The sequence below is a fragment of the Novosphingobium taihuense genome, assembly GCF_007830315.1.
GTDB lineage: Bacteria > Pseudomonadota > Alphaproteobacteria > Sphingomonadales > Sphingomonadaceae > Novosphingobium > Novosphingobium taihuense.
Map to the genome: position 1 here is coordinate 1 of NZ_VLKJ01000007.1, position 56,290 is coordinate 56,290.

Consider the following 56,290-nt stretch of genomic DNA (forward strand, 5'->3'; position numbering starts at 1 on the left):
CTTGGCAAGCGGCTGCGTGAAAAGAACCTGTCGTTTGTGCTGACACAGTCGCACAATCATGGCGGGTTCCGCATCCGCAGCGTCGCTCAGGGTTCGGCGCCGTGCTATCAGCCCTGGGTTGTCCTGTCTGTCCTTGGGGTAACGACAGGTCTTGCCCGGTGGGTCTTGGGCTTAACGCCCCGCATTGAACCCGCACGCACCTGCCGCACCGATCGCGCCGGAAGCTTCGGCCACAGCCTGACCTCCGAAGGGAGAGGAGCGGGATGGCCTTGTGCCCCCTCCTGACCTGTGACGGGGCATATAACCTATATGGTTCGTTTTGTCAAGATTGATCGGTGGGGCATTCGGGAATGACAAAGGGGACATCAGAACAGATCGAGCTGGCCATTCGGACTGGGCTTCCTGAACTGCGAGCAGTCCAGATCGACGTCTGCCCTGCCGATGCCGTGCTTTCGGCAGGCAACGCGAAAGCGGGTGCGGATGAGGTCTGCCCAGACGCCCTGCGGTTTCATGCGGGTAAAGAACTGCGCATCGTTGTCCTTGCCGTCGCGAACAGACTGGACGATCCCCATGACTTTCCCCGCGCGGTCGGGAAAGTGAGTGTCGAGCCATTCCCGGAACAGCGGAGCGACTTCGTGGGGCAGGCGCAGCATGATCCAGCTGGCTGAGCGCACACCACGTTGCGCCGCCGCTTCAAGAATGCCTTCCATGAACTCGTCGGTGATCGAGGGGATGACGGGCGCGACAGAGACGTGCGTGGGGACGCCTGCCTCGACGAGTTTCCCAAGTGCATCCAACCGTTTGGCGGGTGAGGAGGCGCGTGGTTCGAGCAGTCCGGACAGGCGCGGGTCAAGGCTCGTGACAGATATCCCTACAGCTGTGAGGCGGTGGCGGGCGAGTTCCGTCAGAAGATCAATGTCGTCCAGCACGCGGGCGGACTTGGTGGTGATGGTGACGGGGTGGCGCAGTTCGAGGCAGAGTTCGAGCACTTGGCGGGTGATGCGGTAGCGGTTTTCGATCGGTTGATAGGGATCAGTGTTGGTACCCATTGCGATCGGGGCAGGCGTGTAGCCGGGCTTGGCAAGCGTTTCGCGCAGGAGCCTTGCCGCGTCAGGCTTTGCGAAGAGCTTCGTCTCGAAGTCGATGCCCGGCGAGAGGTCATGGTAGGCGTGGGTCGGGCGGGCGTAGCAGTAGACGCAACCATGTTCGCAGCCGCGATAGGCGTTGACCGAACGATCGAACGGAATGTCCGGCGAGCGGTTGAAGGTCAGGATCGAGCGAGGGTGTTCCTCTATAACAGTGGTGCGCAGCTTCGGGCCCGGACCGTCTACATCTTGTTTTGCGTCCAGCCAGTCGCCATCGGGTTCGCGCGTGGCGAGTCCGAAGCGGGTGGGCACCCGCGCCGATTGCGCTCCTCTACCATGGACTGCCATGGCGAAATTAGAACATAAGCGGAACAATTCTGCAAGAGGCTGTAGCGAGCCTTACTTTTCCAGCAGCCTTGGCATCAGTTCGACGAAGTTGCAGGGGCGGTTGCGACTGTCGAGCTGTTCATCGAGGATGCCGTCCCAGCCATCCTTCACAGCACCGTTGGAGCCGGGCAGGGCGAAGATGTAGGTGCCGCGCGCGACGACGGCGCAGGCGCGGGACTGGATCGTGCTGGTGCCGATGGTCTTGTAGGACAGCCAGCGGAACAGTTCGCCGAAGCCGGGAATTTCGCGGGTCTTTACGCGGTCGAGCGCTTCGGGGGTGACGTCGCGTCCGGTGAGGCCGGTGCCGCCGGTTATGACGACGGCATCGACCGTGCGGTCGTCGATCCAGTTATTGAGGCGGCTGACGATGCGGTCGGCGTCGTCCTTTTCCATGGCGCGGGTGGCAAGCTTGTGGCCCTTTGCCTTGATCCGTTCGGCAAGGATGTCGCCCGAAGTGTCCTCGGCTGGGCCGCGCGTGTCGGAAACGGTGAGCAGGGCAATGTTGATCGGCTTGAACTCGCGCGAAGTATCAATTGCCACGCGATGCGATCCTTATGTTTTCAGCGCCGGAAAGCCCGGGGAACTTTGGCCACATGCCCTGGACGAGGCCCATGCGGCTTTCGGACGGGCCGCCGGCCTGCTTTTCGTACATCCAGTAATTGCGCATGACGATCGAAACGTAGCCGCGGGTTTCCCAGTAGGGGATCGATTCCATCCAGAGCAGCGGATCGCTGCCGCCGCGAATTTCGGTGTTCCAGCGGCTGATGGGGAGAGGCCCGGCGTTGTAGGCAGCCATGACCTTGGGGAGCAGGCCCTGCGTTGCATCCGAATCGCGCAATTGTTGCAGATACTGCTGGCCGAAGGCGAGATTGACATCGGGCAGATCAAGCTGGCGATCGCGCCCTGCCATCAGTGGCTCAACGCGGGCCATGTCCCTGGCGGTGCCGGGGCGGACCTGCATCAGGCCCTTGGCGCCAGCCGGACTGGTGACGGCAGTGCGGAAATTCGATTCCTGCAGCGAATGGGCGAAGAGCAGTGCCGGATCGACCTTCCAGCCGGTGGCGGGAGTCCACTTCGGAGCCGGGAAGCGCGCGGCCTCGTCGGGGCGCGCACCTGCGGGAGCATTGTAGGCCATCCACAGTTGCGTTGATGGCAGGCCAAGATCGCGGGCGAGACGTGAAAGCGGGGCGTACTGGCCGGGCGCGCCGATGCGGGCCTGATGGCGCAGGATTTCGTCGGCAAGGCCATCTTCGCCGATTTCGGCAAGCTGCACGGCGGTGCGGATATTGGGCACGTCGCGCAGCTGCTGCCAGTCGGCCAGCGAGAAGTCTGGCGCGACCGGCGGCGCGCTTTCGCGCATGCCGAGAGCTTCCGACGCCATCATGCCGTAAAGCGTTTCGCGGAAGCGGGCGGCATTGCGCAAGGCAAGCGAGACTTTCTCGGGCTTGCGGCAGCGCAGCCAAGCGCGACTTGCCCAGTAGTGCGCGGCAGAGGCGAGTTCGTCGTTCTGCGCAGAGCCTGCAGTCTTCTCGAAGGCTTCAGCAGCAGCTCCGCAATCGCCCAGGCGCCAGCTGGCGAGGCCTGCGGTCCAATAGGCTTCCGAGACCCACGGTCCGGAGCCTTCGGCTGCGGTCAGCGAAAGGGCGCGGGCGGTGGCGTCGTCATTTTCGATGTAGAAGGCCCAGCCGACTTTCTGCCGCCATTCGGCGCGAGCATCGGGCGAAAGCGTGGCATCGACGCCATCGAGCAGGACACGGGCGCCGACGGGATCGTCGAACTTGATCCGGTCCTGAATCGCGGCGGCGACGCTGGCCGGCATCGTGCTATCGTCGATCGAGCGAGGGCGAATGCGCTTGGAAATGTTGGGCAGGCTGACGAGGCGTTGGGCCTGAGGCAGGGCGGGCAGTTCGGTGGCACCACGCTTCAGGGCGAGACGGCCGAGTTGTTCGGCCCAAGGGAGGTCCGGCGCCTTGGTCAGGACATCGGTGATCGGCGCAAGTTCAGCCTTCGGCGACGTGGCGGCTAGCATGTACTGCGCGCGGGCCACGGTGTGCAGCGGACCATCGGCGCGCTGGGTGAAGAGCGACTGGACCTGGGCCCAGTCCTCACGCTCGATCGCGGAGAAAAGGCTTTTGTAATAGGAGCGGTCGTCAGCGCTCAACAGTGATGGGACGGCAGTGCGATCGGCGCGGCCACGGAAATAATCCACCGCAGCGCTGTTGGCGTGTACCGGGACTGCGGTAAGCGCGGCGAACGAGGTCGCGAACGCAAGCAGCGTGAACGTCTTGGCGCGTGCCAGCTTCAAATCGTTTCGGTCCCCGTCCAATCGAGCCAGCGGCTCCACAGACCTGCCTTGAGGGCAGGGCGCTGCAGCATGGCTTCGAGATCCCACGCCGACAGCGCGGGAAGTGGTGACCCTTCTTGATTAATTGCCCGTAAACTTTGAGCCAAATTCGGCGGGTCGTGGCCGAGAAGCGCTGAAATGCCCGATGCGCCGAGGATCAGCATCCTTTTCGGAGCGGCAAGCGTGAGGTGATGGAGCAGCACGTCGCCGATCCCGGCCTCGCGATACATCGACCAATCCGGCATCGGCACATGCGCGGGGAGGGCAGAAGCCAGGTAGGTGCGTGACCGGTCCAGCCCGAACGCCGCGAGCATGGCATCGAGCAGGCGTCCAGACTTGCCGCTGAGCAGTGCATTGCCATCGTCGGCAGAAGGCATCGGGACGAGCACGAGAAGATCGGCGCCCTTTGATCCGACCGGTAGCAGCCGTGGGAGGCCGGTGGGAGCGAGCGCCGGTTCGGCCATCCACCATGGCGCAAATTCCTCGAGCGACGAAGGCCAGCCTTCCCGGGCAGCGACGCGAGGCACGGCATGCGAATCGGTTCGTTCTGCCGCCAGTTCGCGCAGGGGCTTCATCGGGGGCGGGGTTGAGGTTGCCGCGGGCTGGCGGGTTTCGGCCAGCCAGTCCTGCGGATCGTCGACAAAGGCATGGTCGACACCGGCATCGCGCCACCAATCGAGCGCTGCCGTAACGGCATCACGCCATTCATGGTTCTTCGCGTTAGCGATATCGGACAACCTGTCTTTCCTCCCAGTCGGTTTTGCGGTCTTGACCTTGTGGATAGCCTCTTTCAAGGCTCATTCGGAATTCAATCGCGCATTTAGCTATAAGTCGGGAGTTATCGGGGCATGAGCGAACGGGAATCGATGCCGTATGACGTCGTTATCGTCGGCGGCGGACCTGCGGGGCTGGCGGCCTCGATCCGGTTGAAGCAGGTAAACCCGGAAATCTCGGTCTGCATCCTTGAGAAGGGTTCTGAGATCGGCGCGCACATTCTTTCGGGTGCGGTGGTTGATCCGAAGGCGCTGGACGAGCTCCTGCCCGAATGGCGCACGCAGGGCTGCCCGATGGCCGAAGTGCCGGTCACCGACAACTGGCACTGGGTCCTTTCGAAGTCTGGCAAGATGTCGATCCCGCACTGGCCGATGCCTCCGTTCATGTCGAACGATGGCAACTACACCGGCAGCCTCGGCAACCTGTGCCGCTGGCTTTCGGAACAGGCGATGGAGCTTGGCGTCGAAATCTTCCCCGGCTTCCCGGCGGCGGAGATCCTGTTCGACGACAACGGCGCGGTGATGGGCGTTGCTACCGGCGACATGGGCATTGCTAAGGACGGTTCGAAGAAGCCCGACTATCAGCCGGGGATGGAACTCCACGCCAAGTACACGCTGTTCGCCGAGGGCGCGCGCGGACACTTGACCAAGCGCTTGAAGGCGCACTTCGATCTTGAGCGCGACTGCGAGCCGCAGGTCTATGGCATCGGCATCAAGGAACTGTGGGACATCGATCCCGAAAAGCACGTTCCGGGCCGCGTGATCCACACGCAGGGCTGGCCGCTGTCGGAATCGAATTCGTGGGGCGGCGGGTTCCTCTACCATCAGGCCAACAACCAGGTGGCATTGGGCTTCGTCACCGCGCTCGATTACGCAAACCCCTATGTCTATCCGTTCGAGGAATTCCAGCGCTGGAAGCAGCACCCGGAAATCCGCGCGATCCTGGAAGGCGGGCGCCGCGTTTCCTATGGCGCGCGCGCGATCAACGAAGGTGGCTGGCAATCGGTGCCGCGCCTGTCGTTCCCCGGCGGCGCGCTGATCGGGTGCTCGGCCGGCTTCGTCAACGTGCCGCGCATCAAGGGCAGCCACACCGCGATGAAGAGCGGGATGCTGGCGGCCGAGTCCATCGCGGCGGCGATGGCCGCGGGCCGCGAGAAGGACGACATGGTCGAGTACGACAGTGCCGTCCGTGAAAGCTGGATCGCCAAGGAGCTGAAGAAGGTCCAGAACGCGCAGCCGCTGGTGGCCAAGTTCGGCGGCGAGTTGGGCACGGTGCTGGCGGGCGCGGACATGTGGCTGCGCACGATTGGCGGCTTCGGCATCTGGAAGCCGATGAAGCACCACCGTGACAGCGAGGCGACGCAGCGCGCCGACCTCTACAAGCCGATTGCCTATCCCAAGCCCGATGGCGTGATTACGTTCGATCGCCTGACCAGCGTCTCGTTCTCCTACACCAACCACGAGGAAGACCAGCCGAGCCACCTCGTGCTGAAGGACCCGACGGTGCCGACGCGGATCAACCTGCCGCTCTATGCAGGGCCCGAGCAGCGCTATTGCCCGGCGGGCGTCTATGAGTACGTCGGCGTAGAGGAAGGCAACCCGCGCCTGCAGATCAACGCCCAGAACTGCGTCCACTGCAAGACCTGCGACATCAAGGACATGACCCAGAATATCGAATGGGTGACGCCTGAGGGTGGCGGCGGGCCGAACTATCCGAATATGTGATCGGTGTGAGGGAATTCGAAGGGCTGCCTAATGATCTTCTTTGCAACGTTGGCAGCTGCTTCGGCCTACTTGGGCGATGCTGAGATACTGGCTAACATACAAGCTGGACGCGTAGTTTGTTCGAATCCTGACGATGCATCTCGGACCTGTTCGACCATTTCCCGGTATGAGATGCACCCTGACGGTTCGCTGTTGGAAACGTCTGAGCTGCTCATTGCGCCAGCTCAGAACGTGACTTTGACCGTCAAGGCGAAAATCACACTCAAGCGAGGCGCAATCTGCGGCTCCATGCTCAAGTCCGACCTGGATGAAGCCAAGGTTAAGGTGGCGGGTCAGCCAATTCCAGATGAAAGCAACAAGCAAGCCTTGGCGAAGCTTGAGGCGGGATTTGCAGGTCTGTTCGGCAAAGAGGCTTGCGAGGTCTTGAAGGTTGAAGGCGATCAGTTGCTTAAGATCGGCAGCCTGGATGGTGTTGAAGTCCCTCTTCCTCCAAAACGCGTTCGCTGGATATCGGCAAATTCCGGTTTCAAGGTCGCTTCACCCCCTCAATCCTAGGTAGCGGCAAAGTGCGCGAAACAGCCTACGCAAAGATCAACCTCGCGCTGCACGTGCGGCGTCGCAAGGAGGACGGGTATCATGAACTGGAGACGCTGTTTGCCTTCGTCGATGCTGGGGATGAACTGAGCGCTTCTGCAGCGCAGGCGGACTCGCTGCTTGTTGTCGGTGAATTTGGCGGGGTTCTGGACGATCCGTTCGGAAACATCGTGGCCAAGGCGCTGCATTCGCTGCCGCATGGGCAGGCATGGGCGGTGACGCTGGAGAAGAACCTGCCGGTGGCGGCAGGGCTTGGCGGTGGATCGGCTGATGCCGGGGCAATATTCCGGATGGTTCGGGACAGCTGTGGTCTGCCGGAGGACTGGCATGCCCGCGCGGCCAGGCTGGGGGCGGATGTTCCGGCTTGCGTGGAGAGCGTGGCTTGCATCGGGCGGGGGATCGGGACCGAGCTTGAGCCGACTGCCAACGATCTGACGGGAACGCCGGTACTGCTGGTCAATCCGCGCATTCCGCTGGCGACAGGGCCGGTGTTCAAGGCTTGGGACGGGGTCGATCGCGGGCCTATGGCAGGTGCAAACCTCAGGGAAATGGCGCTTTCGGGGCGCAATGACCTTGAAGCCCCGGCGCTGACGCTCGTGTCAGAAATAGGTCAGGTGCTGGAAGCTCTGCGGCGGACGGGGGCTTGGCTGACGCGTATGTCAGGTTCGGGGGCAACCTGTTTTGCGCTCTATGACAGCATCGAAGAGCGCGATGCGGCGCGCGCGGTGATGCCCGCTCGGTGGTGGACGTTGGCAGGAGCGCTGCGGTGAGCGAGGCCTATACCGTTGTTGGTAGTCCGCGGTTCGGGGGCATTCTGGTGGTGTCTGACCATGCCTCCAATCGGGTTCCCGATGACATTGACCTGGGCATCGCACCGGATCTGCTGACCCAGCATATCGCGGTGGACATTGGCGTGGCGCAAGTGGGCGCGCTCATGGCGCAGCGTCCCGGCATTGCCGCGTTTCAGGGCGGGGTCAGCCGTCTGGTGTGCGATTTCAACCGTGACGAGCATCTGCCGACCGTCGTGCCGATTGCCAGCGATGGGCACGCCATTCCCGGCAACGCGCTCGATCATGCAGGACACGAGGCGCGGCTGGCGCGGTTCTTCCGGCCATATCATGATGCACTGGCCGACCTTCTGGCCGAGGTGCCGCAGGCGCTGATCCTGTCCTTGCACAGCTTTACGCCGCATTTGGCCTCAAGCGACGAGCCTCGGCCCTGGCACGTGGGCGTGCTTTACAACGAGGATGATCGCGCAGCGCGGATCGCCATTCCAATGCTTGAGGCCGAGGGGCTGTGCGTTGGGGACCAGTTGCCCTATTCCGGCAGGCTTCTGAACGCGACAATGAACCGTCATGCCGAGGCCGATGGTCGTCCCTACCTTGGCATCGAAGTGCGGCAGGACCTGATCGGCGACGCTCAGGGCCAGGCAGAGTGGGCCGAGCGCCTGGCGCGCATTGCCAATCAGGTTGCGGTTGCAATCAGCTAGGATTTCCGGGCCTTTTCGCCTCGCTTCCGGCTGACATAGTTGTAATTAATACTTTCGACATTCGCCGTTTTCGTGGGCTAGGGAACGATAACAAGTCGCCACATAAAAACCGATTCCCAGTCCGGAGTTCGCACAATGCCCCCGTATCGTTCACGCACCACCACCCACGGCCGCAACATGGCCGGCGCGCGCGGATTGTGGCGCGCAACGGGGATGACGGACGCGGATTTCGGCAAGCCGATCATCGCGGTGGTCAATTCGTTCACGCAGTTCGTGCCGGGCCACGTCCACCTCAAGGACCTTGGCCAGATGGTCGCGCGCGAGATCGAGGCTGCAGGCGGTGTTGCCAAGGAATTCAACACCATCGCGGTCGATGACGGGATTGCCATGGGTCATGACGGTATGCTCTATTCGCTGCCGAGCCGTGACCTGATCGCCGACAGCGTGGAATACATGGTCAACGCGCACTGCGCCGACGCGATGGTCTGCATTTCCAACTGCGACAAGATCACGCCGGGCATGCTGATGGCGGCGATGCGGATCAACATTCCGGTGGTGTTCGTCTCGGGCGGGCCGATGGAAGCGGGCAAGGTCATCCTGAAGGGCAAGGAACACGCGCTCGATCTGGTCGACGCGATGGTGGCGGCCGCCGACGATACGATGACCGACGAGGAAGTGACCGCGATCGAGCGGTCGGCTTGCCCGACCTGCGGTTCGTGCTCGGGCATGTTCACGGCCAATTCCATGAACTGCCTGACCGAGGCGCTGGGCCTTTCGCTGCCGGGCAATGGTTCGACGCTGGCCACCCATGCCAATCGCAAGCGCCTGTTCCTCGAAGCAGGTCGCCTCGCGGTGGATCTGTGCAAGCGGTACTACGAAGAGGACGACACCAGCGTGCTGCCGCGCTCGATCGCCAGCTTCGATGCGTTCGAGAATGCGGTGTGCCTGGATATTGCGATGGGTGGATCGACCAACACGGTGCTGCACCTGCTGGCCGCAGCGCACGAGGCGGGCGTGAACTTCACCATGTCGGACATCGACCGTCTGAGCCGCCGTGTGCCGTGCCTTTCGAAGGTCGCTCCGGCCAAGAACGACGTGCACATGGAAGACGTGCACCGTGCGGGCGGCATTTACGCCATTCTTGGCGAGCTGGATCGCGCGGGCCTGATCCACACGCATTTGCCGACGGTGCACAGCCGTACTCTGGCCGAAGCGCTGGATCGCTGGGACATCAAGCGCACCAATTCGCCAAGCGTGCAGGAATTCTACAAGGCGGCGCCGGGCGGCGTGCCGACGCAAGTTGCGTTCTCGCAGGACCGTCGCTGGAAGGAACTGGATCTCGACCGCGAAAGCGGCGTGATCCGTTCGGCAGAGCATGCCTTCAGCAAGGACGGCGGGCTTGCCGTGCTTTACGGCAACATCGCGCGCGATGGCTGCATCGTGAAGACGGCGGGCGTGGACGAGAAGATCCACAAGTTTGCCGGCCCCGCCAAGGTCTATGAAAGCCAGGATGCGGCGGTGACCGCGATCCTGACCGGGCAGGTCGTGGCCGGTGACGTTGTGGTGATCCGCTACGAAGGGCCGAAGGGCGGGCCGGGCATGCAGGAAATGCTCTATCCCACCAGTTACCTCAAGTCGAAGGGCCTCGGCGCGGCTTGCGCGCTGCTGACGGACGGGCGCTTTTCGGGCGGCACTTCGGGCCTTTCCATCGGCCACGCTTCGCCGGAAGCCGCCGAAGGCGGCGAGATCGGGCTGGTCGAGAACGGCGACGTGATCGAGATCGACATCCCCAATCGCACGATCTATCTGGCGGTGAGCGACGAGGAGCTTTCGCATCGTCGCGCGGCGCAGGACGCCAAGGGCTGGAAGCCGGCGCAGGACCGTCCGCGCGTGGTTTCGACCGCGCTCAAGGCCTATGCCGCGATGACCACCAGCGCGGCCCGCGGTGCGGTGCGCGATCTCAAGCAGCTTGGCATCGACTGATGCGTGCGGGTTTGCCAGCGCTGCTGATCTGCGCCGCGCTGGCTGCCTGTTCGAAGGCTGAGGACATCCCCAAGGGCCGCGTCATTGATTGCGCGGTGGACGGATCGGCGAAGTTCCTGCCGGAGTGCTTCGTTGAAGATTCGCGCGTGGGCGACAAGCGCTTCCTGACCGTTCGGCACAAGGCTGGCGGCTTTCGCCGGTTCGAGATGGTCGACGACGGGCGGGGCGTGGTATCGGCAGACGGTGCCGACGAGGCGACTGCGCAGTGGTCGTCGCAAGGCGTGCTCGAAGTATCGGTGGCGGGGGACCGCTATCGCTTCCCGGCAAGGATGAAGGACGATGCCCCGCAGCCGTGACGCCGTGCTATGCCAAGTCCTGACCGTGGCGCAGATGCGCGCCGCCGAGGAGGACCTGATTGCAGCGGGCACGAGCGTCGATGCGCTGATGCAGATGGCGGGGCGCGGTGCGGGCGAATGGGCGCGGCGGATCGCGGGCGGCGGTTCGGTGACCGTGCTGTGCGGACCCGGCAACAACGGCGGCGATGGCTGGGTGATTGCCGAATATCTTCGCGAACATGGCAATAAGGTACAGGTGGTCGAAGCTCGGCCGCCTGCGACGGATGCGGCGCGCAATGCCAAGGCCTTGTATCGGGGTGCTATTGCGGATGCGACGGGGGCGATCTCGGGCGATGTTTTCGTCGACTGTCTGTTCGGGAGCGGCCTGACGCGGGCCTTGCCGGACGATTTGTTCGGCCTGCTATGCGGGCTTGCAGCACGGCACCGGCACCGCATCGCCATCGATCTTCCGAGCGGGATCGAGAGCAACAGCGGTGCGGCGCTTAACGCTGGCCTGCCGGATTGGACGCTGACCGTTGCGCTTGGCGCGTGGAAGCATGCCCACTTCGCGATGTCCGCCTGTGCAATGATGGGGCCGGGGAGGCTGGTCGACATCGGCGTGGCGGCTGTGCCGGGGGCGGCGCGGGTTCTGGCCAGGCCGAAGCTGTCGGCTCCTGCAGCGGATGCGCACAAGTACCGGCGCGGAATGGTGGGGATCGTGGCCGGGGAGATGCCCGGCGCGAGCCATCTGGCCGCGACTGCTGCGCTTCGGGCGGGAGCGGGGTATGTGAAGCTGGCTGCGCAGGATGCGCCCGCTGGCTTTCCTCCGGAATTGGTGGTGATTGGCGATGTCGCGGGGATGATCGGCGATCCGCGTGTCGCTGCGCTGCTGGTGGGGCCGGGGCTTGGGCGATCCGATCAGGCGGGGCGGCGGCTGGCGCGTGCGCTCAACGCCGAAAGGCCGACGGTGATCGATGCCGATGCGCTGGTCCTGCTGCGCCCGGCGATTCTGGGTTCAGCGCCGAGGGTGCTGACTCCGCACGAGGGAGAGATGACCGCGCTTGAGCGCGCTTTCGGGCTTGAGGGGCAGGGGCTGCGGCGGGATCGCGCGCTGGCCCTGGCCAAGGCTGCGGAGGCGGTGGTGGTGCTGAAGGGGCCGGATACGGTGATTGCTGCGCCTGATGGGGCGGTGGTCGTGGCTCCGCGCGGGTCTTCATGGCTTTCGGTGGCGGGGACGGGCGACGTGCTGGCCGGAACCATCGCCAGCCGTCTGGCCACGCACGGGCAAGCCTTGCGCGCGGCGGAGGAAGGCCTATGGCTCCACGCCGAAGCGGCGCGGCTGAGTGGGCCAGCGTTCACGGCCGGCGAACTGGCCCATGCCGTGCAGGCGGCACTGAAGGAATGTCTTGAATGAGTGAAGCTGGCCTTATCGTGCGCGTTGCTGCCAAGGGAGACGGCGCGACCGCCGATGGCCGATACGCAGCGCTTGCCGCTCCGGGTGACGTGCTGCAGGCAGATGGCACGTTGGTCCACGGGCCGAACCATGTCGATCCCCCCTGCCGCCATTTCCCGGCCTGCGGCGGGTGCCAGTTGCAGCACTTGTCGGAAAGCGCGCTGGCGGATTACGTGTTTGATCGCGTGGTCGGCGCGGCCAAGGGACAGGACATTGCCGAAGTTCCGGCTGGCCCAGCGCATGTCTCACCGCCCAAATCCCGCCGCCGCGCCACGCTCCATGCGCAGGCTATCGGCAAGCGCGTGGTCATCGGGTTTCGTGAGCAGGGTTCGCACAAGATCGTCGACCTGCGTGAATGCCATGTCCTTGCGCCGCAGCTTTTCGCGCTGGTTTCACCGCTGCGGGGGCTGCTGGAAGGTTGGGGCGAGCGCAAGCTCAACGTCGATATCGAACTGGCGCTGGCCGATCAGGGTGTTGCGCTGAGCCTGAAGGGCATTACCGCCGAGGGGTTGGCGAAGACCGAAGCCCTGCTGGATTTTGCCCGCGACAACGAGCTGGCGCGGCTGACGCTGGATTCAGGTTATGGCCCGGAAGGCTTATGGGAGCCTGAGCCGGTTACGGTGACACTCGGCAAGACGCCGGTGTCGCTTCCGCCCGGCGCGTTCCTGCAAGCCACGCACGATGGCGAGGCGCAACTGGTTAGCGCGGCACGGGAGTGGTTGGTGGGTGCTGCAACTGTGGCCGATCTCTTCTCGGGCCTAGGCACGTTTGCCTTCGCGTTGGCGGGGCCGCAGACCAAGGTGCTGGCGGTTGAGGCGGCGCGCGATTCCTTCATGGCCTGTCAGGCGGCGGCGCGGATGAACGGGCAGCCAGTCCATGCGCTGCACCGCGATCTGTTCCGCAATCCGCTGCGGGTGGAGGAACTGGACCGTTTCGCCGCCGTCTTGCTCGACCCGCCGCGTGCCGGGGCGCAGGAGCAGGTGGAGCAGATCGGTCTGAGCAAGGTTGCGCGCGTGGTCTATATCAGCTGCAACCCGGCAAGCTGGGCGCGCGATGCGGTGAAGCTGATTGCGAGCGGCTACAGGCTGGCAGAACTCCGACCAGTTGGCCAGTTTCGCTGGTCGACGCATGTCGAGCTGGCGAGCCTGTTCACGCGGGATTGAGCCAGAATTCCGTAACAGGACCAAGGCCCCCGCTTTCGCGGGGGCGCAAGGCGTTTCGGCCAGCGATCAGGCGGCAAAGACCACGCGTGCGGCATGGTAAATCAGCGCCATCAGGGCAATGCTCGACAGCGAGAACAGGATGAAGCGCACCATGACCTTGTTCACGGTGGACTGAACCAGCGAGTGAATGACGCGCAAGGCCACATAGACCCAGGCCACCGTTGCGCTCGTCCCGTTGCCCATGCCGGCGACGGCCAGCACGAGGCAGACGGCGTAGAACAGCGTCGGCGCTTCGTGGAGATGGTTGTAGTTGTGAGCCTTCCACTGGACGCTGGCGGGCAGGATGTCGTCGAGCGTCTTTGATGGATCGCGGGCAAGGCTGTCAGGATCGAGTTTGGCGGCGTTCATCGCCGGGATGCGCGTGGCGTACATCCACAGCCACATGACCATGGTCCAAGCCATCAGCGCGACGGCGGGTTGCAGGATTTCGGCAATCTTCATGGCATTCTCCCCCTCGTTTTGAAGCCTTTATCCGTGGCCTAAGGTCGCTCCCAAAGCGCGCAGCGCGAGAGCGGCGAGGCACAGTGTCGACAGCAGGAACAGCGAGAAGCGGACCGGCACGCGGTTCACCGTCGACTGCCAGACCGAGTGGACGATGCGCAGCACGACATAGGTCCACGCCAGTGCCACATCGAGAGCGCCAGCGCCCATGATCGCCAGGATTGCCACTGTCGCGTAGAACAGCGTCGGCTGCTCCATAAGGTGGGCGTAGTTGTGCGCCTTCCAGTTGATTTCGTCGGGCAGGACGCCTTCGAGGTCCTGTCCGCGTCCGCCGGGCTTGGCCTTGCCCAGACCACCCAGTTGCTTGAGCGCAGGAAGCCGCGTTCCCGCCATCCAGAACAGCATCACAATGGACCACAGCACGAGCGCGGCCGCGGGCGTGAGTATTTGCGCCTGCATTTTCAGATCTCCCCCGAGATTTTCGGGAGAGTGCGTGGCTTGACCTAGATTGTCAATTGCAACTTATCGCCGCAACGTGACCCGGCGGAAGTAACCCCAGCGCCCGCGCAAAGTGCGCAGACTGAGCTGCCGCTCCGCCGCGATCCGTGCCGCAACGGCAGCAAGATCCGCTCGCGGTGCAACATGGAATTGCGTGAGCCAGCCGTGCATCAGCCGACGCAAAGGGCGCGGCAAACCTTCGAAATCGCCGAAATCCACGATGTGGAGCGAGCCGCCGGGTGCAAGCAGGCTGGCGGCATGGTCCAGCGTCTGCTGCCACTGCGGGATCATCGACAGGGCGTAGGATATCACTATGCGATCGAAAGTGGCCCGCCCGAACAGCGTGTTGGCGTCAAAATCGGTCGCATCGCCACTCGCCAGAACGCAACTGCTGTCAAGGCGCTGGCGGGCGACCGAAAGCATCTCTTCGGAAATATCGAGCCCGTACAGGTGTGCGCCCGGCCATTGGCGACCAATGCACGCAAGGTTGCGTCCAGTGCCGCATCCGACTTCCAGTACGGTCTTGCCCGGCGCAGCATCCAGCCCCGCAATCAGGCCATCGCGGCCGAAGAGGTAATACTTCCGCGTTGCATCATAGATATGCTTCTGGTGGCGATAGACTGTGTCCATCAGCGCGCCATGCGATGCCTGCTGGACCACGCTTGCCATTTCAGACCAGCTCGTAAAGGTGAACGCCGCCGTAGATCGACGAGCGATCCTGCGCGGTGCACTCGGCCGAAAGCGCATCGTCGTAACGCCAGCGCGCAAGAAGCGCATCGTCAAGACGGCCCGGAAGCAGGCTGGGCTCAGCTGCGGTACGGAACAGGACGCGCGCGCCGGGGCGGGCAGTGCGGGTGATCTGCGTCCACAGCGCGCCTAACTGGTCATCGGTCATCCAGTCCTGCGCATCGAGCAGGACATAGCGATCAAGCGAGGCTTCGGGCTGGGCGGTGAGGTGTTCGGTCAGATTGGCGTGGCGCACGTCAACGCGGTTCGCGCGATCGCGCACGGTCTGCCAGTTCGTGCCCTGCAGATAGGGCGGCAACGGGGAGCGGTCGCCCCGGCCATATCCGCGTCCGAAGGCCTGCCACGCGAAGTAGTTGTCCTCGACAGGAAAATCGCAGGCGAGCTTTTCGAGACGGCGGCGCAGGACCTCGGCCATCGGTTCATTCCCGGCGAGGGCTTCGAACTGGGCGGGCGGGATGCCGAGGCCGAACAGAGAGGCGGGCTGGTCGGTCAGCCAGCGCACGAAGCGTTTGTCAAATACCGGGGCCATCTCGCGTTCGAACACGCGGCGCTGCTCGTCAAGATCGCGCGCGGCGAGGATCGACGCGAGGTCGATCTTGTAGAGGCGGGCAAGGAGATGTGCGACCCCGATGAAGTTGCCGAGCAGGCCGCGCTTGTAAATGTTGCTGGTGAAGCCATTGATGCGGCGGCGGCCGGACAGGTCACGGCGCTCCCAGTAACGGCGCGTCGTCTCGTCGAGGTGCGGCAGCACGTGGGTGCGATAGGCGGCGATGTTGGCGGCGCTGTCGGCTTCGGCAAAGAACCGGCGGAAATGCGCGTGATCGGGCAGGTGCTGCGCCGATGCGAGCTTGAGCTTGTTCAGCGCGATATGGGCGGTGTTGAGATCGACCGCGGTGATCGCTTCGGGATCGGCTGTCAGATAGGACAGGACGTTGCAGCCGCCACTGGCGATGGCGATGATCCGGCTGTCGGGCCGGATCTGCAGGGCCTTCATGTCGACATCCGGGTCTTCCCAGATCTGGGCATAGACGAGGCCGCGAAACGCGAGTGCAAAGGCATGGTCGAGTACGCGATTGGCCATGCCGGAACCCCGGCGGACAACCGAGCGCGTGATCGGATGAGAACGGGCACGTTCCAGCATGGTGATGACCCCCGGAGGTAGAACTCTTTCGGGAGTGCTACTGGAACGTGACCATTGCGTGCGTGTTGCAGATCGGCCTTGATTGTCCGCAGATTGTAAGACGCTAGCTCAAGCCTCTGAAATCACGGCAGCAAAGGCTTCGGGATCGACATTGCCGCCCGAGAGGATCACGACCGTCGCGCCGTCCGTGGGCGCCTTGCCGGACAATACGGCGGCAAGACCGGCAGCGCCGCCCGGTTCGACGACAAGGCGGAGCCTGGCAAAGGCAAGGCGCTGTGCCGCGCGCACTTCCTCCTCGGAGACACTCAGGGCCTTGATGCCATTGGCGGTCATTACCGCGAAGTTTATCGGGTAAGTTGCGAGCGTCTGCAGGGCATCGCAGGCAGTGGTGGGCGGATTGGGTTCGACAGCAACGATCTGGCCGGCAGCGAGGCTGCGGGTCACATCGTCCCAGCCGTCCGGCTCGATGGCGATCACTTCGGCTTCCGGGCAGGCGAGGGCCAGACCGGAAGCGAGCCCACCACCGCCGCAGGGGGTGACGATGCGGGAAGGGGCTGAGCCGGTGAGAACTTGCAGTTGTGCTGCGAGTTCGATGCCGGTGCTGCCCTGTCCTTCGATGACCCAAGGATCGCCAAAGGCGTGGACAAGCGTTGCGCCGTTCCTCGCTATCAGCTCGGCAGCGACCGCGTCGCGGCTTTCACCGCCGGGCCGGTCATAGAGCACGACCTCTGCGCCGAACTCGCGTGTGGCGGCAAGTTTTACCGCAGGCGCATCGTTGGGCATGACGATGGTTGCGGCGATGCCCAGTCTGCGTGCGGACCATGCGACCCCTTGCGCATGATTGCCACTCGAGACTGCGACGACGCCCTTGGCGCGCTGCGCCTCGTCGAGGTCGGTCAGCCGGTGCCAGGCCCCGCGAATCTTGAAGGCGCCGACTGGCTGAAGGCTTTCGGCCTTGCACCAGATCGTCGCGCCGTTCGGCATTTCGAGCGGCAGGAGGGGAGTCTGCGGCAGGATCTGCGCGATCTTGTCTGCGGCGCGCATGACACCTTCTCGTGTCGGCATGCGCAGATCGACAGAAGGAATTGGTTTTGTCATGCCACTACTCTAAAGGCCCTGCCCATGAATGTCCTGCGCAGCATCGTCGCGGGACGCAAAAAGGCATTTGGAGCAATCATGGCAAAAGTTCTCGTCATCGGCGCTGGCGGCGTCGGCTCGGTCGCGGTCCACAAGATGGCGATGAATTCGGACATCTTCACCGGCATTGCGCTGGCCAGCCGCACCAAGAGCAAGTGCGACGCCATTGCGGCTTCGGTGAAGGAGCGCACTGGCGTTACCGTCGATACCTACCAGATCGACGCGGATGACGTTGCCGCGACCACCGCGCTGATCAATGAGGTCAAGCCGGTGCTAGTCGTCAATCTTGCGCTGCCGTACCAGGACCTCAACATCATGGATGCCTGCCTCGCCGCGGGCGTCAACTACATGGACACTGCGAACTACGAGCCGATCGACGAAGCGAAGTTCGAATATTCGTGGCAGTGGGCCTATCAGGACAAGTTCAAGGCCGCGGGCCTGATGGCGCTGCTGGGTTCGGGCTTCGATCCGGGTGTGACCAGCGTGTTCGCCACCTGGCTGCGCAAGCACAAGCTCGACACGATCCGCACGCTCGACATCCTCGATTGCAACGGCGGCGATCACGGCCAGCACTTTGCCACCAACTTCAACCCGGAAATCAACATCCGCGAAGTGACCGCGCCTGCGCGGCACTACCTCAACGGTGAGTGGGTCGAGACGCCGGCACTGACCATCCGCCAGCAGTTCGACTTCGAGGAAGTCGGCCCGAAGAACATGTACCTGATGTACCACGAGGAACTCGAAAGCCTCGCGCATCACCTGCCCGAGATCGAGCGCATCCGTTTTTGGATGACCTTCGGCGACGCCTATATCACGCACCTGACCGTCCTGCAGAACGTGGGCATGACCCGGATCGACCCGGTGATCTACGAGGGCAAGGAAATCATCCCTCTGCAGTTCCTGAAAGCCGTGCTGCCCGAACCTGCCTCGCTCGGCCCGACGACCAAGGGCAAGACCAATATCGGCGACATCGCCACGGGTCTGAAGGACGGGGTGGAGAAGACCTTCTACATCTACAACATCTGCGACCACGAAGACGCCTATCGCGAGACCGGCAACCAGGCAGTCAGCTACACCACCGGCGTTCCGGCGATGATCGGCGCGGCGATGATGGTGCAGGGCGTGTGGACCGGTGAGGGCGTGTTCAACATGGAACAGTTCGATCCCGATCCCTACATGGACATGCTGAACAACCACGGGCTGCCGTGGCAGGTGAAGGAACTGGCGGGACCCTTGGCGTTTTGATGTTGAGCGGATGGATGAAGGCCATGATGCTTGGGGCGCTGCTCGTTTCAGCGCCTCTTCAATCCGGCACTCCTTCATCAAAGAAGACTGCGGTCATTCCTCCGGCATACCGTGGGCAATGGACGAATCGCCTGGAGTTTTGCGGCGTAGATTCATGGGATGAGGATAGTAGTATTTGGGTTGGAGAGCGGTCTCTCGGTTATTTCGATAACTCTTACAAAGTTACTCGCATTTCCTTCGTGCGGGGCGCATTGCGCATAACCGTGAAACCAAGAAGTGATGCTGATATTAGTCCCATCACTTTTCTCCGACTGGCACTGGATGGGCAGAAAATCTTTGTCTCGCCCTTTGACAAGGTGGGTTTGAAGCGCTGTCCGCCTCCTGAAGCGAAGGACTGAGAATGGAAACCAGAGCCGGTGATCCGGGGGCGTTTGCGCAGTTTGACCTGAACCGGGTGGACAGTCCGGCGTTCGTTGTCGACGCTGCGAAGCTGCGGGCCAATCTGGCGGTGCTGGCCGATGTGCGCGACCGGGCCGGGATCAAGGTGCTGGCAGCGCTCAAGGCGTTTTCGATGTGGAAGGTGGCGCCGATCGTCGGGGAGTATCTCGACGGGGTGTGCACGTCCGGCTTGTGGGAAGCCAAGCTGGCAGCCGAGCATTATTCTGGCGAGATCGCGACCTACTGTGCGGCGTACAAGGCGCAGGACATGGCTGAAATCCTGCAGCTTTCGGACCATGTAATCTTCAATTCGCCGGGACAACACGCGCGTTTCGCCGGAGAGATCGCATCGGCACAGGCCGCTGGCGATCAGTTCGACATCGGCCTCCGCATCAACCCGCTCCATGCCGAGGGCGAGGTGCCGCGCTATGATCCATGCGCGCCGCATTCGCGGCTGGGTTTTCCGGTGGATCAGTTGTTGCCCGAACACCTCGAAGGCGTTTCGGGGCTGCACTTCCACACGCTGTGCGAGCAGGACTTCGAGCCGCTGAAGCGTACTTGGGAAGCGCTTGAGGCGCGGATTGCGCCGTACTTCGGCCAGCTCAAATGGCTGAACTTTGGCGGCGGTCACCACATCACCCGCGCCGATTACCAGCGCGATGATCTGGTCGCGTTTCTGCGCGAAGTGAAAGCGCGCACCGGTTGCGAGATCTACCTCGAACCGGGAGAGGCCGTGGCGCTCGATGCGGGAATTCTGGTCGGCACCGTGCTCGATACGCATTGGAACGGGATGCAGCTGGGCATCACCGACATTTCGGCAACCTGCCACATGCCCGATGTGATCGAGGCGCCCTATCGTCCGGCCATGCTGGGGGAACTGCCCATCGACGAGTACGAGGATGGTGGCGAGGGTGGTGCTCCGGTGCGTCTGGGCGGGCCTTCGTGCCTCGCCGGGGACGTGATCGGCGATTACCGCCTGCCGAATGGTGCGGAGCCGGGCACGCGCTTCGCATTTCTCGATCAGGCGCACTACTCAATGGTCAAGACGACGACCTTCAACGGCGTGCCGTTGCCTTCGATCTGGCTGTGGGACAGCGAGAGCGACCGCCTCGAGAAGGTGAAGGGTTTCACTTACGAGGACTTCCGCGACCGTCTTTCCTGATGCATGCTGCCTGCTGACAAGGATGTAGGCGGGAGAGTGCAATGGCGGGGGAAGTGCTCGATGGGATGACCAGCGATCCGGTGCGCATGGGCTGGATGGAAGGCAACCCGCCGCCAGCCGACCGCCTGCTCCTCGCCTCGCGCGCGGATCACATGCGCTTTCCGATGATCCGCTGGTCGTACTCCAACATGCGGCAGTTCGTGCCCTCGCGCCGGGTGGCAGCTTCGGGGCAGGGCGTGCCGTTCGAGAGGGCGTTGCGGGAGGATCTGGGGCAGGTTGCGTTCGTGCCGCTGAATGCGGAAGCGCCCGTCACATTCGAGCAATCGCTGACGCAGGCCTTCACCGATGGCATCATCGTGCTCCATCGCGGCAAGGTGGTGTTCGAACGCTGGTTCGGGGTGACAGGCCCGGAGACGCGGCACATCGCGTTCTCGGTCACCAAGAGCTTCGTCGGCACGATTGCCGAGATGCTGGTCGATGAGGGCAGGCTGGACCCGGCGGCGCTGGCGTCGGACTACCTGCCGGAGCTGCCAGGCAGCGGTTTCGGCGATGCCACCGTGCGGCAGGTGCTCGACATGACCACGGCGCTCGATTTCTCAGAGGACTATGCTGATCCCAACTCGGGCATCGGGGCCTACAGCGCGGCTCTGGGGCTGACGCCTCGTCCGGTGGACTATGCCGGGCCGATCGACCTTGCTTCATATCTGCCGACTATCGGCAAGGCCGGGGAGCATGGGCTGGGCTTCACCTATCGCACGCCCAACACCGAAGTCCTGGCGTGGATGATCGCGCGGATCGAGGGCAAACACTTTGCCGATGTGCTGAGCGATCGCCTGTGGCAGCCTCTCGATATGCTCGGCGATGCGGACCTGATCGTGGACGAGGCGGGTACTGCCTTCGCCGGTGGCGGGTTGAACCTGCGATTGGAGGACTTGGCACGCTTTGGCGAGGCGATGCGGCTTGGAGGTGTTGGCGTCATTCCCGAAGCGGTGGTGGAGCGGGCAACCCATGGTGGCGATGCGGCACATTTCGATCGCAATCGCTACCCGCAACTGCCGGGCTGGAGCTATGGCAGCCAGTGGTGGATCAGCAACAACAACCGAGGTTGCTTCTCCGCGCGCGGCATCCACGGGCAGACTCTTTGGGTCGATCCGGCTGCCGAAATGACGGTTGCACGATTCGCATCGCACCCGACCGCGGCGAACGGTGCCAACGATCCGCTCTCACTTCCGGCATGGGCGGCGTTGGCGGATCACTTAAGTTCCTGATTTTCTGCGATCTCTCTGGAATTTTTTCATTTTCCTGACAGCAGTTTTCTTGCCCGTTATTTTCACTTGAGATTCAGACACAGGGGCTTATTACCCCCCTCTCGCTGCCCCATGGGGACTTCCAAACCGCAAGGCAGCTTCGTTCAACTGTTCCGTTTGGGGGTCCCTTGAGTTGCACCATCATCCTGACGCACTGGCTGTAGTTCGCGCCTCCGCGCCTGAACAACCCGCCATTTTGAACCGTCCGCACGCCGCAGCGCGCGCTGCCCGCTTCTTTGTCGAGAAGTTTCCGGGCAAGTCTCTCTATGCGGTAAAGGCGAATCCGTCGGCAGACCTGATCCGCATCCTGTGGGATTCGGGCGTGACGCATTATGACGTCGCCTCGATCGCCGAAGTGCGCCTGGTGCGCGAAACGCTGCCAGACGCAGTGCTATGCTTCATGCATCCGGTAAAGGCTCCGTCGGCGATCCGCGAAGCCTATCACACCTATGGCGTGCGCGTGTTCAGCCTCGATTCGATCGAGGAACTGGAGAAGATCAAGGCGGCAACGGCTGATGCCGATGGCAACGTGCCCGAGGACCTGACGCTGTGCGTGCGCCTGCGCGTCTCGTCGGAGTATTCGGAACTCAGCCTCGCGTCGAAGTTCGGTTGCGATCTGGCCAATGCAGCGGAACTGCTGCAGGCGACCCGTCAGGTTGCGGATTCGCTTGGCGTGTGCTTCCACGTCGGCAGCCAGTCGATGAGCCCCCACGCCTATGTCCAGGCGCTGGAGCGCGTTCGTGCGGCGATCGTCGATGCTTCGGTCCTCGTCGACATCATCGACGTGGGCGGTGGCTTCCCGTCGATCTATCCGGGCATGGAACCGCCGCCGCTCGAAGATTACTTCGGCGTTATCGATCGCACCTATGAATCGCTGCCGGTGTCGTACTCGGCCGAGCTGTGGTGCGAGCCGGGCCGGGCGCTCTGCGCTGAGTACAACTCGATGATCGTGCGCGTCGAGCGTCGCCGCGGGACTGAGCTGTATATCAATGATGGTGCCTATGGCGCGCTGTTCGATGCGGCCCATGTAGGCTGGCGTTTCCCCGTGCGCGTGCTGCGCGACGAGGTGGCCAACGATGTCGATACCGAGATCGAACTCGAGCCGTTCAGCTTCTACGGCCCGACCTGCGACGACATGGACCACATGGAAGGTCCGTTCGAACTGCCGGTGGACGTGAAGGTGGGCGACTACATCGAGATCGGCATGCTCGGCGCCTATGGCGCGGCGATGAAGACCGCGTTCAACGGCTTCGGCGCGACGGACGTGTTCGAAGTCTCGGACGAGCCGATGGCCAGCCAGTACCGCGGCGATCGCCGCGATCCGCGGGTCTCGGACAATGTGGTCTCGCTGCGCTGATCAAGGCTGAAGCAGACTGAATTGAGAAGGCCCTGCCGGAAGGTGGGGCCTTTTCGTTGTTAGCTCTCAGAACCCCACGAACCGCGCGGCTTCGTCCACGCTCTTGCGGTTGCTGACGACTGCATTGGCGGGGAAGTCCGGGTCGGGCCAGCCGAGAGCGACCGCCTTCATGATGATCTGGTCATCGGGAATGCCAGCGTGTTCGCGCACGACGGGCGATTGCATGATGCCCTGAGAGTTGATCACGCAGCCGAGCCCACGTGACCATGCCGCGTTGACCAGCGCTGTCGTGACCGCGCCGCAGTCGAATGCCGTGTCATCGCTGCCAGACAGTTCGCGGTCGTATGTGATGATTACGCAGACAGGCGCATCGAACTGGCGGAAGCCGCGAAGGACCCAGTCCTTCCGGGCCGCGGCATCATCGCGAGCTATGCCCATGGCTCCGAACAGTTGCTTGGCGACCTCGACCTGTCGTTCGCGATGAACCCCGGCAAACGCTTCGCCCCGGCGGAATTCGCGGCTGTCAGGCTCGCCCGCAAGGATGCGCTCGGTGTTGCCCCTGCGGATGCGGTCAAGCGGCTCGCCTGTGATGACGTGGAAGTGCCAGGGCTGCGTGTTCATCGAAGTGGGTGAGCGCATGGCGAGCGTCAACACTTCCTCGATCAGCGCCTGTGGGACTGGCTTGTCGAGATAGCCCCGGATGGAACGGCGGCCGAGGACTACTTCGTCGTACGTCTGCGCAGGCATGAATGCTCCCGGATTTAACTGTCCGGTTAACATTAGCGCTGATTGAAGGAAAGGCAACGCCGACGAAAAAGCCCTCCCGGATCAGGGGAGGGCTCTTTTATCGCGGAAGGCGGGGGTTACGCTGCCTTGCGCAGTTCCAGCTCCATTCGCTGCCAGATCTCCACCAGCGCTTCGGCCAGTTCGTCCATCATCGGTTGGGTGTGAGATGGGCCGGGGGTGAAGCGCAGGCGCTCCGTGCCGCGCGGAACGGTGGGGAAATTGATTGGCTGCACATAGACGCCATATTCGGCGAGCAGGATGTCGGCGATCTTCTTGGCGCGGACCGGATCGCCGACCATCAGGGGCACGATGTGCGTGGTCGACGGCATGACCGGCAGGCCTGCATCTGCGAAAGCCTTCTTGAGATAGGCGGCGGCAGCCTGCTGGCCCTCACGCTCCTCGCTCGATGCCTTGAGGTGGCGGACAGAGGCGAGAACGCCTGCGACCAGAACCGGCGAGAGCGAGGTGGTGAAGATGAAGCCGGGGGCGTAGGAACGGATCACGTCGATGATCTTGCGATCGGCAGCGATGTAGCCGCCCATAACGCCGAAGGCCTTGCCCAGCGTACCCTCGATGATGTCGATGCGGTGCGCCGCCTCGTCACGGTCGGTGATGCCACCGCCGCGCGGGCCGTACATGCCGACAGCGTGAACCTCGTCGATATAGGTCAGCGCGTTGTACTTTTCCGCAAGGTCGCAGAAAGCGTGGATCGGGGCGACGTCGCCGTCCATCGAATAGACGCTCTCGAACGCGATCAGCTTGGGCACGTTCGGGTCAGTCTCGGCGAGCAGTTCTTCCAGATGCTCGACATCGTTGTGACGGAAAACCTTCTTTTCCGCGCCCGAATTGCGGATGCCCGCGATCATCGAGGCGTGGTTCAGTTCGTCGGAGAAGATCACGCAGCCCGGCAGGATCTTGGCGAGCGTGGACAGCGTTGCGTCGTTCGAGACGTAACCGCTGGTGAAGAGGAGCGCGCCTTCCTTGCCGTGCAGGTCGGCCAGCTCTTCCTCAAGCTGGATGTGGTAGTGCGTGTTGCCGCCGATGTTGCGCGTGCCGCCCGAGCCTGCGCCGACGTTGTGCAGCGCCTCTTCCATGGCGGCGATGACCTTGGGGTGCTGGCCCATCGCAAGGTAATCGTTCGAGCACCACACCGTGATCGGCTTGGGCCCGTTGTGTCCGGCAAAGCAGCGCGCGTTGGGGTACGCCCCCTTGTTGCGCAGGATGTCGATGAAAACGCGGTAGCGGCCTTCGGAGTGCAAGCGCTCGATGGCAGAATCGAAAACCTGATCGTAATTCACCCCGCCGCTCCTTCCTGCAACAAGGACGTTTCCGTCCCTGGGAGCCCGATCCCGTTGGGCCCACCGGCGAATGGGCGGCTTCTACGCCTGTTGTTTTCGCTTTGCCAGCAGGATTTGGTGTAACTGCCCGAAAGTCGGAGACAGTTTGTGCGCTAATCGGCCTTTCGGGCAGGTATGAGTTCGCGCGCAGGGGCTATGCCGTTGAGCTGTGCGTTGACGATTGTCCAATCGGCATCGTGCGATGGCAATATGACAAGGTCCTTGTCCCGCTCCTTCAAGGCCTTGAGACCTTTAAGCCAGCCGATCACGGCCGGCCTGTCCTCAGGGACCATCCAGTCTGCCAAGAGCCGCGAGCGGGGTGTCGGGACTTCGGCGTTGACCGAAAGAGACACCGTGTCTCCCCCGAAGATGTACTCGCGGCCCGAGGCCAGGCGGACATAGAACATTTCCGATGCCGGGGTGTGCCCGGGAGTCTGGATCGCAACCACGCCGGGCGCGATGGCTTCCACGGGCTTCAGTTCGCGAGTCTCGCTGATCAGGCGGGCATTCTCGCGCCAGAGCGAGTTGATGTTGCCGAGCATTCCGGGCGTGATCACCGCCTTGTCGACGATGTCCTCGAAGCGCTGGTGATCAAGAAATGCTCCAACGTGGTCGATATGGGCGTGGGTGAACAGGATCATCTCGCTCTCGTCCATCCACCGCTCCACCAGCCTGCGAGCGTTGTCGTCGTAGTGCTTGAAACCCATGGTGAGCGCATCGGCGCGTGACAGGCCCGGATCGATCACGATGCCGCCACCCGGCGTCGTCAGCCGCCAGGCGAAGACGCCGGAAGTGACCTGTCTCAGGCCGGTGCCTGCCGCCAAGGCCGCTCCCGGAACGTAGCGCGTGGCGATCGCTGCGAAGGTGATCGCGGTCGGCTTCTGGCCCGGAATTGCGTCTGCCGCCTTTCGCAGCTCGGCCAGATCAAACTTGCGCGCCGGGACATTGGCTGGACCGGCATTCACCAGCAGCCAGTAGTAGGCGAGCGCCAGCACCAGCAGCACAGCGATCAAGCCCTTGGAAAATCGACTCACGCGGAGGCCCCCGTTACCCAAGCCACGTCAAAACACCTCTACCCGGTCGAGCCCGTGCTCGGCCAATGCCGGGCGCAACTGATCGACTTGCGCGCCACCGCGCGTGAACAGAGCAAGGTCCGACCGTTCGCGCCGCCATGTCTGCCCTTGCGTCAGGTGGGCGATGCGCCGAGCGATACCGTCCGAGCCATCAATGAAGCCGACACCCGGACCGAAGGCTGCGGCGAGTTCATCCTGCACCAGCGGGAAGTGAGTGCAGGCGAGCACCACGGTATCGATGCGTTCGCCCCCCGGCATGTCGCGCAGTGCCTGTGCTGCGCGGGCATAAACCGCAGGATCCACAGGCTCGCCCCGCAACTTGGCCTCGGCAGCAGCGACCAGTTCAGGCGCGCCGTGGCGGAGCAGCGTCTTGCCGGAAGCGAATTCGGCCTCGAGCCTGTCGACATAGCTCTGGCGAATCGTTGCGGCGGTGCCGAGCAGGCCAATCACGCCGGTCGTCGTCATCGCCGCTGCGGGCTTGATCGCCGGAACCGTGCCGACGATCGGGACTTCGAGCACTTCGCGCACCGATGCCAGCGCGATGGTCGAGGCGGTGTTGCAGGCTATACAGACGAGACGGGGACGCAGTCGTTCTGTCAGGCGACCAAGCAGACCCGACACGCGCGCCGCGATCTGGGCCTCGGTCTTGTCGCCATAAGGTAGCCCGGCGTTGTCGGCGACATAGATCACCGGAGCCTGTGGCAGCATCGCGCGCACCTTGCGCAGGACCGAAAGTCCGCCGACGCCCGAATCGAACAGCAGTAGCGGAGCAGCAGGATCGGACGGGGGGCTGTCGGTCATTGCCGGTGCTTGTATCGGGAATGGCAGCAAAATGGGAAGTGGCCTCTTTCGCTTTTGTGCCCGGTGAGGATATGAGCAGGGTGTGGAAACGCTTTTGCCCTTGCTCGTCGGCTATCTGCTCGGCTCCGTGCCCTTCGGCCTCATCCTCACCCGGCTGACCGGTGGTGGCGATCTGCGGGCGATCGGTTCAGGCAACATCGGCGCGACAAATGTGCTGCGCACCGGCAAGAAGGGGGTGGCAGCCGCCACGCTGTTGCTGGACATGGGCAAGGGGATCGCCGCCGTGCTCATCGCCCGCCATTTCTGGCCCTCGGCCGAACCGCTGGCCGCACTTGCTGCCGTGCTTGGCCACTGTTTCCCGGTCTGGCTCAAGTTCAAGGGCGGGAAGGGCGTTGCCACGATGATGGGAATCTCGCTTGGCCTCGCATGGCAGATCGGACTTGCCTATGCGGTCGTGTGGTTGGGCGTGCTGTTTGCCAGCCGCATTTCGTCGCTCGGCGGGATGAGCGCGGCGGTGGCGGCTCCGGTCGCTGCCCTGCTGCTGGGGTTCACGGCCTATGTGCCGGTGCTGGCGCTGCTTGCGCTGCTGGTACTGTTCCTCCACCGCGAGAACATCGACCGCCTGCGCGCGGGGACCGAGCCCAGGGTCGGCAGCAAGAAGTGACCGTCGCGGCGCAAGCCACGCTTTCGCGGGGCGAGGCTTTCGCTCGCATCCGGCTGCTGCGCTCGCCCAATATCGGTCCGGTCAGTTACAACCAGCTTATGCGACGCTTTGGCACGGCTGAGGCGGCGCTCGAAGCCCTGCCTGACCTCGCCGCGCGCGGTGGTGCACCTTATCGGCCCGCTGCGGTCGAGCGGATCGAGAACGAGATTGCTGCCGTCCGCAAGGCAGGCGCGCGCTATCTGTTTCATGACGGGCCAGACTATCCGGCGCTCCTCGCCGCGCTGGAAAGCCCGCCGCCGATCCTGACGGTGCGGGGAGACGTCGGCCTGCTCTCACGGCCTTCCGTCGCGGTGGTCGGCGCACGCAATGCCTCGGCGGCTGCGGTCAAGCTCTCGCGCGATTTCGCGACGGCGCTCAGCGCCCAAGGCTATGCGGTGATCTCCGGCCTGGCGCGGGGGATTGACGCTGCCGCCCATCGCGGCGCGCTGGCGGGCATGGCCGAGGGCGGCGGCACCGTGGGTGTGATCGCCAGCGGCATCGACATCAGCTACCCGCCCGAAAATGCGGAATTGCAGGAGCAGGTGGCCTGCGAGGGCCTGCTCATCGCCGAAATGCCGCCGGGCACCGAGCCGCTCGCCCGGCATTTCCCGCACCGCAATCGGATCATCGCAGGGCTCGCCACCGGTACCCTGGTTGTCGAGGCCGCGCCCAAGTCCGGTTCGCTGATCACAGCCCGGCTTGCGGCTGAGGCGGGGCGCGAGGTCATGGCCATTCCCGGCTCTCCGCTCGACAGTCGCTCGCACGGTTGCAACCAGTTGATCCGCGACGGGGCCATCCTTGTGCAGTCGCCCGAGGACGTGATCGAACTGTTGCTCGGCTTCGAAGGCCAGCCCCGGTCGAGCTTCCGGGAGGGGCAGCATTCGTGGGCGCCAGAGATCGAGGACAATCCAGCCGACATCGCGGGACTGCTCACGCTGGCACCGATCGGGGTGGACGAACTGATCCGGCAGAGCGGGGCAACTGCGGGCGCGGTGCAGATGGCCTTGCTGGAGATGGAGCTTGCGGGCCGGTTGCAGCGTCATGCAGGAGGGCGCGTCAGCCTCCAATCCTGAATGACTGCCCACGCTGCCGCTTGACGAACCTGTCCGGTAGTCCCCACCCTCGCGCACACGTACACGTAAGGACTGCTTTTTCAGATCATGCAGCTTGTCATTGTAGAATCTCCGGCCAAGGCCAAGACCATCGAGAAGTATCTTGGCCCCGGCTACAAGGTGCTCGCCTCCTATGGTCATATCCGCGACCTGCCCGTGAAGGACGGCTCCGTCCGTCCGGACGAGGACTTTGCGATGGACTGGGAACTTTACGGCGACAAGCAGTCGCGCGTGAAGGCCATCACCGATGCGGCCAAGGATGCAGACCGCCTGATTCTCGCGACCGACCCTGATCGTGAGGGTGAAGCAATTTCCTGGCATGTCAGGGAGTTGCTCAAGAAACGTAAGGCGCTTCCTAAAGAGGTTGAGCGCGTCACGTTCAACGCGATAACCAAGCAGACGGTGACCGACGCGATGAAGCGTCCGCGCGAGCTGGATCAGGATCTGATCGACGCCTATCTCGCCCGCCGCGCGCTTGATTACCTGTTCGGATTTACGCTTTCGCCGGTACTGTGGCGCAAGCTTCCCGGCGCCAAATCGGCAGGACGCGTGCAGTCGGTAGCGCTGCGCCTGATCGTCGAGCGCGAGCGCGAGATCGAGGCGTTCCGGGCGCAGGAGTACTGGTCCGTCATTGCCCGCCTTGAGCAGAGCGGGACAGAATTTGCCGCGCGTCTCGTCAAGTTCGATGGCCAGAAGCTCGACAAGCTGACGCTGGGCGATGAAGGCGCGGCGATGAAGGCCAAGGCCGTGGTCGAGGCCGGGACCTTCCGCGTCGAGGAGGTCGAGACAAAGCCGACCCGCCGCAATCCCTATCCGCCGTTCACCACCTCGACGCTGCAACAGGAAGCGGCGCGCAAGCTTGGCTTCTCGGCCAGCCATACCATGCGGGTGGCGCAGACGCTCTATGAGGCGGGTGCGATCACCTACATGCGTACCGATGGTGTGCAGATGGACCCGAGCGCGATCTCTGCCGCGCGCAAGGCGATCTCGGATCGGTACGACGGGCATTACCTGCCGGAAAAGCCTCGTCATTACGAGACCAAGGCCAAGAACGCGCAGGAAGCACACGAGGCCATCCGCCCGACCGATTTCTCCAAGGACCGTTACGGCTCTGCGGATGAAGCGCGGCTCTACGACCTGATCTACAAGCGCGCGATGGCCAGCCAGATGGCGTCGGCCAATATCGAGCGCACCAGCATCACGTTGCGCGATGGCACCGGCAAGCACGAACTGCGCGCCACGGGGCAGGTCGTGAAGTTCCCCGGTTTCCTCGCCGTGTACGAGGAAGGCCGTGACCAGAAGGCGGATGGCGACGACGAGGACGCGAGCCTGCTGCCCGACATGAAGACCGGCGATACGCCCGCCAAGCGCGGCGTCGACGCCACCCAGCACTTCACCCAGCCGCCGCCGCGCTATTCGGAAGCGAGCCTGGTCAAGCGGCTTGAGGAACTGGGCATTGGCCGTCCTTCGACATATGCATCGACGCTGCAGGTACTCAAGGATCGCAGTTACGTCCGGACGGAGAAAAACCGTTTCTTTGCAGAGGAATCCGGCCGACTTCTGACGTCGTTTCTGGAGCGATTCTTCTCGCGCTATGTCGCCTATCAGTTCACCGCCGGAATGGAGGAGGAGCTGGACGACGTTTCGGGCGGGCGTGCCGAATGGAAGAAGGTGCTCGCCGCCTTCTGGCGCGATTTCAAGCCCAAGTCCGACGAGGTGATGGAGAAGAAGCCGAGCGAGGTTACCGCCGAGCTTGACGAATTCCTTTCCGACTATCTGTTTCCCCCGCGCGAGGATGGCACCGATCCGCGTCTGTGCCCCAAGTGTGAGGCGGGCCGGCTGTCGCTGCGCGGTGGCCGTTACGGCGCGTTCGTGGCGTGCTCCAACTATCCCGAATGCAAGTACACCCGCAAGTTCGCCCAGCCCGGCGGGGCGGAAGGCGATGGCGCGGAAGATGGCGTTCTGGGCAAGGACCCGGTGACGGGCCTTGAGGTCGTGCGCAAGGCCGGACGTTTCGGTCCCTACATCCAGCTGGGCGAAGGCAAGGAAGCCAAGCGCGCCTCGATCCCCAAGGACATTGCCGAACTGGATCTGGAATGGGCGCTCAAGCTGCTCTCGCTCCCGCGCGAAGTTGGCTCACATCCTGAAAGTGGCAAGCCGATCACCGCCAGCATCGGGCGGTATGGTCCTTACCTGGCGCACGACGGCAAATATGCGCGGCTGCGCTCGACCGCCGAGGTTTTCGAGACCGGCATGAACGCTGCCGTCATGCACCTTGCCGCTGCGGCGGCGGGGGCAGGCGCGCGCGGCAGCCGCACCTCCGCCGAGCCGCTAAAGGTCTTCGGCGCGCATCCCACGTTCGGCGGCGAGATCAAGCTCATGGCGGGCCGCTATGGCCCTTACGTCACCGACGGGACGACCAACGCCACCCTGCCCAAGGACAAGCAGCCCGAATCGCTGACCCTTGAAGAAGCCATCGTGCTGATCGACGAGCGCGCGGCCAAGGCGCCCGCCAAGGGCAAGAAAAAGGCCCCGGCCAAGAAGGCTGCACAGAAGAAGACCGCTGCCAAGAAGCCTGCCGCAAAAAAGGCTCCGGCCAAGAAGGCGGCTAAGGCAGCGTCGGACTCCTGATCGGAGATTGATGGAATGCTCTCGCTTTGGGTTGCCCTGCTGGCTCAGTCAACGCTTCAGGCGCCGATCTTCGTTCCGGAGCAGGCGGCGACTTGGCGTGATATGCCTGCTGATGCCTTGCGGATGAAGCAGTCGGTGGCCGCGAGGATCGAAGTCATTGTTCGTCCGGATGGACTTATCGAAAAGTGCACAGTGCTAGAAACAGTGGGGCCGGCATCCGTGGCGCGTCAGTTGTGCAATGCCCAGAAGCCTCGTACATGGAAAGCCGCTGTAGGGAGCGACGGAAACCTGACCTTTGGCGTCGTGCGCGAATGGGTGAAGCTGGTCGTGCCAGGCAGCACCAACCAGAGCCGCATCTCCGGCATTGAAGATCCGGTGGATGCGATCATCGCCATGCCTCCCGGGTTGGACGGCGCCGCGAGCAGGGAAGTCACGGTGTTTGTCGAAATGGACGAACAGGGCACACCTGTCGCATGTCGCGCAGCGCAGGACGCGGGTATGGCGGATCTGGCTTGTGCCGCGGCGCTCAAGATCAGAGAAAGCGCTATCGCAGTTCGCGAGGCGCCACTTCCCTCCTATGTAATCGCCAGGACCATCAGGTTCGCCGGCTGACCGCCCAGTTCAGCGGCGCAGCCGGTAGAGCCAGTATTCCTTGTTGCCGAGAGGTACGGCCGCATAGCGCTCGTAATCGCGGGCGAGGGCGGCCTTGATCATGCGGCGCGTGTCCATGTTGGGGAGGTACAGCTTCTGGTACTTGCCACGCATGATGATTACGGTCGGTCGCGAGGCGAGGACCTTGGACAACTCCGCCGATGCGTCCACGCCGATGGCCGGTGCCTCGACATAGGTATTCAGGTGGTTGGGGAAGATGCGCGTTGTCGGCAGGCAGCTGTTTGTCGTGCGGTAGAACGCCATTTCGCCTTCGTAGATGAACAGGCAGCCATCGCGCATTTCCTGCGTGATGGCGGCGTTCATCGCCTCGTACTGTCGTGTCGAGCCGTGCTGGTTGTACTGGTAGATCATCACCGCGATGCCGGCGATGGCCCCGAACCCCAGCAACAACCTGCCATACCACCGTTCGCCAACGCGAACCCGCGCCAGTGCAGGGGCTGCGAGGACCGACAGCGGCACGAGCAGCGGCGAAACGTAGTGGTCGTACCAGGTGCCGAAGATCAGGAACCCGGCAGAGGCCGCAATGGCCCACACCCGTATCACGCGCAGCGACCCCGGATGAGTTCCGCCCGAAGTGTCGAACTTGCGCGGAGCGCGGAAGATCACCAGCCAGAACGGGATCATCACGGCGACTTCCTTGGTCAGCCGCCAGTAAGACTTCCAGCCGTCCGAGCCGCGTTCGAAGACCGAGACGAAGTTGGCGTAGACGAACGCTTCGGTCTGTCCGATCCCCACGTACCAGAGAAGCGCGGCAACTGTCGGCAGCAACGCCACGGCGATCCAAAGAGCCGCGACCGCACCAAGCTTGCGGTACGACCAGACATCGGCAAACCCGCGTGACAGCAGCATCAGGCCGAAGGCAGCGCCTTCGAAGATGACAGTATACTTGATCTGGATGGCAAGGCCCAGAAGCAGCATCGCCACGCATCCGCGCCACGCCAGCCCGGGCGCTTCGTGCCGCTTTAACGCTTCGACCACGACCAACGCTGCGAGCGCAACGGGCAGGTTGTAGAACACCGGAGCCTGTCCCATCCCGGCGTTGAATATCGGCATGAACAGGAGATAGGCCGCGCCGGCCTGCCATGCGGCTGCGGGGGAAGCGATCTCGCGGGCAAGGCGGCTGATCACCAGAGCCGTCAGCGTAGCCGAGATGGCCGAACCCATCTGATAGGCAATGATCGGATCGAATGGCAGGGCAGCCAGCGCCTCGTAGACCAGGAACAGGCCGATCGGCTTGCGATCCCAGATGTCGACGTAGGGCACGGCGCCTTCGCGCATCCGTTCGGCCACGAACAGGTAGAACTGCTCGTCGATGTGGACGACGGGGTTGCCGAACAGGAAGCTGCGGGTGATCAGGAACAGGGCAAGGAAGCCGAGAGATTCGACCAGCCACAAGGGCACGACGGCGGGGCGGTTGAGAAATTGAGCAGTTGCGGCACGCATCCTGCGTGGCCACGGCTCGACGGCGACAACTGCCATAACGCCGCCAGACTCGCTCATTCCCGTACTCCGTCCGTCAATCGATCCGAGACGTAAACGGGCACCAAGCCCGAATCCTTCGTAGCGATGCTATATCCCGGTTTGTTGACTATCCCATCTCGCCTTCGCGTGTGCACAAAAAACCAACCATTTTGGCAGATCGTGATACTGGGACGAGGACTGCGAAAGTAGGCGCAGCTTCAATTCAAAAAGGCAGCAAGTCCTTCGGCTGCCGCCTCATGCCCCGCACGGTTGGGATGAATTGGGATGCCGTCTCCCTGCGGCGCTGACATGCCATTGCTCCACGGTTCGGCCGAGCATGGAGCGTGGGTCTTCGAAAGTGCGGAGAAGCGGAATACCTCCGCCTTCTCGGTCCGCGCCACCTTGGCGGTGAGTTTGGCCAGCCGCTTTGCCACGCCCCGGCTGTAGGCCATGCGCTCGTCCGAGATCGGAACCGCGGCACAAGCGCCCTTGGGTGGTAGGACGGTGATGTAATCGACGAAGACGATCCGGGCATCGGGCGCGCGCTGGCGAACTTCGCGCACGATCTTGCGCATGCGCTCCTCGTCGCCCTTCCATTCAGCCTCGGTGATTGCGCGCCACTTCTGGCAACGTTGGTCGGGCGTCGCCATCTTCTCGCAGGCGGCGGCGAAGATATTGCCGACGAAGTTGACGTCGTTCCCGCCGATGGTGATCGTAACCAAACGCGCGTCGGCGGTGACGCTTTCAATCTGCGCTGGCACTTCGTCCCACGCGCCCAGGACATGCTTCGTCGTAGCACCGCTGCAGGTCGCGTCGGTGAGCGTGAGTTTCAGTTTCGCAGCAAGCAGATTGGGGTAGTTCAGCGTTCCGCGCCCGCAACGTTGCGGCGTATCCGGGGTATTCGGACCGACGCCCGGCCCCGCGGCAAAGGAACTGCCCAGCGCTACGTAACGCGCGCCTTCAGGGAGGGGGGCTGGCTTTGCGAGTACAGGCGATGCCAGCAGTGCCGCCAGCGCGAACAGCGCAGGTCGCATGCTCACTTCACCCATTCCAGCCCGATTTCCTCGTAGATTTCCTTGGCGTCGGCCCAGCGTTCGTCCACCTTCACGTGGAGGAACAGGTGCACCTTGGTTTCGAGCAGCTGCGCTAGTTCCTTGCGCGCCGCCTCGCCGATCGCCTTGATCCGCGCACCGCCCTTGCCGAGCACGATGGCGCGCTGCGTTTCGCGGGTAATCACGATCTGCTGGTGGATCTCGACAGAGCCGTCCTTGCGCTGGATGTACTTTTCCGGACGCACGGTGCTGTCATAGGGCAGTTCGTCATGGAGCTGACGATAAAGCTGCTCGCGCGTGATTTCCGCCGCCATCAGCCGCTCGCTGGCATCGGACACCTGATCCTCGGGGTAATGCCATGCGCCTTCGGGCATGAGCGCGGCGAGGCGCTGCTTGAGTTCTGGCACGCCATCGCCGGTAAGGGCCGAGACGAAGAACACCTCGTCGAACGCGGCCTCCTGTGTCAGGGCCTCGGCCATGACCAGCAGCGGTTCCTTGGGCGTCGAATCCACCTTGTTGAGCACCAGAAGCTTGCGCTCCGGGCGATCTTTCAGAGTATCGAGAATGGGTTCAAGATAGTCGCGCTTCTTCTTGCGGGCATCGACCACCAGCAGGATCGCGTCCGCTTCGTGCGCGCCGTCCCAAGCGGCGCTGACCATTGCACGGTCGAGCCGACGCTTGGGTTCGAACAGGCCGGGGGTATCGGCCAGGATGATCTGCGCCTTGTCCTCGCCCACGTCTTCAAGGGCGATTCCCATCAGGCGCGCGCGGGTGGTCTGCGCCTTGGGCGAGACGATTGCCACTTTCTGGCCCACCAGTGCGTTGACGAGGGTCGACTTGCCGGCGTTCGGTGCGCCAAGAACGGCCACGAGGCCACATTTTTCGGTCATTATTCCAATTCTTCAGAAGAGTTGCGGCCAGCTTTAAGCGAAATATGCCCCGGCCGCCAGATTAGCGTCAGCCATAGGCCTGCATGAACGCGCGCGCCGCTGCTGTTTCGGCTTCCTGCTTGCTCGACCCAGTTGCCCGGGCATCGCCCACGCCCTTGACCTCGACCGCGACGGTGAACTTCGCCGCATGGTCCGGCCCTTCACGCGCAACGAGGGTATAGACCGGGGGCTTGCGCCGGTTGCCCGCCGCCCATTCCTGCAGCGCGGCCTTGGGATGCTTGCGCTGGCCGGTGCCCGAGGCCATCGGCCGCTCCCACACCTTGCGCACGAAATCGCGCGCCGCATCGAAGCCACGCTCGACGAACAGCGCGCCGATCAGGGCTTCCATCACGTCGCCAAGGATGTTGTCGCTCTGCGCCCCGCCGTCGTCGCGCGCCTGCTTGCCGAGCCGGATATGCGCAGGGAGCGCGATGGCGCGCGCCACGTCGGCGCAGGTCTCGCGGCTGACGAGCGCGTTGAGCCGCTGTGAAAGCTTGCCTTCGGCGGCGTCGCTCTTTTCATGCAGCCAGTCGGCGATTACGAGGCCGAGCACCCGGTCACCCAGAAACTCGAGCCGCTGGTAATCGCGCGCTTCGCCCATCGAGCCGTGAGTCAAAGCCTCGGCCCACAGGTCGGGCCGGGAAGGGGCTCTCCCGGTGATCTGCGTCAGGAACGCGACGGCTTCTGCCGGAAGCGCGCTCAGAACGTGCCCCCGATCCGGTTCCAGCGCGCGGCGGTGAACCAGGTCCAAGGCAGGAACCAGTTGGCGCTGCCATCGGTCGACCACATCATGATCGTTGCCCGGCCGACGAGATTGTCCTGCGGGACGAGGCCGATGCCGCCGCCTTCCATCGCAGGGAAGCGGCTGTCCATCGAGTTGTCGCGGTTGTCGCCCATCATGAACAGGTGGCCCTCTGGCACGATTACAGGAGCAGTGTCGTCAACCGCGCGCTGACCCATGTCGAGCACGTTATAGCTTCTGCCCGAAGGCAGAGTCTCGCGGTATTGCGGGTAATGGCAGGTCTGGCGGCCATCGGCCTCTGTCACCGCGAATTCGATCGACAGGCAATCGGTGTTCGGGCTGACGGGGATGACGAAGTCCTCGACCTTCACCTTGGGCACCGCCTTGCCATTGAGGTGGAGCACGCCGCCGATCATCTGCACGCTGTCGCCCGGCAGGCCGATCACGCGCTTGATGTAATCGACATCGTTGCCCGGAGGCGCCTTGAAGATGACCACGTCGCCACGGTCGGGCTGGCTGGCGAAAATGCGCTTGGGCAGCAGGGGCGCACTGAACGGCAGGGAATAGCTGCTGTAGCCATAGGGCCACTTGGCGGCGAGCAGGTAGTCGCCGTTCTCGAGCCGCGGCAGCATCGATTCCGACGGGATGTTGAAGGGCGAGAAGATGAAGCTGCGGAAGATCGCCACCACCAGCACCAGCTTGATCAGGAAGACCGGGAAGCTGTCCTCCTTCTTCTCCTTTTTGGCGGGAGAAGCGGCGGCTTGATCCGCTGGCGTTGGGCTGCTTGCGTCTGGCGTGTCGTTCATCGTCGCGGTCATGTTGCCAGCAGGGCCCTTCGTCAAGTGTGTTGTTTGTCTAATACAGTAGCTGAAATACGTCTGCGTTGCTTGCGCGTTGATGAACAGGACGCTTGGCGAGACGGGCTTGGGCGGGCATTAGGGCTATTACGCAGTTGCGAAAGGAAGAGGTTGGACATGTCTGCAAGTGAGGCAAAGCAGTATTGGACCGCACTGGAAGGCCTGCCGAAGCCGACCTTGAAGGAACTGTTCGCCGACGGCGCGCGCCTTGCGCGCTACTCGACCACGCTCGATCTGCCCGGCGGTCCGGTGATCTTTGACTGGTCCAAGACGCATCTGTCGCCCGAAGTCGATGCCCTGCTGGGCGCGGTCGCGGCAGCCATGGACCTGGAAGGTCGCCGCGACGCGCTGATCTCGGGCGAGAAGATCAACAACACCGAAGGCCGCGCAGCCGAACACACTGCCGAACGCGGCATCGGCAAGGATACCAGCGTCGAGGAAGCCGCAGCCCTCCATGCGCGGATGCAGATGCTGGTTGATGCGATCCACGAAGGCGCGCTGGGCGAAGTGAAGAGCCTGATCCACATCGGCATCGGCGGCTCGGCACTCGGTCCGGCGCTCGCTATCGACGCACTGACCCGCGATGGCGCGAAGGTGGCGGTGCATGTCGTTTCGAACATCGATGGCTGCGCGCTGGAAGCGGCGATGAAGGCTTGCGATCCGGCGACGACGCTGATCGCGGTCGCCTCCAAGACTTTCACGACCACCGAGACCATGACCAACGCCCATTCCGCGCTCGAATGGCTGCGCGAGGGTGGCGAGTCCGATCCCTATGGCCGCGTGATCGCATTGACGGCATCGCCAGAGAAGGCGGTGGAGTGGGGCGTCGATGAAACGCGAGTCCTGCCGTTCTCCGAAACCGTAGGTGGGCGGTATTCGCTGTGGTCCTCGATCGGGTTCCCCGTCGCCATGGCGCTGGGCTGGCAAGGCTTTGCCGAGTTTCTCGATGGTGCCGCCGCGATCGACCGCCATTTCATCGACGTCGATCTGGCGGAGAACGTCATCGTTCGCGCCGCCTTTGCCGACCTCTACTATGCGCAGGTGCGTGGCTGCCAGACGCGTGCCGTTTTCGCCTACGACGAGCGGCTGAAGCTGTTGCCCGACTATCTCCAGCAGCTCGAGATGGAATCCAACGGCAAGCGCGTGCTGGCCGATGGCACCCCACTGATGCGGGCCAGCGCTCCGGTGACGTGGGGCGGGGTCGGCACCGATGCGCAGCACGCGGTGTTCCAGTTGCTGCACCAGGGCACGCACCTGATCCCGGTCGATTTCCTCGCGGTGAAGACGCAGGGACATGACCTTGACCCTGCTCATCACGAAATCCTGCTGTCCAACTGCTTTGCGCAAGGGGCGGCACTGATGGCGGGCAAGGCGTCCGATGATGGCGCCCGGGCCTATCCGGGGGACCGTCCTTCGGCCACGATCCTGTGCGAGGACCTGAACCCCGCCACGCTTGGCGCGCTGATCGCGTTTCATGAACACCGCACCTTCGTTTCCGCCGCGATGCTCGGCATCAATCCGTTCGACCAGTTCGGCGTGGAACTCGGCAAGGCCATTGCCAAGCAGATCGAGGCTGGCGGCGGCGAGGGCTTCGATCCTTCGACAGAGGCTCTGCTGGCGGCGGCAGGCATTGGCGGCTGATCGTTTCGCGTAACGGACTATTGCCGGGAATGCCTCTGGTCTTGGCGTGGACCAGAGGCCATATGCGGCTTCAAGACAAGGAGCGCATATGGCAGAGCAGGAATCTGGGCAGGTTACTGGGCAGGACTTCGATTACGATCTCTTTGTGATTGGCGCAGGTTCGGGCGGCGTGCGTGCCAGCCGGATTGCCGCGAGCCATGGTGCGCGAGTGGCCGTGGCCGAGGAGTACCGGGTTGGCGGCACGTGCGTGATCCGCGGCTGCGTGCCCAAGAAGCTGCTGGTCTATGGTTCGCACTTTGCCGAGGAATTGCAGGACGCGGCCAACTATGGCTGGACGGTCGAGAAGATGAGCTTCGACTGGCCGACGTTACGTGACGCGGTGATGAGAGACGTCGACCGGCTCAACGATGCCTATACGAACACGCTTGAGAACAACAAGGTAGAGCGCTTCCTCGAGCGCGCGACCGTTGCCGGGCCGAATACCGTGCGCCTCGCCTCAGGGCGCGAGATCAGTGCGAAGTATATCCTCATCGCAACCGGCGCCTGGCCGGTGATGCCTGAATTTGCGGGCAGCGAGCACTGCATTACCTCGAATGAGGTGTTCCATCTGGAGAGCCTGCCCAAGCGCGTGGTGATCTCCGGCGCGGGCTATATCGCGATGGAATTTGCAGGCATTTTCAACGCGCTGGGCTGTCACGTAACGGTGGTCAATCGCAGCGAGACGATCCTGCGCGGCTACGATGAATCGCTGCGCGACCGTCTGCTCCAGATCACCATGGCGCGCGGGATTGAGTACAAGTTCAATTGCCCGTTTGACCGCGTCGAGAAGCGTGAGGATGGATCGCTGGATGTCTGGCTCGGCAAGCAGCCCGATCCGATCCACGCCGATGTCGTCCTCGTGGCAACCGGACGTCGGCCGAAGACGGATGGGCTTGGCCTTGAAAGTGCCGGGATTTCACTGGGTTCGGCGGGCGAGATCCCGGTGGACGATCACGGCAAGACTGTCTGCGACAGTATCTACGCCGTCGGTGACGTAACGAACCGCGTGCAGTTGACCCCCATCGCCATCCGCGAGGGACAGGCCTTTGCCGACCGTGTGTTTGGCGGCAAGGAGACCTCGGTCAGCTATGACAGCATCCCGAGCGCGGTGTTCTCGCAGCCACCGCTGGCGGGCGTTGGTCTGACGGAAAGCCAGGCACGGCAAGCGTTTGGCAGCAATATCAAGGTCTACTCGTCGGACTTCCGACCGATGAAGAACATCTTCGGCCACCGGCCTGAGCGCGGGCTATACAAGATGATCGTCGATGCCTCGACCGAGAAGGTGCTGGGCATCCACATGATCGGCCCGGACAGCCCCGAGATCCTTCAGGCGGCGGCCATCGCGGTGAAGGCGGGGCTGACCAAGACCGACTTCGACGCAACGGTCGCCTTGCACCCTTCGATGGCCGAAGAGCTTGTCTTGATGCGATAAGGTGGGAAGTTGGCGGTTTCCAACTCTCCGAGGCGAACCGGCAACTCCCCCACAACTCTCGCAGGCAAACGCCATGCCGGAGCCACACTGGCGAAGGCGTTTGGTGCCGGTCGTTACTCACGCTATCCTTCGCCAATAATGAATGGGTGGGAGGCGTGACGAATGGCAGGCAAGGTCCTCGTTAGCGGTGGCAGCGGCTACATTGCCGGCTTCCTGATCCGCCAGCTTCTGGCCGAGGGATGGACGGTTCACGCCACCGTCCGCTCGCTGTCACGCGAGGCGCAACTGCGGACCATGCTGGGAGGAACGCCGGAGTCCTTGCGCTTCTTTGCCGCCGACCTGACCGCCGATGCGGGCTGGGCCGAGGCGATGGCCGGATGCAGTCACGTGGCGCACGTCGCCTCGCCCTTCACGACGACGGCGCCCAAGCATGAGGACGAACTCATTGTTCCGGCACGCGAAGGCGTGTTGCGGGCGTTACGTTACGCGCATGAAGCCGGAGTGACGCGGTTCGTGCAGACGTCGTCGGTTGCCGCGATCGCCTATGGGCATGGCAAGGGGACTTTCGAGTTTACCGAGAAGGACTGGACCAACCTCGCAGGCGACGATGTCTATGCCTACGTCAAGTCCAAGACGATCGCCGAGCGGGCGGCGCGGGATTGGGTGGCGGCAGAGGGTTCGGGGATGGAATTCGTCTCGGTCAATCCGGCGGCAGTGCTGGGACCGGTCTGGTCTGGCGACTTCTCGCCATCGATAGAGGTGGTGAGACAACTCTTGTCGGGTGCCTTGCCGGGGTGCCCAGACCTTGGCTTCGGCATTGTTGACGTGCGTGACATTGCGGACCTGCATGTGCGGGCGCTTACGGCGCCGGGGGTGGCGGGTGAGCGGTTCATCGCTTCGGGGCCGTTTCTCAAGATCATCGATGTGGCGCAGGTGCTCAAGGCGAACCTTGGGCTGCAGGCGCGCAAGGTGCCCATGCGGCGTTTGCCGGACTGGCTGGTGCGCACAGTGGCGCTGTTCAATCCGGTGATCCGGCAGGTGACGGGAGAACTTGGCAATGTGCGCGCGGCAAGTTCGGCCCACGCGCAGGAGCGCCTCGGCTGGACGATGCGGCCGGTGGAGGAGTCAATCCTGGACTGCGCGCGCAGCCTGATCGAGCGTGGGGTGGTGAGGGTCTAGATTCCGGCGAACCACTGGTAGCCGGAATGATCCTCCCAGTAGCCGCCGCCGCCGCCATGGAGGCCGGCGAGTGTTTCGACGGCCTCGATCTTCATCACGTACTTGGCCTGCTTGTAGCCCAGAGCGCGTTCGACGCGCAGGCGGATCGGTGCGCCGTGGCCTACGGGCAGGGGCTGGCGGTTCATCGTGTGGGCGAGGATCGTCTGGGGGTGGAGAGCGTCGATCATGTCGATGCTCTCGTAATAGGGCGTTCCTGAGAAATCGTCTGCACAATGGAAGACAATATATTGAACTGATGGGGAAACCTGTGCCTGACGCAAGAGCAGGGCGAGGGGGACGCCAGTCCATTCGCCGATCGCGCTCCACCCTTCGACGCAATCGTGCCGGGTGATCTGTGTGCGTTGCGGGGCGGCTTTGAGTTGTGCGAGGCTGAGGCTGAAAGGGCGGGCAACCTTGCCGCCGATTTCGAGCTTCCAGTCAGCAAAGGCATTGGCCATGTGCGCCTGGTATTCGGTCGATGCCGGCATGCGATTGCCGTTCATGCGGAACTTCGGCGAGATGTCGGCACGGCTGAACTCGGGCGCAAGGGCGTTGCGGTCTGTCACCAGCCGTTGCCCTGAGAGCGTGGCTTTTTCCCCGAGAGTCAGCACCTTGCGGACGGTGGGCGAGCCTGTGATCTTCTCGCAACCGGCTAGAAGCAGGCCGCTTGCGCCAACCAGTGCGGTGCGTCGGGTGATGATGGTCATGCCCTGTCCTTCCGTGCTGCAGGCAGGCGATACCAGCCGGTGATGATCGAGCGCAGTTCGTTGATGGGCCCCGCCAGCAAGACCATGAGAAGATGGATGAAGATAAAGGCCAAGAATCCTGTTGCGCAAAGGAAATGTATCGAACGCGCTGATTGTCGGCCACCGAAGATGTCCAGCATCCAGGGGAAGGCGGCGTTGAGCATGGGGGACATTGTCATGCCGGTGAGGACCACGAGCGGGATCAGCACGAAGATGACGCCGAGATAAGCGATCTTCTGCAAGGGGTTGTAGGCCTTTGCCGCTTCGCCGGTGGGGAAACGCAGGCGGGCGTGCTCCTTGATGTCATGCCATAGATGCGAGAGTTTCCGTTCTTCACGCGACAAGGAAAGATCGTGTGACAAATGTCTGGAAAAAATAGCATAAATTACAAATACAACGATCGACAGAACCAGCACCCACGCGAAAAAGAAGTGCCACTGACGTCCTTCGGCTAGGCTGTAATAGTTCGGGATCGTAACCAGCGGCGGGAAGGCGCGGGTGGAATGTTCGGTGAGGCCGAGGAAGCCGGTTGTGTCAATCTGCAGGCTGCCTAGGCGCAGGAAGCCCTGCTGGCCCTGACGCCCGATCTCGAGCCATGGGGTTTCGAAGGTGGCGCCGTACTTGCCCCAGTACAGCCGGGGATGGGCATTGAAGATTGTTGCGCCGCTCATCAGCATGGCGAAGATCGTAATGGCGTTGACCCAGTGCCAGATCCGCACAGGCAGGCGGGTGCGATAGACGAGCGCGCGGTCCTGTGCTGGCGCGTCAACCTGTGACGTTATGATAGCGCTTGCGGCTTCCACTGTTGATCATGCTCCTGTCCTGGCGCGAGAGTGCCATACGCAGCGACGGAAGCAAGGGGCCTGCGCGGAGATATGATCTATGCGTCGGAGGGATAACCGGCAGGTTTGCGCGCGGCGAGAGCGATCAGGTCAGTGCGGTTGAAGCGGCGCTTGCTGGCCTTGGCGATGCAGGAGCGCGGAACCGGACGCAACGAGGCCCATGCGGCCTTGCCGACGAAGCCGAGTTTGCGCGCGTTACTAACGACGGTGCGGTGGTCCCAGGCATGGTCGCCAAGGCGCGCGACCTCGCGGGCGATTTCGCCATAGATGCCGGCAGCGGCGAGGATAGCCCAGCGCTGACGCCCCTTCAGGCGAGATGCTCCGATGCGAGCCGAGCATTCGTGGATTTCGGCGGTTTCGCACATGCGCGCAATCAGGCGGCTCAGCGAAGCTCGATAGTGCGGCTTCATCTGTTCGCCGGGTGGGATATCTTCCTCTGAGAGCCAGTCGAGCGGGATGTAGCAGCGGTCGGCGGCGTCGTCCTCTTCGATATCGCGCGCGATGTTGGCAAGCTGGAAGGCAAGGCCGAGGTCGCAGGCGCGATCGAGCGTGTCCTCGTCATGAGGCGAGACGCCCATGACGACGGCCATCATCACGCCGACAGCGCCTGCCACGTGCCAGCAGTAGCGCATCAGATCGGCTTCGCTGTGCGGCTGCCACTCGGCGGCATCAAGGGCAAATCCATCGATCACGGCACGGGCCATGTCCAGCGTGAGGCCGGTTTCGCGGGCGACGAGGCCCAGCGCGTCGAAAGCCGGATCTCCGCTGTCCTTGCCGGCAAATGCCAAAGCCGTCTTCTCTCGCACCAGAGCAAGCCGTTCATAGGCACCCGCCTGATCGCCGAGAGCGCCGCCATGGTCCTGCGCGTCGACGATATCGTCGCACCGGCGGCACCAGGCGTAGAGCAGCCAGACGCGCTCGCGGGTTTCGCGATCGAACAGGTGGCTGGCGAGGGCGAAGCTTTTCGAGCCCTTCAGGATCGACTTGCGGGCGTTAGTAACGAGAGCTTTCCGGTCGAGCATGCGCTTACAAATCGTCCGCCTTCATTGCGAAGATCGGCTTGTGGGGCACGTGGGCCTCCATGCGCGCCAGAAGCAGGTCGAGGTCAGGCTCGGCAATGATGATGCCCGCATGGGCCTCACGGATGAAGCCGACGTCGATCATGTGGCGGTTGAAGGCGAGCAGGTGATCGTAAAAGCCATAGGCGTTGAGCAGGCCCACCGGCTTGGCGTGGTAGCCCAGTTGCGCCCAGCTGACCGCTTCCCACAGTTCGTCCATCGTGCCGACGCCACCGGGGATGGTGAGAAAGCCGTCGGACAGATCGGTGAAGGCCTTCTTGCGCTCGTGCATGCCGGGGACGACGTGGAGTTCGGTGCAATCGGGGTTGGCGACCTCGCTGTTGACCAGTGCTTCTGGGATGACGCCGATGACTTCGCCACCAGCATCGAGCGCGCCGTAGGCGACCGCGCCCATCAGGCCGAGCTTGCCACCGCCATAGACCACGCCGATGCCACGCCGGGCAAGTTCGGCTCCGATCTCGCGAGCGAGGGTTACGTAACGGGTATCGGCAGGCGAGGCGGAGCCGCAGTAGACGGCTAATCGTTTCAAGCGAGATCCTCCAGCATCAGTTTTGCGGTGGCCTTGGCCGAGCCGACCACGCCGGGAAGGCCAGCGCCCGGGTGCGTGCCGGCGCCGACGAGATACATGTTCGAGATCGTATCGTCACGATTGTGCGCGCGGAACCATGCACTCTGCGTGAGCAGGGGTTCGAGGCTGAAAGCGCTGCCAAGGTGGGCCGAGAGGTCGGTCTTGAAGTCGTCCGGCGCATAGTGGAATTTCGTTACGATACGCGAATGGATGTCCGGGATCAGGCGGCGGCCGACTTCGTCGAGGACACGCTTTTCCAGGATCGGGCCGATCTCGTCCCAATTGACCGGAAGCTTGCCGAGGTTGGCAACCGGGACAAGCGCGTAGAACGTGCTCATGCCTTCGGGCGCGACGGAGGGGTCGGTCACGGTCGGGTGGTGGAGATAGATCGAGAAGTCTTCCGGCAGGACGCCGTGCTTGTAGATGTCGTCGAGCAGGCCCTTGTAGCGTGGGCCGAACAGGATCATGTGGTGCGGGATGCCGGGCCAGGTACCCTCGATGCCGAAGTGTACGACGAAGAGGCCGGGCGAAAACTTCTTCTTGGCCAGGGATTTTGCGCGACGTTGTGCGTGCGGATTGTCAGGCATCAGATCGCGGTAGGAATGGATGATGTCACCGTTCGAGGCGACGGCATCGAACTTGGCCGACCAGCCGCTCTTGGTACTGACTCCGGTTACCCGCGTGCCGAGCGTTTCGATATGCGTCACCGGATCGCCGATGCGCACCTCGCCGCCGAGCCGCCGGAAGTGGGTGAGCATGCCTTCGATGAGCTTGTTGGTGCCGCCCTTGGTCCACCAGACGCCGCCGTCCTTTTCCAGCTTGTGGATCAGGGCGTAGATCGCGCTGGTGTTCATCGGGTTGCCGCCGACGAGCAGGGTGTGGAAGCTGAAGGCCTGCCGCAGACGCTCGTCCTTAACGTAGCTCGAGACCATCGAATAGACCGAGCGCCATGCCTGATAGCGGGCAAGGGCGGGGGCGGCCTTGATCATGCTGGCGAAATCGAGGAACGGGACCGAGCCGAGCTTGACGTAGCCTTCCTCGTAGACCCCGGCGGAATAGCGCAGAAAATCGTCATACCCGGCGACATCGGCAGGGTTCAGCTTGGCGATTTCGGCGCGGAGCTGGGTCTCGTCGTTGGAGTAGTCGAAATTGGTGCCGTCGGGCCAGTTGAGGCGGTAGAACGGCGTTACCGGCATGAGTTCGACGTCGTCGGACATGCGGTGGCCCTTGAGCGCCCACAGCTCCTCAAAGCAGGCAGGGTCGGTCACGACGGTCGGGCCGGCATCGAAGGTGAAGCCGTCCTTGACCCAGTGGTAGGCGCGGCCGCCGGGCTTGTCGCGCGCTTCGATCACGGTCGTCTGGATGCCGCCCGACTGGAGGCGGATGGCAAGGGCAAGACCGCCAAAGCCGGAGCCGATTACGCAGGCGCGCTTCATCGTGGAGTTCCTGATAGGTTTAGAGGCTTGGGCCGGGCACCGAGACCAGTCAACACGCCAAGGGCGCGGGTGATCGGGAGCGGGGGCTTGCCCGCGAGGATGCGGGCCTTGTCGAACACAGTGCTCTTGCCGGCGTAAAACCGCTCGATCAGGCCGTGGCTGAGACTGTAGAAGCGTTCGAGCACGCGGTAGCGCTTGTCAGGCTCGGCGCCGGCGAAGAGAAGCGCGGAAAGCTGGCGCAGGTAGGCAGAACTCGCCCAGTGCTTGCGCGACCACTGTTCGCTGAAGCGGGCGAGGGCTTGACCGGAGAGGTCCTGCTGCCGAGCGAGGGCAAGGGCATACTTCACCGCCTCTGGCAGCGAGTAGCTGGTAACGGCCTGGAACAGCCCGGCGCGCACGCCTGCACGGGCAACAGGGCCGCCGCTCGCGCGCCAGAACGCTTCGAAATCGCCGCCCGCGACGACAGGGAGGACGCCCTGCTCTTCCTCCAGCACTTCGGCGACTTGCCAGCCTTTGGCAGCGACGTAGGCGTCTATGCGAGCGCGGATGGCGTCGGCGTCCAGGGCGGGGCCATCGGAATAGTAGGTGTCCTCGACGAAGATCTCGTCGGCCGCGAAAGGGAGCGAATAGACAAAGCGGTAGCCATCGATCTGCTCGACGGTGGCGTCCTTGACGATGGGGGCATCGAGGCCGTGCGGGGCGGAAAGGCGAAACCGGCGGCCTACGAACTTTTGCCAGCCCCCGGTGAGATCGGACACGCTGCGCAGGCCACGTGCGTCGATCACCGCGCCAGCCTCGATCCGATTGCCGTTGGACAGCGTGACATTCGTCGAACTACAGGCAAGCGCTCGGACGCCGGTGAGGATCGCGTCTTCGCCCAGGCGTTCGCGCACGATCCTGTCGAAACGGGCCGAGTTGATCGAGTAATAGCTGGTCTTGAGGCGGCGGTCGAAGCGGGGAAAGTGGACGGTGTATTCGGGCCAAGCAGCGATGATCATGCCATCGAGCAATTCGCGTCCGGCCTTGCCGACATCGGTGCCGAAGAACGACCAGACGTGGTTCCCCCCGATCTCCTCGCCCTGCTCTACCAGTACCAGCGACAGTCCCGGATGGGCGCGGCGCAGCGCCAACGCGACGAGTCCGCCGGCCAGGCCGCCACCAAGGATTGCGATATCACACTGCCGCACTTTCATGGCTCTAGCGCTTAGGGCCATGCAGTTGCCGGTGCAACCATGGGCTTGTCGCTGTCAGCCTCACCCGTCAGAAAGGGCATCGACGGGGGGAGAGAAGAATGACGGAACGACTGAGTCTGCGACCGGGGCGGGCAGGCGCGATTGCGGCGCTCGGCGTGGCGCTGGGAATCGTGGTGATACTGCTGGGGATGCACCGTCCGCCGATCTGCCCGTGCGGGACAATCCGGCTGTGGCAGGGCGTGGTGGAATCGGCTGAAAACAGCCAGCAGATTTCGGATTGGTACAGCTTCAGCCACGTGATCCACGGGTTTCTGTTCTATGGCGCGGCGCACCTGCTGTGGCGGCGGGCCGGCTTGAAGGCGATCTCACCGACATGGGCACTGGCGCTGGCGGTGCTGGTGGAAGGATCGTGGGAGATCCTCGAGAACTCGCCGATCATCATCGACCGCTATCGCGCGGTGACGATTTCCTACGGCTATTCCGGCGACAGCGTGCTGAATTCGTTCTGCGACATGGCGTTCATGGCGCTGGGCTTCGTCTTTGCGAGCAGGGCTCCGGCGCTGGTGACGGTGGCGGTGGCGGTTGCGTTCGAGCTGTTCACGCTGGCGATGATCCGCGACAACCTGACGCTCAACGTGCTGATGCTGGCTTCGCCGGTGGAGGCGGTGCGCGAGTGGCAGGCGGGCGGCTGATCGCATTGGCCCCAAGCGTTTCATTTTCTTGACCGAACGCCTCATCATTCGGCGCACCCGGTTGCAAGTTGATACCGATCAATGTCACTTTCCGGGACGAGCCGAAAACGGCCGCACTTGGCGTCAGACCACGGAGAGGCATGATGAGCGAACAGGCAGCATCGGGCGGCGATTTCGACGTGTTGATCGTCGGCGCGGGCATATCGGGCATTGGTTCGGCATGGCACCTGCAGGAGCAGTGTCCGGGCAAGACCTATGCAATCATCGAGGCCAAGGACACCTTTGGCGGCACGTGGGAGACGCACAAGTACCCCGGCGTCCGTTCGGATTCAGATCTCTACACCTTCGGCTATCGCTTCAAGCCATGGGTCGGCGCGCCGATCGCCAGCGGCAAGGCGATCCTCGATTACATGGGCGAGGTGATCGAGGAAGGCGGGATCGACCGGCACATCCGCTATGGCCACACGATCACGAGCGCGAAGTGGGATAGCCGCACGAACCGCTGGAGGCTGGAGGCACGGACGAAGGACGGTGCGGTGGTCACATTCACCGCCGGGTTCCTGTGGATGTGCCAGGGCTACTACGATCATCAGGTGCCCTATATCCCCAACGACTGGCAGGGCGTTGCCGACTTCAAGGGGCAGTTCGTTCATGCGCAGCTGTGGGACCCAGAAACCGACGTTGCGGGCAAGAGGGTGCTGGTGATCGGATCGGGCGCGACGGCGGCGACCGTGGTTCCGGCGCTGTGCGATCAGGGGGCCAAGGTGACGATGCTGCAGCGCTCGCCCACATGGTTCTACTGCGCTCCCAATGTGAGCGAGCTGGCTGAGCGGTTGCGGACGATAGGGATCGACGAGCCGACTATCCATCGGGTGGTGCGGCAGGATTACATGTACAACTTCTACGAGATGGATCGCCGCAGCCGCGAGGAGCCCGAGGCGATGGCCGAGGATCTGCGCGCGCTCATCCGGGGCTATGTCGGCGAGGATTTCCAGTTCGAACCGCACTTCGCCCCGCGCTATCGCGTCTGGCAGCAGCGTCTGGCGCAGCTGCCCGATGGCGATCTGTTCAAGCATGTCGTGGCTGGAAATGCATCCGTGGTCACCGACACGATCGACCGGTTTACCGAGAAGGGCGTGCTGACGAGTTCAGGCGAACTGATCGAGGCGGACATCATCATGGCCTGCACCGGATTCCGGCTGAAAGTACTGGGCGACATTCCGTTCGAGGTGGACGGGCAAGCGGTCAACTGGGTCGAGACGGTGACCTATCGCGGCATGATGTTTACCGGCGTTCCCAACATGGCCTGGGTCTTCGGCTATTTCCGGGCGAGCTGGACCCTGCGCGTGGACATGATGGCAGACTTCATCTGCCATCTGCTCAACCATATGGATGCGCGGGGCGCAAAAAAGGTGGAAGCGGCCTTCCGCGACGAGGATGCGGGGATCGAAGTACTGCCCTGGATCGAGGAGGACAATTTCAATCCCGGCTACCTGATGCGTGACATGGACAAACTGCCGCGTCGCGGGTCCAACGACGTCTGGCGACACAACCAGAACTATTGGCTGGAACGCGAAGCCTTTCCGGCGATAGACTTGGACGGTCAGGAGTTCGTGTATGATGGCGTCCGCCGGGCTGCGCCTTTGGCCGAGGCGGCGGAGTAGCTCCTACCCCGCCTTGCGCAAGGCCCGTCCAGCGCGGGCCGAGCGCTTCTTCAGCCAGATCACTACACCCGTTACTGAAAGCATCGTCACCATCAGGCCAAGAACGCTGACGAACACGCGGTAGGGCAGGCCGAAGACTTGCGCCATGTGCAGGGCTGTGAGCCAGTTGCTGAAGGTGTTGGTTCCGTTAACGCCGCTTGGCCAGTCGACAGTCTTGAGTTCGCCAGTGTTGCTGTCGAATGCCACTCGGGTGCCGCCGCCGTGGTGGCCGATGTCTGCCGCGGTGGTGAATCCGTAGACAAAGAGACCGCTGGTCGGGATGTGCCAGATCCAGCTTTCGCCTTCGTCGAGAGGGATGAGGCCTTCTTTGATGGCTTCGCGTTCGGCCAGCTGCTTGCCGCGTTCGACCGCTGCACGAAAATCGAGAGCAGGGGCGTTGCGTGGGGTGGGGAGCGTGCTCTGCAGAAGGAGCAAGCGCGGATCTTCCGCCCCGAGGGCCTGCATGACCGGCACGTGGACCTGAGGCAAGTTGAACGAGACGCTGGACCACGCGAAGACCAGCAGGAGCGGCCAGAGCCAGAGGCCTCCGGCCCGGTGCAGGTCGAAGTTCAGCTTGTAGGGCGTGGACTTCCAGCGGACGCGCCAACTTGGGCGCCAGCGATCGAGAAAGGGCGTGCGGGCGGGTTTCGGGGTACGCGGCGGTAGCGTGAGGTAGAAGCCGACGAAGCAGTCGACGGTCCAGACCAGTGCTGCGAGGCCGAAAATCAGGGTGCCGATGGCGCCGAGAGCGAGGCTGTAATGCAGGCGGTAGAGGAAAGGCATCAGGTTCTTGATGCCTTGCCCGATGTTGCCCCATTCGCGCCGACCTTGTTCCTCGCCAGTAACGGGGTTGAGGAACAGGTCGTCCCAATCGGGCACGCCGGGGCCGTGCTCGCGCTCAAGGCCCGTCTTAGGATCAAGCCAATGCAGGTGCAGGCGCAGGGACTTCCCCGGCTCGACGGTTAGCGGCAGGAAATCGAGCCCAGCGCCGGGATATCGAGCGAGGACTTCTTCACGAACACGGAGCGGGTCTGGCGTGCCCCGCCAAGTAGAATTGTGCAGTTCGGGCGCGGTAGCGGCCTCAAGCTCCTCGATCCATGGCAGGAGCGAGCCGGTCAGGCCCGCTACGGCCAGGAACAGGGCAAGCGTAAGGCCGGCCCAGCGGTGGGCGATGACCCAGAAGCCGCGCCCCGGCAGTGCTCGCCGAAGGGACAGACGGGCGAGGCGGGGCGCTGTGGTGGCCATCAGAAGGTCATCCGGATCGAACCCGTCACGCTGCGCGGTGCAGCGTTGAACGATTGATCCCAATAAAGGCTGGCAAGGTGCTTGTGGTTGGTCACGTTGGCCACGTTGAGGTTGAAGCTGACGTTTTCGCTGAGCTTGTAGCCCGCCTGGAGTTGCAGCGTGGCGTAGTCGTCCTGACGGATCGTGCCAACGCTGTTCGTGATGAAGATCGCGTCTTGCCAGCGCATGGCTGCGCCGAGTTGAAGTTGCTCCGTTGGCTCCCAGCGAACCAGCAGGTTGGCAGTAGTGCGCGGAACATAGGTGCGGACAGGATCGCCATTGCGCCCTTCGAGCGAGAGGTGCGTCACGCCGCCCTGTAACGTGAGACCTGGGGCGATGCGCCCGCCGACTTCGGCTTCAACGCCCTGGCTGCGCACGAAGATGCCGTTGTACAGGGTCTGGCCAAGCGTGACGTCATATCCTGCCGCCTCGGCAAGGTTCGACTGTTCGGAGCGGAACAGGGCAAGCGAGCCGAACAAGGCCTTGTCGGTGGCTTCGCCCTTGAGGCCTGCTTCCCAGCTCTTGCCCTTTGCCGAGCCGACGGGCTTGAGGTTGGTGCCCAGTTCCTTCTGCGGATTGAAGATGTCGCTGTAGCTTGCGTAGAGATTGACGCCCGGCAGGACCTTGAACGTCGCACCGACAAAGGGGCTGACCGCACTTTCGCTACGTGCCGCACTGACGCCGAAGGTGAAGCCGGTCGTATTCACGTCGACGTAGTTCGCGCCAAGGATGAGACTCAGGCGGTCGGTCAGTTCCATGTCGGTGGCGGCGCGCACGCGCCATTGCTTGTCATTGATGCGGGCGCTTTCCACCGGATCACCGAATGCGGGATAGGGGACTTCGGTGCCGTCCCAGCCAGATTGCAATGCGGGCAGGGCGCCCCATGCCGGATCGCTCGTCGGTACGGGGTAGGTCAGATATCCGAACTTCGCGGTCGTGCGCTGGACGCCGATGGTCAGCTTCTGGTCGCGGCCAAAGAGCTTGTATGTGCCGTCGAGACGATTGTCCCAGATCCACCCGCGTGCGGTGGAAAGGTAGCCGCCGGGGTAGCCATAGAGGCCAAGGCCAGTTTCGGCATTGGGCGTGCCATAGACATAGAACAGGCGTGAAGGTTCGTCATTGATGCGGCGGGTGAGGTGGGACTTGACCGACCAGCCGGGCGCAAAGGTCCATGTGGCTTCGGCAAAGGCGGTCTGGTCCTTGCTCTTCCAGTACGTCCAGTCCTGCGTGTTCGAGGTCGAGAAGTCCCAGTCAAGCTGGTTGCCTGCGCTGTCGAGCAGCGGCAATGCGCCCCACAGGACGCCGCGCGAGGTGCCTTCCTGGCGGGCGTAGCCGAAGGAGATCGCGAGGTTTTCGGCGATGCGGCCATCGATGACGGCTTGGATGGCGGTGCGGTTCGAGCGGTAGTCGCGAAGATAGGAATCCGAGTTCTGCGCAGCGCCCACGACGCGCAGGCCCCAGCTATCGTCGGCGGTGAGGGGCATATCGATGTCGACCTCTCCGCGAACGCGGTTCCATGACGCTGCAGTGAGTTCGCCGGTCACGCGACGTTCTCCTGTGGAATGCTTGCGGCGGTAGTTGATCGTGCCCGATGGATTGCCGACGCCCGAAAGGAGGCCGTTGGCGCCGCGCACGACCTCGATCGAATCCCACATGACCGTGTCGAGCGATCCGATCGACGGGCCCCATATGTTGGGGATCTGAATGCCATCGACCATGGCTTCGGTGATGTCGAAGCCGCGAGCGTTATAATAGGTGCGGTCGGTCTCGGCTTCCTCGACATTGACGCCGGTGACGTAGCGCAAGACGTCGTTCACTTCGTCGAATGCGAAGTCATCGAGAACGCCGCGGTCGATTACCGTCACGGATTGCGGCGTATCGATTATGGCGAGGGGGAGGCCGGTGGCGCCTGACGCGATACCTTCGGCGCGCTCACCCCGAACGATGATGCGGTTCTCCGTATCCTCAACTTCATCCGCGCGCGCCGTATGGCTGGCAAAGGCGAAGGAGGCGAGGGATGAGACAGCAAGAATTCTGAAGCGATGCGACACGTTAGGCTCCCGTCGTTGATGTGGCGCCTTTAGTGCGAGTCATTCGCAAGAGTCAATGCGACTAAGAAGCATTCGCATTAATAGCTGATAAAGCTAAAGCGAAAGGCCGGTTGCCCATCGCTCAAGTCCGCTCTAAAAGGACAGCATACCCCGGGGAGCCAGTGTGGCTGAGAGGGGCTGGTCACGCAGCCCGACCCGTCGAACCTGAACCCGTTAGCACGGGCGGAGGGAAGGGCAGTGCCTTTGGCCTGAGCCATGGCATCAGCGCTCCCGGACCGTCCACCAGAGGAGCGCTTCAATGGCCGACATCAACTCCAAGCTGGAAATCGGCGTCACCACCGGGCCGATCCGTGGCAGCCGCAAGATCCATGTCGAAAGCCTGCGCTTCCCGGACGTGCGCGTGGCGATGCGCGAAATCTCGCTCGAGCCTTCGAGCGGCGAGCCGCCGGTGCGCGTCTATGACACGTCGGGTCCTTACACCGATACGCGCGTGGCGATCGACATTGCGGCAGGACTGCCCAAGCTGCGTCGCGACTGGATCATGGCGCGCGGCGACGTGGAGGAATACGACGGGCGCGAGACCAAGCCTGAGGACAATGGGCTGAAGGGGCCGGATCGTTCCGCCGGGGTCCCTGCGTTCCCGAACGTGGTGAAGCGCCCTCTGCGCGCGAAGGCCGGGCAGAATGTCAGCCAGATGCACTACGCGCGCAAGGGCATCATCACGCCTGAGATGGAATACGTCGCGATCCGTGAGAACCTCGGCCGCAAGCAGGCCAAGGAAGCGCTGATCCGAGACGGGCAGGACTGGGGCGCGTCGATCCCCGATTACGTCACGCCTGAGTTCGTGCGCGACGAAGTGGCGCGGGGCCGCGCGATCATCCCTTCGAACATCAACCACCCCGAGAGCGAGCCGATGGCGATCGGGCGCAATTTCCTCGTCAAGATCAACGCCAACATCGGCAACTCGGCGGTAGCGTCTGACGTTGCCAGCGAAGTCGACAAGATGGTCTGGTCGATCCGCTGGGGCGCGGATACCGTGATGGACCTTTCGACGGGCCGCAACATCCACGACACCCGCGAATGGATCCTGCGCAACAGCCCGGTGCCGATCGGCACGGTGCCGATCTACCAGGCGCTGGAAAAGGTCGGCGGCGTGGCCGAGGACCTGACCTGGGAAGTGTTCCGCGATACCCTGATCGAACAGGCCGAGCAGGGCGTGGACTACTTCACGATCCATGCTGGCGTGCGTCTGCCGTACATTCCGCTGGCGGCCAAGCGCATGACTGGCATCGTCAGCCGTGGCGGCTCGATCATGGCCAAGTGGTGCCTGGCGCATCACAAGGAAAGCTTCCTCTACGAACGTTTCGATGAGATCACCGAGATCATGAAGGCCTATGACGTGGCCTATTCGCTCGGCGATGGCCTGCGTCCGGGTTCGATCTACGACGCGAACGACGAAGCGCAGTTTGCTGAACTCTACACGCTGGGCGAGCTGACAAAGCGCGCCTGGGCGCAGGACGTACAGGTGATGATCGAGGGCCCCGGCCACGTGCCGATGCACAAGATCAAGGAGAACATGACCAAGCAGCTCGAAGCGTGCGGCGAAGCGCCGTTCTACACGCTCGGGCCGCTCGTCACCGACATCGCGCCGGGCTACGACCACATCACCAGCGGCATCGGTGCGGCACAGATCGGCTGGTACGGCACGGCGATGCTCTGCTATGTCACGCCCAAGGAGCACCTTGGCCTACCTGATCGCGATGACGTGAAGGTTGGCGTGGTGACCTACAAGCTGGCAGCGCATGCGGCCGATCTTGCCAAGGGGCATCCAGCGGCGCAGGTGCGCGACGATGCGCTGAGCAAGGCGCGCTTCGAGTTCCGCTGGCGCGACCAGTTCAATCTCTCGCTCGATCCCGATACCGCCGAGCAGTACCACGACCAGACGCTTCCTGCCGAAGGCGCAAAGTCGGCGCACTTCTGTTCGATGTGCGGGCCGAAGTTCTGCTCGATGAAGATCAGCCAGGAAGTGCGCGAGTTTGCGGCCAAGCAGAATCAGCCGATCGAGACCTTCGTGGCTGCCGACGAGGCAGAGGCCGAAGCGGGCATGAAGGCCATGAGCGCCAAGTACGACGAGCTGGGCCGCGAGCTCTATATCGGTGCAGGCGGGCGCGAGCACGATTGATTATTCCGGCGCGGGAGTCTGCGCCGTTCATCAAGCAATACGGGGCCGGATCGCTTTGTGCGGTCCGGCTTCAGTGCATCTTGGCGTAGAGAATTGCTGCCCAGAGAAGCAGGTTGAGCACGCCGCCTACGAGCGTCCAGCGGACGGCATGATAGAGCAGCCGGGCCTGGGCGTCGATCGAACGGATGAAAGTGGCAAAGAGGCGCTGGCGGAGCGCCGCGTCTCCATCGAGCCCATCGGCATCGAACTCTTCGCCAAGCAGCATCGCGCGCAGGGCCAGGGCGCAGGAGATGACGAGTGGCATCAGCGCGGCAAGGTTCGCCAGAACGAAACCGGGCTGGGACGGGGCATCGAGGGAGAGCGGTGCGCCGGGGCTGGCCGAAATCGGGTGGGTGCCGATGGTAATCAGCAAGGCATTGAAGCCGAGCATCGCGCCAAGCCGTACCGAGAGATCAAGGTCGCGATTTTCGAGGAATTCAAGATCGGCGATGAAGCCCGGATCGGGTGGATCGCAACGCATCGTCTGGAATGCGCGCAGGCGGGTGCGGAAAGACAAGAATCCCATCGGGCGCCACGTTATTGCACGCGTTGCGGGCAGACAAGGTCGCGAGGTTCAACGAACAGATGGGAACGTCCCCCGCGCGAGACCATTGCCCTCATGAGATGGCGCGGCTCTTCGTGCCTTTCAGCACATGGAAAAGCGCGATGAAAAAGGCCCTCATGATTTCGGCTCTGGCAGTGGCGACGCTGACCGGGGCTTGCACGAGCAATGGCTATTACGATCGGCCGGGATATGCCGACGGTTCGGACGGTTGGGGTTATTATGATCGCGGGTATTACGAGAGCAATGGCCGCTACGATTACAACAACCCTGACCCCCGTTACGGCCGCTACGAAGCGGATCGCTATTACCGCAACAACGGGCGTTATCGGGAGCGCCAGCTTTCGAACGACGACCGCGTCTATCGTGGTCGCGACGGGCGGTACTACTGCCGCCGTTCGGACGGTTCGACCGGGTTGATCATTGGCGGCCTTGGTGGCGCAGCCGCAGGCGCGATCATTGCGCCGGGTGACAGCAAGCCTCTTGGCGCGATCATCGGTGCCATCGGCGGTGCGGCGATCGGGGCTGCGATCGACAGCGGCAACCGCAATGATCGCAATGGC

The 56,290-nt window shown here is 63.4% G+C and carries 51 protein-coding genes and 1 riboswitch (1 of these 52 cut by a window edge); of the genes, 24 read left to right on the top strand and 27 right to left on the bottom strand.

Annotated elements, in window-relative coordinates; all coding sequences use genetic code 11:
- Window positions 1-365: 365 nt before the first annotated feature.
- From IQ25_RS13990 to IQ25_RS14005, 4 genes are read right to left on the bottom strand one after another with little or no spacing between them, the layout of a single operon-like run.
- Window positions 366-1,433 (bottom strand): PA0069 family radical SAM protein, encoded by a 1,068-nt coding sequence (locus IQ25_RS13990; protein ID WP_144906901.1) that lies wholly within the window; start codon window positions 1,431-1,433, stop codon window positions 366-368.
- Between the two features lie 51 nt (window positions 1,434-1,484).
- The gene (gene moaB / locus IQ25_RS13995) at window positions 1,485-2,012 is read right to left on the bottom strand and encodes a molybdenum cofactor biosynthesis protein B (RefSeq protein WP_144906902.1); all 528 of its coding nucleotides are present in this window, start codon (window positions 2,010-2,012) and stop codon (window positions 1,485-1,487) included.
- Window positions 2,002-3,777, bottom strand: a complete 1,776-nt coding sequence (locus tag IQ25_RS14000; RefSeq protein WP_144906903.1) for a lytic transglycosylase domain-containing protein — start codon at window positions 3,775-3,777, stop codon at window positions 2,002-2,004. The genes moaB and IQ25_RS14000 overlap by 11 nt, the downstream gene beginning before the upstream one ends.
- On the bottom strand, window positions 3,774-4,553 hold the full coding sequence (locus IQ25_RS14005) for a uracil-DNA glycosylase family protein (RefSeq protein WP_144906904.1): 780 nt from the start codon (window positions 4,551-4,553) through the stop codon (window positions 3,774-3,776). The genes IQ25_RS14000 and IQ25_RS14005 overlap by 4 nt, the downstream gene beginning before the upstream one ends.
- Before the next feature lie 111 nt (window positions 4,554-4,664).
- Between IQ25_RS14005 and IQ25_RS14010 the strand changes: the two genes are divergently transcribed.
- The 8 genes from IQ25_RS14010 (at window position 4,665) to IQ25_RS14045 (ending at window position 13,331) form a co-directional block, all read left to right on the top strand.
- Window positions 4,665-6,314, top strand: a complete 1,650-nt coding sequence (locus IQ25_RS14010; protein ID WP_144906905.1) for an electron transfer flavoprotein-ubiquinone oxidoreductase — start codon at window positions 4,665-4,667, stop codon at window positions 6,312-6,314.
- A gap of 30 nt (window positions 6,315-6,344) precedes the next feature.
- The gene (locus IQ25_RS14015; RefSeq protein ID WP_144906906.1) at window positions 6,345-6,869 is read left to right on the top strand and encodes a hypothetical protein; all 525 of its coding nucleotides are present in this window, start codon (window positions 6,345-6,347) and stop codon (window positions 6,867-6,869) included.
- An 11-nt stretch (window positions 6,870-6,880) separates the two neighbouring features.
- Window positions 6,881-7,678 (top strand): 4-(cytidine 5'-diphospho)-2-C-methyl-D-erythritol kinase, encoded by a 798-nt coding sequence (locus IQ25_RS14020; protein WP_144906907.1) that lies wholly within the window; start codon window positions 6,881-6,883, stop codon window positions 7,676-7,678.
- On the top strand, window positions 7,675-8,397 hold the full coding sequence (locus IQ25_RS14025; RefSeq protein ID WP_144906908.1) for an N-formylglutamate amidohydrolase: 723 nt from the start codon (window positions 7,675-7,677) through the stop codon (window positions 8,395-8,397). Before IQ25_RS14020 ends, IQ25_RS14025 begins: the two co-directional genes overlap by 4 nt.
- A gap of 135 nt (window positions 8,398-8,532) precedes the next feature.
- A complete protein-coding gene (gene ilvD, locus IQ25_RS14030; protein ID WP_144906909.1) occupies window positions 8,533-10,380 on the top strand; it encodes a dihydroxy-acid dehydratase in 1,848 nt (615 codons plus the stop codon).
- Window positions 10,380-10,736 carry a hypothetical protein gene (locus IQ25_RS14035; protein ID WP_144906910.1) on the top strand — a complete coding sequence of 119 codons (357 nt, stop codon included), beginning with the start codon at window positions 10,380-10,382 and terminating at the stop codon, window positions 10,734-10,736. The genes ilvD and IQ25_RS14035 overlap by 1 nt, the downstream gene beginning before the upstream one ends.
- Entirely contained in the window at window positions 10,720-12,129 is a 1,410-nt protein-coding gene (locus IQ25_RS14040; RefSeq protein WP_144906911.1) for an NAD(P)H-hydrate dehydratase, read from the top strand. Before IQ25_RS14035 ends, IQ25_RS14040 begins: the two co-directional genes overlap by 17 nt.
- Complete coding sequence (locus IQ25_RS14045) at window positions 12,126-13,331, top strand: class I SAM-dependent RNA methyltransferase (protein ID WP_144906912.1); 1,206 nt, start codon at window positions 12,126-12,128, stop codon at window positions 13,329-13,331. The genes IQ25_RS14040 and IQ25_RS14045 overlap by 4 nt, the downstream gene beginning before the upstream one ends.
- 66 nt (window positions 13,332-13,397) lie before the next feature.
- On the opposite strand, the gene IQ25_RS14050 is transcribed toward IQ25_RS14045, so the two are convergent.
- The 5 genes from IQ25_RS14050 to IQ25_RS14070 all read right to left on the bottom strand — a co-directional run bounded on the left by IQ25_RS14050 (window position 13,398) and on the right by IQ25_RS14070 (window position 17,316).
- On the bottom strand, window positions 13,398-13,832 hold the full coding sequence (locus IQ25_RS14050; protein WP_144906913.1) for an MAPEG family protein: 435 nt from the start codon (window positions 13,830-13,832) through the stop codon (window positions 13,398-13,400).
- A 27-nt stretch (window positions 13,833-13,859) separates the two neighbouring features.
- Complete coding sequence (locus IQ25_RS14055; RefSeq protein WP_144906914.1) at window positions 13,860-14,291, bottom strand: MAPEG family protein; 432 nt, start codon at window positions 14,289-14,291, stop codon at window positions 13,860-13,862.
- A 63-nt stretch (window positions 14,292-14,354) separates the two neighbouring features.
- A complete protein-coding gene (locus IQ25_RS14060) occupies window positions 14,355-14,999 on the bottom strand; it encodes a class I SAM-dependent methyltransferase (protein WP_144906915.1) in 645 nt (214 codons plus the stop codon).
- A gap of 1 nt (window position 15,000) precedes the next feature.
- Window positions 15,001-16,158, bottom strand: a complete 1,158-nt coding sequence (locus IQ25_RS14065; protein ID WP_246415560.1) for a DUF3419 family protein — start codon at window positions 16,156-16,158, stop codon at window positions 15,001-15,003.
- A 168-nt stretch (window positions 16,159-16,326) separates the two neighbouring features.
- Window positions 16,327-17,316 carry a threonine ammonia-lyase gene (locus tag IQ25_RS14070; RefSeq protein WP_246415561.1) on the bottom strand — a complete coding sequence of 330 codons (990 nt, stop codon included), beginning with the start codon at window positions 17,314-17,316 and terminating at the stop codon, window positions 16,327-16,329.
- A 78-nt stretch (window positions 17,317-17,394) separates the two neighbouring features.
- Here IQ25_RS14070 and IQ25_RS14075 point away from each other — a divergent pair, with 78 nt between their 5' ends.
- The 5 genes from IQ25_RS14075 to IQ25_RS14095 all read left to right on the top strand — a co-directional run bounded on the left by IQ25_RS14075 (window position 17,395) and on the right by IQ25_RS14095 (window position 22,864).
- Window positions 17,395-18,600 carry a saccharopine dehydrogenase family protein gene (locus tag IQ25_RS14075; protein WP_144906917.1) on the top strand — a complete coding sequence of 402 codons (1,206 nt, stop codon included), beginning with the start codon at window positions 17,395-17,397 and terminating at the stop codon, window positions 18,598-18,600.
- A gap of 14 nt (window positions 18,601-18,614) precedes the next feature.
- Window positions 18,615-18,998: a hypothetical protein gene (locus tag IQ25_RS14080; RefSeq protein ID WP_144906918.1), complete on the top strand. Its 384-nt coding sequence runs from the start codon at window positions 18,615-18,617 to the stop codon at window positions 18,996-18,998.
- A 2-nt stretch (window positions 18,999-19,000) separates the two neighbouring features.
- The gene (locus tag IQ25_RS14085) at window positions 19,001-20,200 is read left to right on the top strand and encodes a carboxynorspermidine decarboxylase (RefSeq protein ID WP_144906919.1); all 1,200 of its coding nucleotides are present in this window, start codon (window positions 19,001-19,003) and stop codon (window positions 20,198-20,200) included.
- Window positions 20,201-20,241: 41 nt separating this feature from the next.
- Window positions 20,242-21,468, top strand: coding sequence for a serine hydrolase domain-containing protein (locus IQ25_RS14090; protein ID WP_144906920.1), 1,227 nt, complete (start codon window positions 20,242-20,244; stop codon window positions 21,466-21,468).
- A 172-nt stretch (window positions 21,469-21,640) separates the two neighbouring features.
- Window positions 21,641-22,864, top strand: a complete 1,224-nt coding sequence (locus IQ25_RS14095) for a type III PLP-dependent enzyme (RefSeq protein ID WP_144906921.1) — start codon at window positions 21,641-21,643, stop codon at window positions 22,862-22,864.
- A gap of 66 nt (window positions 22,865-22,930) precedes the next feature.
- Here the strand turns inward: IQ25_RS14095 and IQ25_RS14100 are convergent, their stop codons facing one another.
- The 4 genes from IQ25_RS14100 to murI form a co-directional block, all read right to left on the bottom strand.
- Complete coding sequence (locus IQ25_RS14100) at window positions 22,931-23,611, bottom strand: nitroreductase (protein WP_144906922.1); 681 nt, start codon at window positions 23,609-23,611, stop codon at window positions 22,931-22,933.
- 116 nt (window positions 23,612-23,727) lie between these two features.
- Window positions 23,728-24,948, bottom strand: a complete 1,221-nt coding sequence (gene hemA, locus IQ25_RS14105) for a 5-aminolevulinate synthase (protein ID WP_144906923.1) — start codon at window positions 24,946-24,948, stop codon at window positions 23,728-23,730.
- A gap of 152 nt (window positions 24,949-25,100) precedes the next feature.
- Window positions 25,101-26,021, bottom strand: coding sequence for an MBL fold metallo-hydrolase (locus IQ25_RS14110; RefSeq protein WP_158637751.1), 921 nt, complete (start codon window positions 26,019-26,021; stop codon window positions 25,101-25,103).
- A 27-nt stretch (window positions 26,022-26,048) separates the two neighbouring features.
- On the bottom strand, window positions 26,049-26,861 hold the full coding sequence (gene murI / locus IQ25_RS14115; protein ID WP_144906925.1) for a glutamate racemase: 813 nt from the start codon (window positions 26,859-26,861) through the stop codon (window positions 26,049-26,051).
- 82 nt (window positions 26,862-26,943) lie between these two features.
- Here murI and plsY point away from each other — a divergent pair, with 82 nt between their 5' ends.
- The 4 genes from plsY to IQ25_RS14135 all read left to right on the top strand — a co-directional run bounded on the left by plsY (window position 26,944) and on the right by IQ25_RS14135 (window position 31,919).
- The gene (gene plsY / locus IQ25_RS14120; RefSeq protein ID WP_144906926.1) at window positions 26,944-27,525 is read left to right on the top strand and encodes a glycerol-3-phosphate 1-O-acyltransferase PlsY; all 582 of its coding nucleotides are present in this window, start codon (window positions 26,944-26,946) and stop codon (window positions 27,523-27,525) included.
- Entirely contained in the window at window positions 27,522-28,637 is a 1,116-nt protein-coding gene (gene dprA, locus IQ25_RS14125; RefSeq protein WP_144906927.1) for a DNA-processing protein DprA, read from the top strand. The genes plsY and dprA overlap by 4 nt, the downstream gene beginning before the upstream one ends.
- A gap of 87 nt (window positions 28,638-28,724) precedes the next feature.
- Window positions 28,725-31,307 (top strand): type I DNA topoisomerase, encoded by a 2,583-nt coding sequence (gene topA / locus IQ25_RS14130; protein WP_144906928.1) that lies wholly within the window; start codon window positions 28,725-28,727, stop codon window positions 31,305-31,307.
- Window positions 31,308-31,430: 123 nt separating this feature from the next.
- Window positions 31,431-31,919 (top strand): hypothetical protein, encoded by a 489-nt coding sequence (locus IQ25_RS14135; protein ID WP_158637752.1) that lies wholly within the window; start codon window positions 31,431-31,433, stop codon window positions 31,917-31,919.
- A 9-nt stretch (window positions 31,920-31,928) separates the two neighbouring features.
- Here the strand turns inward: IQ25_RS14135 and IQ25_RS14140 are convergent, their stop codons facing one another.
- The 5 genes from IQ25_RS14140 to lepB form a co-directional block, all read right to left on the bottom strand.
- Window positions 31,929-33,479 carry an ArnT family glycosyltransferase gene (locus IQ25_RS14140; protein ID WP_144906930.1) on the bottom strand — a complete coding sequence of 517 codons (1,551 nt, stop codon included), beginning with the start codon at window positions 33,477-33,479 and terminating at the stop codon, window positions 31,929-31,931.
- A gap of 179 nt (window positions 33,480-33,658) precedes the next feature.
- Entirely contained in the window at window positions 33,659-34,489 is an 831-nt protein-coding gene (locus IQ25_RS14145) for an SGNH/GDSL hydrolase family protein (RefSeq protein WP_144906931.1), read from the bottom strand.
- A complete protein-coding gene (gene era / locus IQ25_RS14150; RefSeq protein ID WP_144906932.1) occupies window positions 34,477-35,382 on the bottom strand; it encodes a GTPase Era in 906 nt (301 codons plus the stop codon). The genes IQ25_RS14145 and era overlap by 13 nt, the downstream gene beginning before the upstream one ends.
- A 67-nt stretch (window positions 35,383-35,449) precedes the next feature.
- A complete protein-coding gene (rnc, locus tag IQ25_RS14155; protein WP_144907110.1) occupies window positions 35,450-36,148 on the bottom strand; it encodes a ribonuclease III in 699 nt (232 codons plus the stop codon).
- Window positions 36,121-36,981, bottom strand: a complete 861-nt coding sequence (lepB, locus tag IQ25_RS14160) for a signal peptidase I (RefSeq protein ID WP_407070601.1) — start codon at window positions 36,979-36,981, stop codon at window positions 36,121-36,123. Before lepB ends, rnc begins: the two co-directional genes overlap by 28 nt.
- A gap of 156 nt (window positions 36,982-37,137) precedes the next feature.
- Between lepB and pgi the strand changes: the two genes are divergently transcribed.
- The 3 genes from pgi (at window position 37,138) to IQ25_RS14175 (ending at window position 41,311) form a co-directional block, all read left to right on the top strand.
- Window positions 37,138-38,661, top strand: a complete 1,524-nt coding sequence (pgi, locus tag IQ25_RS14165; protein ID WP_144906933.1) for a glucose-6-phosphate isomerase — start codon at window positions 37,138-37,140, stop codon at window positions 38,659-38,661.
- Window positions 38,662-38,749: 88 nt separating this feature from the next.
- The gene (gene gorA / locus IQ25_RS14170) at window positions 38,750-40,132 is read left to right on the top strand and encodes a glutathione-disulfide reductase (protein ID WP_144906934.1); all 1,383 of its coding nucleotides are present in this window, start codon (window positions 38,750-38,752) and stop codon (window positions 40,130-40,132) included.
- A 162-nt stretch (window positions 40,133-40,294) separates the two neighbouring features.
- Window positions 40,295-41,311 (top strand): NAD-dependent epimerase/dehydratase family protein, encoded by a 1,017-nt coding sequence (locus IQ25_RS14175; protein ID WP_144906935.1) that lies wholly within the window; start codon window positions 40,295-40,297, stop codon window positions 41,309-41,311.
- Here the strand turns inward: IQ25_RS14175 and IQ25_RS14180 are convergent.
- The 6 genes from IQ25_RS14180 to crtY form a co-directional block, all read right to left on the bottom strand.
- Window positions 41,308-42,057: a molybdopterin-binding protein gene (locus IQ25_RS14180; RefSeq protein ID WP_144906936.1), complete on the bottom strand. Its 750-nt coding sequence runs from the start codon at window positions 42,055-42,057 to the stop codon at window positions 41,308-41,310. The two genes, IQ25_RS14175 and IQ25_RS14180, sit on opposite strands and share 4 nt — an antisense overlap.
- The gene (locus IQ25_RS14185) at window positions 42,054-42,899 is read right to left on the bottom strand and encodes a cytochrome b/b6 domain-containing protein (RefSeq protein ID WP_258537040.1); all 846 of its coding nucleotides are present in this window, start codon (window positions 42,897-42,899) and stop codon (window positions 42,054-42,056) included. The genes IQ25_RS14180 and IQ25_RS14185 overlap by 4 nt, the downstream gene beginning before the upstream one ends.
- A gap of 77 nt (window positions 42,900-42,976) precedes the next feature.
- A complete protein-coding gene (locus IQ25_RS14190; RefSeq protein ID WP_144906937.1) occupies window positions 42,977-43,960 on the bottom strand; it encodes a phytoene/squalene synthase family protein in 984 nt (327 codons plus the stop codon).
- Window positions 43,961-43,964: 4 nt separating this feature from the next.
- A complete protein-coding gene (locus IQ25_RS14195) occupies window positions 43,965-44,546 on the bottom strand; it encodes an LOG family protein (protein ID WP_144906938.1) in 582 nt (193 codons plus the stop codon).
- Entirely contained in the window at window positions 44,543-46,021 is a 1,479-nt protein-coding gene (locus tag IQ25_RS14200) for a phytoene desaturase (RefSeq protein ID WP_144906939.1), read from the bottom strand. Before IQ25_RS14200 ends, IQ25_RS14195 begins: the two co-directional genes overlap by 4 nt.
- Window positions 46,018-47,214 carry a lycopene beta-cyclase CrtY gene (gene crtY, locus IQ25_RS14205; protein ID WP_144906940.1) on the bottom strand — a complete coding sequence of 399 codons (1,197 nt, stop codon included), beginning with the start codon at window positions 47,212-47,214 and terminating at the stop codon, window positions 46,018-46,020. The genes IQ25_RS14200 and crtY overlap by 4 nt, the downstream gene beginning before the upstream one ends.
- 98 nt (window positions 47,215-47,312) lie before the next feature.
- Here crtY and IQ25_RS14210 point away from each other — a divergent pair, with 98 nt between their 5' ends.
- Both IQ25_RS14210 and IQ25_RS14215 read left to right on the top strand, forming a co-directional pair.
- A complete protein-coding gene (locus IQ25_RS14210) occupies window positions 47,313-47,906 on the top strand; it encodes a DUF2585 domain-containing protein (protein WP_144906941.1) in 594 nt (197 codons plus the stop codon).
- Between the two features lie 143 nt (window positions 47,907-48,049).
- Complete coding sequence (locus tag IQ25_RS14215) at window positions 48,050-49,570, top strand: flavin-containing monooxygenase (protein ID WP_144906942.1); 1,521 nt, start codon at window positions 48,050-48,052, stop codon at window positions 49,568-49,570.
- Window positions 49,571-49,573: 3 nt separating this feature from the next.
- Here IQ25_RS14215 and IQ25_RS14220 read toward each other — a convergent pair whose 3' ends face one another.
- A complete protein-coding gene (locus IQ25_RS14220; RefSeq protein WP_144906943.1) occupies window positions 49,574-50,854 on the bottom strand; it encodes a PepSY-associated TM helix domain-containing protein in 1,281 nt (426 codons plus the stop codon).
- Entirely contained in the window at window positions 50,854-52,944 is a 2,091-nt protein-coding gene (locus IQ25_RS14225; RefSeq protein WP_144906944.1) for a TonB-dependent siderophore receptor, read from the bottom strand. Before IQ25_RS14225 ends, IQ25_RS14220 begins: the two co-directional genes overlap by 1 nt.
- 141 nt (window positions 52,945-53,085) lie before the next feature.
- Window positions 53,086-53,193: riboswitch (TPP riboswitch) on the top strand.
- Between the two features lie 49 nt (window positions 53,194-53,242).
- Between IQ25_RS14225 and thiC the strand changes: the two genes are divergently transcribed.
- Window positions 53,243-55,126: a phosphomethylpyrimidine synthase ThiC gene (gene thiC, locus IQ25_RS14230; RefSeq protein WP_144906945.1), complete on the top strand. Its 1,884-nt coding sequence runs from the start codon at window positions 53,243-53,245 to the stop codon at window positions 55,124-55,126.
- A gap of 70 nt (window positions 55,127-55,196) precedes the next feature.
- Here thiC and IQ25_RS14235 read toward each other — a convergent pair whose 3' ends face one another.
- Window positions 55,197-55,691, bottom strand: a complete 495-nt coding sequence (locus IQ25_RS14235; RefSeq protein ID WP_158637753.1) for a hypothetical protein — start codon at window positions 55,689-55,691, stop codon at window positions 55,197-55,199.
- A 140-nt stretch (window positions 55,692-55,831) separates the two neighbouring features.
- Here IQ25_RS14235 and IQ25_RS14240 point away from each other — a divergent pair, with 140 nt between their 5' ends.
- Window positions 55,832-56,290, top strand: partial view of a hypothetical protein gene (locus tag IQ25_RS14240; RefSeq protein ID WP_144906947.1) — the 5' portion only. 24 nt of this gene lie beyond the right edge of the window; the window shows 459 of its 483 coding nt (coding positions 1-459); it begins with the start codon at window positions 55,832-55,834; its stop codon lies beyond the right edge, outside the window.

What these genes read in the sequence shown, in the direction of transcription:
- IQ25_RS13990 (WP_144906901.1), bottom strand. Translation starts at nt 1,433, where the DNA reads ATGGCAGTCCATGGTAGAGGAGCGCAATCGGCGCGGGTGCCCACCCGC.
- IQ25_RS14010 (WP_144906905.1), top strand. Translation starts at nt 4,665, where the DNA reads ATGAGCGAACGGGAATCGATGCCGTATGACGTCGTTATCGTCGGCGGC.
- IQ25_RS14015 (WP_144906906.1), top strand. Translation starts at nt 6,345, where the DNA reads ATGATCTTCTTTGCAACGTTGGCAGCTGCTTCGGCCTACTTGGGCGAT.
- ilvD (WP_144906909.1), top strand. Translation starts at nt 8,533, where the DNA reads ATGCCCCCGTATCGTTCACGCACCACCACCCACGGCCGCAACATGGCC.
- IQ25_RS14035 (WP_144906910.1), top strand. Translation starts at nt 10,380, where the DNA reads ATGCGTGCGGGTTTGCCAGCGCTGCTGATCTGCGCCGCGCTGGCTGCC.
- IQ25_RS14040 (WP_144906911.1), top strand. Translation starts at nt 10,720, where the DNA reads ATGCCCCGCAGCCGTGACGCCGTGCTATGCCAAGTCCTGACCGTGGCG.
- IQ25_RS14045 (WP_144906912.1), top strand. Translation starts at nt 12,126, where the DNA reads ATGAGTGAAGCTGGCCTTATCGTGCGCGTTGCTGCCAAGGGAGACGGC.
- IQ25_RS14050 (WP_144906913.1), bottom strand. Translation starts at nt 13,832, where the DNA reads ATGAAGATTGCCGAAATCCTGCAACCCGCCGTCGCGCTGATGGCTTGG.
- IQ25_RS14055 (WP_144906914.1), bottom strand. Translation starts at nt 14,291, where the DNA reads ATGCAGGCGCAAATACTCACGCCCGCGGCCGCGCTCGTGCTGTGGTCC.
- IQ25_RS14060 (WP_144906915.1), bottom strand. Translation starts at nt 14,999, where the DNA reads ATGGCAAGCGTGGTCCAGCAGGCATCGCATGGCGCGCTGATGGACACA.
- IQ25_RS14065 (WP_246415560.1), bottom strand. Translation starts at nt 16,158, where the DNA reads ATGGCCAATCGCGTACTCGACCATGCCTTTGCACTCGCGTTTCGCGGC.
- IQ25_RS14070 (WP_246415561.1), bottom strand. Translation starts at nt 17,316, where the DNA reads ATGACAAAACCAATTCCTTCTGTCGATCTGCGCATGCCGACACGAGAA.
- IQ25_RS14075 (WP_144906917.1), top strand. Translation starts at nt 17,395, where the DNA reads ATGGCAAAAGTTCTCGTCATCGGCGCTGGCGGCGTCGGCTCGGTCGCG.
- IQ25_RS14080 (WP_144906918.1), top strand. Translation starts at nt 18,615, where the DNA reads ATGAAGGCCATGATGCTTGGGGCGCTGCTCGTTTCAGCGCCTCTTCAA.
- IQ25_RS14085 (WP_144906919.1), top strand. Translation starts at nt 19,001, where the DNA reads ATGGAAACCAGAGCCGGTGATCCGGGGGCGTTTGCGCAGTTTGACCTG.
- IQ25_RS14090 (WP_144906920.1), top strand. Translation starts at nt 20,242, where the DNA reads ATGGCGGGGGAAGTGCTCGATGGGATGACCAGCGATCCGGTGCGCATG.
- IQ25_RS14100 (WP_144906922.1), bottom strand. Translation starts at nt 23,611, where the DNA reads ATGCCTGCGCAGACGTACGACGAAGTAGTCCTCGGCCGCCGTTCCATC.
- murI (WP_144906925.1), bottom strand. Translation starts at nt 26,861, where the DNA reads ATGACCGACAGCCCCCCGTCCGATCCTGCTGCTCCGCTACTGCTGTTC.
- topA (WP_144906928.1), top strand. Translation starts at nt 28,725, where the DNA reads ATGCAGCTTGTCATTGTAGAATCTCCGGCCAAGGCCAAGACCATCGAG.
- IQ25_RS14135 (WP_158637752.1), top strand. Translation starts at nt 31,431, where the DNA reads ATGAAGCAGTCGGTGGCCGCGAGGATCGAAGTCATTGTTCGTCCGGAT.
- IQ25_RS14140 (WP_144906930.1), bottom strand. Translation starts at nt 33,479, where the DNA reads ATGAGCGAGTCTGGCGGCGTTATGGCAGTTGTCGCCGTCGAGCCGTGG.
- IQ25_RS14145 (WP_144906931.1), bottom strand. Translation starts at nt 34,489, where the DNA reads ATGGGTGAAGTGAGCATGCGACCTGCGCTGTTCGCGCTGGCGGCACTG.
- era (WP_144906932.1), bottom strand. Translation starts at nt 35,382, where the DNA reads ATGACCGAAAAATGTGGCCTCGTGGCCGTTCTTGGCGCACCGAACGCC.
- lepB (WP_407070601.1), bottom strand. Translation starts at nt 36,981, where the DNA reads ATGACCGCGACGATGAACGACACGCCAGACGCAAGCAGCCCAACGCCA.
- pgi (WP_144906933.1), top strand. Translation starts at nt 37,138, where the DNA reads ATGTCTGCAAGTGAGGCAAAGCAGTATTGGACCGCACTGGAAGGCCTG.
- gorA (WP_144906934.1), top strand. Translation starts at nt 38,750, where the DNA reads ATGGCAGAGCAGGAATCTGGGCAGGTTACTGGGCAGGACTTCGATTAC.
- IQ25_RS14175 (WP_144906935.1), top strand. Translation starts at nt 40,295, where the DNA reads ATGGCAGGCAAGGTCCTCGTTAGCGGTGGCAGCGGCTACATTGCCGGC.
- IQ25_RS14180 (WP_144906936.1), bottom strand. Translation starts at nt 42,057, where the DNA reads ATGACCATCATCACCCGACGCACCGCACTGGTTGGCGCAAGCGGCCTG.
- IQ25_RS14190 (WP_144906937.1), bottom strand. Translation starts at nt 43,960, where the DNA reads ATGCTCGACCGGAAAGCTCTCGTTACTAACGCCCGCAAGTCGATCCTG.
- IQ25_RS14200 (WP_144906939.1), bottom strand. Translation starts at nt 46,021, where the DNA reads ATGAAGCGCGCCTGCGTAATCGGCTCCGGCTTTGGCGGTCTTGCCCTT.
- crtY (WP_144906940.1), bottom strand. Translation starts at nt 47,214, where the DNA reads ATGAAAGTGCGGCAGTGTGATATCGCAATCCTTGGTGGCGGCCTGGCC.
- IQ25_RS14210 (WP_144906941.1), top strand. Translation starts at nt 47,313, where the DNA reads ATGACGGAACGACTGAGTCTGCGACCGGGGCGGGCAGGCGCGATTGCG.
- IQ25_RS14215 (WP_144906942.1), top strand. Translation starts at nt 48,050, where the DNA reads ATGAGCGAACAGGCAGCATCGGGCGGCGATTTCGACGTGTTGATCGTC.
- IQ25_RS14220 (WP_144906943.1), bottom strand. Translation starts at nt 50,854, where the DNA reads ATGGCCACCACAGCGCCCCGCCTCGCCCGTCTGTCCCTTCGGCGAGCA.
- thiC (WP_144906945.1), top strand. Translation starts at nt 53,243, where the DNA reads ATGGCCGACATCAACTCCAAGCTGGAAATCGGCGTCACCACCGGGCCG.
- IQ25_RS14235 (WP_158637753.1), bottom strand. Translation starts at nt 55,691, where the DNA reads ATGGGATTCTTGTCTTTCCGCACCCGCCTGCGCGCATTCCAGACGATG.